The 55,246-nt window shown below is 66.3% G+C and carries 62 protein-coding genes (1 of these 62 cut by a window edge); 32 read left to right on the top strand and 30 right to left on the bottom strand.

Annotated elements, in window-relative coordinates; genetic code table 11:
- Positions 1-254, top strand: partial view of an FAD-binding dehydrogenase gene (locus AB4Z42_RS26480; protein WP_442012216.1) — the final stretch only. Its footprint begins 1,390 nt before the window's first position; 254 of the gene's 1,644 nt are visible here — the last part of the coding sequence; its start codon lies beyond the left edge, outside the window; it ends in the stop codon at positions 252-254.
- On the opposite strand, the gene AB4Z42_RS26475 is transcribed toward AB4Z42_RS26480, so the two are convergent.
- Together AB4Z42_RS26475 and AB4Z42_RS26470 are read right to left on the bottom strand one after the other, a co-directional pair.
- A complete protein-coding gene (locus AB4Z42_RS26475) occupies positions 251-862 on the bottom strand; it encodes a hypothetical protein (protein WP_442012215.1) in 612 nt (203 codons plus the stop codon). The genes AB4Z42_RS26480 and AB4Z42_RS26475 overlap by 4 nt on opposite strands.
- Positions 863-1,516, bottom strand: coding sequence for an MBL fold metallo-hydrolase (locus AB4Z42_RS26470; RefSeq protein WP_442012214.1), 654 nt, complete (start codon positions 1,514-1,516; stop codon positions 863-865).
- A 45-nt stretch (positions 1,517-1,561) separates the two neighbouring features.
- On the opposite strand from AB4Z42_RS26470, the gene AB4Z42_RS26465 reads away from it, so the two are divergent.
- The 3 genes from AB4Z42_RS26465 to purQ are packed head-to-tail and all read left to right on the top strand — an operon-like array spanning position 1,562 to position 3,174.
- The gene (locus AB4Z42_RS26465; RefSeq protein WP_442012213.1) at positions 1,562-2,227 is read left to right on the top strand and encodes an ATPase; all 666 of its coding nucleotides are present in this window, start codon (positions 1,562-1,564) and stop codon (positions 2,225-2,227) included.
- Positions 2,228-2,263: 36 nt separating this feature from the next.
- Positions 2,264-2,503 (top strand): phosphoribosylformylglycinamidine synthase subunit PurS, encoded by a 240-nt coding sequence (gene purS / locus AB4Z42_RS26460; RefSeq protein ID WP_442012212.1) that lies wholly within the window; start codon positions 2,264-2,266, stop codon positions 2,501-2,503.
- On the top strand, positions 2,500-3,174 hold the full coding sequence (gene purQ, locus AB4Z42_RS26455) for a phosphoribosylformylglycinamidine synthase subunit PurQ (protein ID WP_442012211.1): 675 nt from the start codon (positions 2,500-2,502) through the stop codon (positions 3,172-3,174). Before purS ends, purQ begins: the two co-directional genes overlap by 4 nt.
- A 29-nt stretch (positions 3,175-3,203) precedes the next feature.
- Here purQ and AB4Z42_RS26450 read toward each other — a convergent pair whose 3' ends face one another.
- Genes AB4Z42_RS26450 through AB4Z42_RS26435 form a run of 4 tightly spaced genes read right to left on the bottom strand, consistent with a single transcriptional unit; the run spans position 3,204 to position 7,279 of the window.
- The gene (locus AB4Z42_RS26450) at positions 3,204-4,778 is read right to left on the bottom strand and encodes a phospholipase D-like domain-containing protein (protein WP_442012210.1); all 1,575 of its coding nucleotides are present in this window, start codon (positions 4,776-4,778) and stop codon (positions 3,204-3,206) included.
- Entirely contained in the window at positions 4,778-5,401 is a 624-nt protein-coding gene (locus AB4Z42_RS26445) for a TIGR03085 family metal-binding protein (RefSeq protein WP_442012209.1), read from the bottom strand. Before AB4Z42_RS26445 ends, AB4Z42_RS26450 begins: the two co-directional genes overlap by 1 nt.
- A gap of 58 nt (positions 5,402-5,459) precedes the next feature.
- Positions 5,460-6,257, bottom strand: coding sequence for a family 1 encapsulin nanocompartment shell protein (locus AB4Z42_RS26440; RefSeq protein ID WP_442012208.1), 798 nt, complete (start codon positions 6,255-6,257; stop codon positions 5,460-5,462).
- The gene (locus AB4Z42_RS26435; RefSeq protein ID WP_442012207.1) at positions 6,257-7,279 is read right to left on the bottom strand and encodes a Dyp-type peroxidase; all 1,023 of its coding nucleotides are present in this window, start codon (positions 7,277-7,279) and stop codon (positions 6,257-6,259) included. Before AB4Z42_RS26435 ends, AB4Z42_RS26440 begins: the two co-directional genes overlap by 1 nt.
- Positions 7,280-7,331: 52 nt before the next feature.
- Between AB4Z42_RS26435 and AB4Z42_RS26430 the strand changes: the two genes are divergently transcribed.
- The gene (locus AB4Z42_RS26430; RefSeq protein ID WP_442012206.1) at positions 7,332-8,588 is read left to right on the top strand and encodes a M18 family aminopeptidase; all 1,257 of its coding nucleotides are present in this window, start codon (positions 7,332-7,334) and stop codon (positions 8,586-8,588) included.
- Here the strand turns inward: AB4Z42_RS26430 and AB4Z42_RS26425 are convergent.
- On the bottom strand, positions 8,585-8,974 hold the full coding sequence (locus tag AB4Z42_RS26425; RefSeq protein WP_442012205.1) for a nuclear transport factor 2 family protein: 390 nt from the start codon (positions 8,972-8,974) through the stop codon (positions 8,585-8,587). The two genes, AB4Z42_RS26430 and AB4Z42_RS26425, sit on opposite strands and share 4 nt — an antisense overlap.
- Positions 8,975-9,060: 86 nt before the next feature.
- Between AB4Z42_RS26425 and AB4Z42_RS26420 the strand changes: the two genes are divergently transcribed.
- A complete protein-coding gene (locus tag AB4Z42_RS26420) occupies positions 9,061-9,408 on the top strand; it encodes a VOC family protein (protein WP_442012204.1) in 348 nt (115 codons plus the stop codon).
- 16 nt (positions 9,409-9,424) lie between these two features.
- On the opposite strand, the gene AB4Z42_RS26415 is transcribed toward AB4Z42_RS26420, so the two are convergent.
- Positions 9,425-11,209, bottom strand: coding sequence for a thiamine pyrophosphate-requiring protein (locus tag AB4Z42_RS26415; RefSeq protein ID WP_442012203.1), 1,785 nt, complete (start codon positions 11,207-11,209; stop codon positions 9,425-9,427).
- Between the two features lie 71 nt (positions 11,210-11,280).
- Between AB4Z42_RS26415 and purL the strand changes: the two genes are divergently transcribed.
- Genes purL through AB4Z42_RS26395 form a run of 4 tightly spaced genes read left to right on the top strand, consistent with a single transcriptional unit; the run spans position 11,281 to position 16,715 of the window.
- On the top strand, positions 11,281-13,587 hold the full coding sequence (gene purL, locus AB4Z42_RS26410; RefSeq protein ID WP_442012278.1) for a phosphoribosylformylglycinamidine synthase subunit PurL: 2,307 nt from the start codon (positions 11,281-11,283) through the stop codon (positions 13,585-13,587).
- A complete protein-coding gene (locus AB4Z42_RS26405; protein ID WP_442012202.1) occupies positions 13,584-15,308 on the top strand; it encodes an alpha/beta hydrolase in 1,725 nt (574 codons plus the stop codon). The genes purL and AB4Z42_RS26405 overlap by 4 nt, the downstream gene beginning before the upstream one ends.
- The gene (locus tag AB4Z42_RS26400) at positions 15,308-15,931 is read left to right on the top strand and encodes an Rv0804 family intramembrane glutamic endopeptidase (protein WP_442012201.1); all 624 of its coding nucleotides are present in this window, start codon (positions 15,308-15,310) and stop codon (positions 15,929-15,931) included. The genes AB4Z42_RS26405 and AB4Z42_RS26400 overlap by 1 nt, the downstream gene beginning before the upstream one ends.
- The gene (locus AB4Z42_RS26395; RefSeq protein ID WP_442012200.1) at positions 15,924-16,715 is read left to right on the top strand and encodes an SDR family NAD(P)-dependent oxidoreductase; all 792 of its coding nucleotides are present in this window, start codon (positions 15,924-15,926) and stop codon (positions 16,713-16,715) included. The genes AB4Z42_RS26400 and AB4Z42_RS26395 overlap by 8 nt, the downstream gene beginning before the upstream one ends.
- A gap of 6 nt (positions 16,716-16,721) precedes the next feature.
- Here AB4Z42_RS26395 and AB4Z42_RS26390 read toward each other — a convergent pair whose 3' ends face one another.
- Both AB4Z42_RS26390 and AB4Z42_RS26385 read right to left on the bottom strand, forming a co-directional pair.
- Positions 16,722-17,144: a PPOX class F420-dependent oxidoreductase gene (locus AB4Z42_RS26390; RefSeq protein ID WP_442012199.1), complete on the bottom strand. Its 423-nt coding sequence runs from the start codon at positions 17,142-17,144 to the stop codon at positions 16,722-16,724.
- Positions 17,145-17,184: 40 nt separating this feature from the next.
- Positions 17,185-18,390 carry an MCE family protein gene (locus tag AB4Z42_RS26385; RefSeq protein WP_442012198.1) on the bottom strand — a complete coding sequence of 402 codons (1,206 nt, stop codon included), beginning with the start codon at positions 18,388-18,390 and terminating at the stop codon, positions 17,185-17,187.
- Positions 18,391-18,406: 16 nt separating this feature from the next.
- Here AB4Z42_RS26385 and AB4Z42_RS26380 point away from each other — a divergent pair, with 16 nt between their 5' ends.
- Positions 18,407-18,799: a sterol carrier family protein gene (locus AB4Z42_RS26380; RefSeq protein ID WP_442012197.1), complete on the top strand. Its 393-nt coding sequence runs from the start codon at positions 18,407-18,409 to the stop codon at positions 18,797-18,799.
- Positions 18,800-18,992: 193 nt separating this feature from the next.
- Positions 18,993-20,558, top strand: a complete 1,566-nt coding sequence (gene purF / locus AB4Z42_RS26375) for an amidophosphoribosyltransferase (protein ID WP_442012196.1) — start codon at positions 18,993-18,995, stop codon at positions 20,556-20,558.
- Here the strand turns inward: purF and AB4Z42_RS26370 are convergent.
- Positions 20,555-21,547, bottom strand: a complete 993-nt coding sequence (locus AB4Z42_RS26370) for an NADPH:quinone oxidoreductase family protein (protein WP_442012195.1) — start codon at positions 21,545-21,547, stop codon at positions 20,555-20,557. The genes purF and AB4Z42_RS26370 overlap by 4 nt on opposite strands.
- A 94-nt stretch (positions 21,548-21,641) precedes the next feature.
- Here AB4Z42_RS26370 and AB4Z42_RS26365 point away from each other — a divergent pair, with 94 nt between their 5' ends.
- The 6 genes from AB4Z42_RS26365 to AB4Z42_RS26340 are packed head-to-tail and all read left to right on the top strand — an operon-like array spanning position 21,642 to position 27,004.
- On the top strand, positions 21,642-22,940 hold the full coding sequence (locus tag AB4Z42_RS26365; protein ID WP_442012194.1) for an acyl-CoA dehydrogenase family protein: 1,299 nt from the start codon (positions 21,642-21,644) through the stop codon (positions 22,938-22,940).
- Positions 22,937-23,956, top strand: coding sequence for a phosphotransferase family protein (locus AB4Z42_RS26360; protein ID WP_442012193.1), 1,020 nt, complete (start codon positions 22,937-22,939; stop codon positions 23,954-23,956). The genes AB4Z42_RS26365 and AB4Z42_RS26360 overlap by 4 nt, the downstream gene beginning before the upstream one ends.
- Position 23,957: 1 nt before the next feature.
- Positions 23,958-24,812: an SDR family NAD(P)-dependent oxidoreductase gene (locus tag AB4Z42_RS26355; protein WP_442012192.1), complete on the top strand. Its 855-nt coding sequence runs from the start codon at positions 23,958-23,960 to the stop codon at positions 24,810-24,812.
- Positions 24,812-25,411, top strand: coding sequence for a TetR/AcrR family transcriptional regulator (locus AB4Z42_RS26350; RefSeq protein WP_442012191.1), 600 nt, complete (start codon positions 24,812-24,814; stop codon positions 25,409-25,411). Before AB4Z42_RS26355 ends, AB4Z42_RS26350 begins: the two co-directional genes overlap by 1 nt.
- 4 nt (positions 25,412-25,415) lie before the next feature.
- Positions 25,416-26,165 carry an SDR family NAD(P)-dependent oxidoreductase gene (locus AB4Z42_RS26345; RefSeq protein WP_442012190.1) on the top strand — a complete coding sequence of 250 codons (750 nt, stop codon included), beginning with the start codon at positions 25,416-25,418 and terminating at the stop codon, positions 26,163-26,165.
- Positions 26,166-26,167: 2 nt separating this feature from the next.
- A complete protein-coding gene (locus AB4Z42_RS26340) occupies positions 26,168-27,004 on the top strand; it encodes an SDR family NAD(P)-dependent oxidoreductase (protein ID WP_442012189.1) in 837 nt (278 codons plus the stop codon).
- On the opposite strand, the gene AB4Z42_RS26335 is transcribed toward AB4Z42_RS26340, so the two are convergent.
- Positions 27,001-27,966 (bottom strand): NAD(P)H-binding protein, encoded by a 966-nt coding sequence (locus AB4Z42_RS26335; protein ID WP_442012188.1) that lies wholly within the window; start codon positions 27,964-27,966, stop codon positions 27,001-27,003. The two genes, AB4Z42_RS26340 and AB4Z42_RS26335, sit on opposite strands and share 4 nt — an antisense overlap.
- A gap of 35 nt (positions 27,967-28,001) precedes the next feature.
- Positions 28,002-28,448, bottom strand: coding sequence for a cupin domain-containing protein (locus AB4Z42_RS26330; protein WP_442012187.1), 447 nt, complete (start codon positions 28,446-28,448; stop codon positions 28,002-28,004).
- A gap of 108 nt (positions 28,449-28,556) precedes the next feature.
- Here AB4Z42_RS26330 and purM point away from each other — a divergent pair, with 108 nt between their 5' ends.
- Positions 28,557-29,627 carry a phosphoribosylformylglycinamidine cyclo-ligase gene (gene purM, locus AB4Z42_RS26325; RefSeq protein WP_442012186.1) on the top strand — a complete coding sequence of 357 codons (1,071 nt, stop codon included), beginning with the start codon at positions 28,557-28,559 and terminating at the stop codon, positions 29,625-29,627.
- Positions 29,628-29,630: 3 nt separating this feature from the next.
- Here the strand turns inward: purM and AB4Z42_RS26320 are convergent, their stop codons facing one another.
- Complete coding sequence (locus AB4Z42_RS26320; RefSeq protein ID WP_099038410.1) at positions 29,631-29,807, bottom strand: DUF3073 domain-containing protein; 177 nt, start codon at positions 29,805-29,807, stop codon at positions 29,631-29,633.
- 161 nt (positions 29,808-29,968) lie between these two features.
- The gene (ygfZ, locus tag AB4Z42_RS26315) at positions 29,969-31,042 is read right to left on the bottom strand and encodes a CAF17-like 4Fe-4S cluster assembly/insertion protein YgfZ (RefSeq protein WP_442012185.1); all 1,074 of its coding nucleotides are present in this window, start codon (positions 31,040-31,042) and stop codon (positions 29,969-29,971) included.
- Between the two features lie 85 nt (positions 31,043-31,127).
- Here ygfZ and AB4Z42_RS26310 point away from each other — a divergent pair, with 85 nt between their 5' ends.
- Both AB4Z42_RS26310 and AB4Z42_RS26305 read left to right on the top strand, forming a co-directional pair.
- Positions 31,128-32,048 (top strand): aminodeoxychorismate lyase, encoded by a 921-nt coding sequence (locus AB4Z42_RS26310; RefSeq protein WP_442012184.1) that lies wholly within the window; start codon positions 31,128-31,130, stop codon positions 32,046-32,048.
- A gap of 292 nt (positions 32,049-32,340) precedes the next feature.
- A complete protein-coding gene (locus AB4Z42_RS26305; RefSeq protein ID WP_442012183.1) occupies positions 32,341-33,177 on the top strand; it encodes an ABC transporter substrate-binding protein in 837 nt (278 codons plus the stop codon).
- On the opposite strand, the gene AB4Z42_RS26300 is transcribed toward AB4Z42_RS26305, so the two are convergent.
- From AB4Z42_RS26300 to lmeA, 8 genes are all read right to left on the bottom strand, one after another.
- Complete coding sequence (locus tag AB4Z42_RS26300) at positions 33,174-33,443, bottom strand: hypothetical protein (protein WP_442012182.1); 270 nt, start codon at positions 33,441-33,443, stop codon at positions 33,174-33,176. The two genes, AB4Z42_RS26305 and AB4Z42_RS26300, sit on opposite strands and share 4 nt — an antisense overlap.
- Positions 33,443-34,072 (bottom strand): FABP family protein, encoded by a 630-nt coding sequence (locus tag AB4Z42_RS26295; RefSeq protein ID WP_442012181.1) that lies wholly within the window; start codon positions 34,070-34,072, stop codon positions 33,443-33,445. The genes AB4Z42_RS26300 and AB4Z42_RS26295 overlap by 1 nt, the downstream gene beginning before the upstream one ends.
- 140 nt (positions 34,073-34,212) lie before the next feature.
- Positions 34,213-34,515 carry a DUF1416 domain-containing protein gene (locus tag AB4Z42_RS26290; protein WP_442012180.1) on the bottom strand — a complete coding sequence of 101 codons (303 nt, stop codon included), beginning with the start codon at positions 34,513-34,515 and terminating at the stop codon, positions 34,213-34,215.
- Position 34,516: 1 nt separating this feature from the next.
- A complete protein-coding gene (locus AB4Z42_RS26285; RefSeq protein ID WP_442012179.1) occupies positions 34,517-35,350 on the bottom strand; it encodes a sulfurtransferase in 834 nt (277 codons plus the stop codon).
- 36 nt (positions 35,351-35,386) lie between these two features.
- Positions 35,387-35,848, bottom strand: a complete 462-nt coding sequence (locus AB4Z42_RS26280; RefSeq protein ID WP_442012178.1) for a DUF4395 domain-containing protein — start codon at positions 35,846-35,848, stop codon at positions 35,387-35,389.
- Between the two features lie 93 nt (positions 35,849-35,941).
- Positions 35,942-36,058, bottom strand: a complete 117-nt coding sequence (locus AB4Z42_RS26275) for an Ms5788A family Cys-rich leader peptide (protein ID WP_350310128.1) — start codon at positions 36,056-36,058, stop codon at positions 35,942-35,944.
- Between the two features lie 5 nt (positions 36,059-36,063).
- A complete protein-coding gene (locus AB4Z42_RS26270) occupies positions 36,064-36,486 on the bottom strand; it encodes a thioredoxin family protein (RefSeq protein WP_442012177.1) in 423 nt (140 codons plus the stop codon).
- Positions 36,483-37,298, bottom strand: coding sequence for a mannan chain length control protein LmeA (lmeA, locus tag AB4Z42_RS26265; RefSeq protein WP_442012176.1), 816 nt, complete (start codon positions 37,296-37,298; stop codon positions 36,483-36,485). The genes AB4Z42_RS26270 and lmeA overlap by 4 nt, the downstream gene beginning before the upstream one ends.
- Positions 37,299-37,458: 160 nt before the next feature.
- On the opposite strand from lmeA, the gene AB4Z42_RS26260 reads away from it, so the two are divergent.
- The 7 genes from AB4Z42_RS26260 (at position 37,459) to AB4Z42_RS26230 (ending at position 44,158) form a co-directional block, all read left to right on the top strand.
- On the top strand, positions 37,459-38,238 hold the full coding sequence (locus tag AB4Z42_RS26260) for a winged helix-turn-helix transcriptional regulator (protein ID WP_442012175.1): 780 nt from the start codon (positions 37,459-37,461) through the stop codon (positions 38,236-38,238).
- On the top strand, positions 38,235-39,152 hold the full coding sequence (gene mshD / locus AB4Z42_RS26255; RefSeq protein WP_442012174.1) for a mycothiol synthase: 918 nt from the start codon (positions 38,235-38,237) through the stop codon (positions 39,150-39,152). Before AB4Z42_RS26260 ends, mshD begins: the two co-directional genes overlap by 4 nt.
- A 101-nt stretch (positions 39,153-39,253) precedes the next feature.
- Complete coding sequence (gene pstS / locus AB4Z42_RS26250) at positions 39,254-40,399, top strand: phosphate ABC transporter substrate-binding protein PstS (RefSeq protein ID WP_442012173.1); 1,146 nt, start codon at positions 39,254-39,256, stop codon at positions 40,397-40,399.
- A 47-nt stretch (positions 40,400-40,446) separates the two neighbouring features.
- Complete coding sequence (gene pstC / locus AB4Z42_RS26245) at positions 40,447-41,496, top strand: phosphate ABC transporter permease subunit PstC (protein ID WP_442012172.1); 1,050 nt, start codon at positions 40,447-40,449, stop codon at positions 41,494-41,496.
- The gene (pstA, locus tag AB4Z42_RS26240) at positions 41,493-42,410 is read left to right on the top strand and encodes a phosphate ABC transporter permease PstA (protein ID WP_442012171.1); all 918 of its coding nucleotides are present in this window, start codon (positions 41,493-41,495) and stop codon (positions 42,408-42,410) included. The genes pstC and pstA overlap by 4 nt, the downstream gene beginning before the upstream one ends.
- Before the next feature lie 9 nt (positions 42,411-42,419).
- Complete coding sequence (pstB, locus tag AB4Z42_RS26235) at positions 42,420-43,196, top strand: phosphate ABC transporter ATP-binding protein PstB (protein WP_442012170.1); 777 nt, start codon at positions 42,420-42,422, stop codon at positions 43,194-43,196.
- Positions 43,197-43,231: 35 nt separating this feature from the next.
- Entirely contained in the window at positions 43,232-44,158 is a 927-nt protein-coding gene (locus AB4Z42_RS26230) for an NADP-dependent oxidoreductase (protein WP_442012169.1), read from the top strand.
- Between the two features lie 12 nt (positions 44,159-44,170).
- Here AB4Z42_RS26230 and phoU read toward each other — a convergent pair whose 3' ends face one another.
- The 4 genes from phoU to AB4Z42_RS26210 form a co-directional block, all read right to left on the bottom strand.
- A complete protein-coding gene (gene phoU, locus AB4Z42_RS26225; RefSeq protein ID WP_442012168.1) occupies positions 44,171-44,836 on the bottom strand; it encodes a phosphate signaling complex protein PhoU in 666 nt (221 codons plus the stop codon).
- 104 nt (positions 44,837-44,940) lie between these two features.
- Positions 44,941-47,013: an LCP family glycopolymer transferase gene (locus AB4Z42_RS26220; protein ID WP_442012167.1), complete on the bottom strand. Its 2,073-nt coding sequence runs from the start codon at positions 47,011-47,013 to the stop codon at positions 44,941-44,943.
- A gap of 207 nt (positions 47,014-47,220) precedes the next feature.
- Positions 47,221-48,384: a tRNA dihydrouridine synthase DusB gene (dusB, locus tag AB4Z42_RS26215; RefSeq protein WP_442012277.1), complete on the bottom strand. Its 1,164-nt coding sequence runs from the start codon at positions 48,382-48,384 to the stop codon at positions 47,221-47,223.
- A complete protein-coding gene (locus AB4Z42_RS26210) occupies positions 48,372-49,385 on the bottom strand; it encodes an acyl-ACP desaturase (protein ID WP_442012166.1) in 1,014 nt (337 codons plus the stop codon). Before AB4Z42_RS26210 ends, dusB begins: the two co-directional genes overlap by 13 nt.
- A gap of 225 nt (positions 49,386-49,610) precedes the next feature.
- On the opposite strand from AB4Z42_RS26210, the gene AB4Z42_RS26205 reads away from it, so the two are divergent.
- A complete protein-coding gene (locus AB4Z42_RS26205) occupies positions 49,611-50,036 on the top strand; it encodes a PASTA domain-containing protein (protein WP_442012165.1) in 426 nt (141 codons plus the stop codon).
- A gap of 3 nt (positions 50,037-50,039) precedes the next feature.
- On the opposite strand, the gene AB4Z42_RS26200 is transcribed toward AB4Z42_RS26205, so the two are convergent.
- Complete coding sequence (locus AB4Z42_RS26200) at positions 50,040-50,624, bottom strand: TetR/AcrR family transcriptional regulator (protein ID WP_442012164.1); 585 nt, start codon at positions 50,622-50,624, stop codon at positions 50,040-50,042.
- A gap of 74 nt (positions 50,625-50,698) precedes the next feature.
- Here AB4Z42_RS26200 and AB4Z42_RS26195 point away from each other — a divergent pair, with 74 nt between their 5' ends.
- Complete coding sequence (locus tag AB4Z42_RS26195) at positions 50,699-51,706, top strand: oxygenase MpaB family protein (RefSeq protein ID WP_442012163.1); 1,008 nt, start codon at positions 50,699-50,701, stop codon at positions 51,704-51,706.
- 3 nt (positions 51,707-51,709) lie between these two features.
- Here AB4Z42_RS26195 and AB4Z42_RS26190 read toward each other — a convergent pair whose 3' ends face one another.
- A complete protein-coding gene (locus AB4Z42_RS26190) occupies positions 51,710-52,066 on the bottom strand; it encodes a DUF2510 domain-containing protein (protein ID WP_442012162.1) in 357 nt (118 codons plus the stop codon).
- A gap of 85 nt (positions 52,067-52,151) precedes the next feature.
- Between AB4Z42_RS26190 and AB4Z42_RS26185 the strand changes: the two genes are divergently transcribed.
- Positions 52,152-53,219 carry an amidohydrolase family protein gene (locus tag AB4Z42_RS26185; protein ID WP_442012161.1) on the top strand — a complete coding sequence of 356 codons (1,068 nt, stop codon included), beginning with the start codon at positions 52,152-52,154 and terminating at the stop codon, positions 53,217-53,219.
- Between the two features lie 218 nt (positions 53,220-53,437).
- Positions 53,438-53,866 (top strand): MmpS family transport accessory protein, encoded by a 429-nt coding sequence (locus AB4Z42_RS26180; protein ID WP_442012160.1) that lies wholly within the window; start codon positions 53,438-53,440, stop codon positions 53,864-53,866.
- Positions 53,867-53,953: 87 nt separating this feature from the next.
- Here AB4Z42_RS26180 and AB4Z42_RS26175 read toward each other — a convergent pair whose 3' ends face one another.
- Positions 53,954-55,141, bottom strand: coding sequence for an IS481 family transposase (locus tag AB4Z42_RS26175; RefSeq protein ID WP_442012159.1), 1,188 nt, complete (start codon positions 55,139-55,141; stop codon positions 53,954-53,956).
- Between the last annotated feature and the right edge of the window lie 105 nt (positions 55,142-55,246).

Here is a 55,246-nt window from a genome sequence, read left to right as displayed (position 1 = left end):
AGGCAGGCCCGCTGATCGGGGTCAAGTTGCACATCCTCACCCGGAAATCGTTGGGCGGCTTGGAAACCGACCTGGAATCCAGGGCGCTCAAGACCGACGGCTCCGTGTTCAGTGGTCTGTACGCGGCGGGAGAGGCCGCCGGATTCGGAGGCGGCGGCGTACACGGGTATCGCTCGCTGGAGGGCACCTTCCTCGGCGGATGTGTGTTCTCGGGCCGTGCGGCAGGCCGAGCGGCGGCGAGGGACGTCGGCTAGGGCAGCTCGATGGTGGTGGTCACCGACACGAACTGCGGTGTCGGCGGTGCGGAGGAGAACCCGAACCGCACCGGCGGATGCAGCGCCGTGAGCCCGCCGACATCGACACCACCGAATGTGCCGTCGACGGCTGTGATGAGCCGCGTGCGTCGGACCCCGTAGTACTCGCGACGCCCGTTGCCGGCGCTACCCGCGGTGCGAACGCCCGGTACCAACATCGACGCCACGGGATTGATGAGGCGTAGCCAGGCCGGCGCCCTTGTCAGGATCGGCGGGACCAACCGGAGCAACCAGTCGAACGGCGCGGGACCTCCGAGGCTGCCGGACACTGTGAGCCCGGGCGCGGTGACGCTGAAACCCTCGGCAGTGCATCGAACGTCGACGGCCCCGAATTCGATCCGGTCGAAAGTGTAGGTCTGCGAGACGAACTCGGCGATGGCGGATGTCGGCGCGAGTAGCGTGCGTTCACCGTCCGGAGCTTCAACCATGACGTCGGCGAAACCGCCGAACGGCGAACTCGCCCACGACCCGACGACCATCCGGACGCCCGCTTCGGTTCCGAAACCCGCGATGTGGCCGCTGAACACCAGGCGCTCTCGGCGCGCCAATTAGAACTCCGTGCCGTTCTCCGGTTCGAGCACCTGGAAGTCGGCGTCGGTCATCTCCGTGAGCCTGCCGTAGAAGATGCCTCTTGCGCTCGGTTCGATGATCGCCTGGTGGATGGGCACCGCGTGGGTGGGCGCCACCGCGCGCAGATAGTCGACCGCCTCGGAGATCCTCATCCACGGTGCGGCGGCAGGTGTCGCGAGCACGTCGACCGGCTCGTCGGGGACGTACAGCGCGTCACCGGGATGCATCAACCTTGCCGCATGGGTGCCATCGCCGATGAGATACGAAATGTTGTCTATCACAGGGATTTCGGGGTGGATCACCGCGTGCCGCCCGCCCGTGCCGCGCACGGTGAGGTGGCCGATGCCGAATTGGTCGCCGACGTTCACCGCTTGCCAAGAACCGCCGAGTTGTGCGGCGGTCTGGGGGTCGGCGTACAGCGCGGCCTTGGGGTTGGCGTCGAGGAGAGCGGGCAGTCGCTCGGTGTCGGCGTGGTCGGGGTGCTGATGGGTGATCAGGATCGCGGATAGGCCGGTGATGCCCTCGAAACCGTGGGAGAACGTACCCGGATCGAACAGAATCGTGGTCTCGTTCGCCGAATCGTCGCGAAAGTTCGCGAGTAGGCACGAATGGCCGAAATGCGTCAATTGCATCCCTATATTGTGGCGCGCAGGGATTACCCAGGGGGTACTTCAGACGTGCGACTCTTGTTGGCGCTGGTTGTCGCCACATGCGGGTTGGTCATCGCCCCGAACACGCCGGCTGTTGCTGTGCCCGGCGTATGCCCGCCGATCTGCGACTCCATCCCCGATTCGGCGTGGATCGCGCCGACCGCCGTGCCGCTCGATTCGGTCTATCACTGGCCGGGCCTGGCCGGTCTCGCCGTCAGGGCACCCCTGCCACGGTTCACCTTCGAGGAGATGTGTGCCTCGCCGCCGATCATCGGCGACGCCAGGGACTATTCGGTGGCATGGCAGGCGACGGTGCTGAATCCGCCGGGGCAATGGCAGCTGCGGGTGCAGATCGTGCACTGGCGCGGGGACACCGCGCATTTCGGGCCGACGGCGACAAGCACCCTCGAGCAGGCCAGGGCCCGGCTGCGGGAGTGCCAGGTCACCGCGCCCCTGGCGTCGCCGTCCATCACCACCAGCGACCCGTTGCGGCTGGCCGCGGTGATCAGCGTCGCCGGCCAGCGGGTGATCCACCAGTACCTGCTCGCGCACCCGTCCAGCAGCACGGTCGTCGAACTGGCGATGTGGTCGACGCTGCCCCCACTCGTGCCCTGGGCGGCCGTGCCTGACGCGCAGGTTTTCGACTCAATGGCCGCCCCGCTGTGCGATGCGTATCTCGGATCGTGCCGGTGAGGCGGCCCTGCCGAAGCCGCAGGTAGAGTGATCGCCGTGGCTAGGGTGGTAGTGCATGTGATGCCCAAGACCGAGATCCTCGACCCGCAGGGGCAGGCGATCGTCGGTGCGTTGGGTCGTCTTGGATTCGGTGCAGTGTCAGATGTGCGGCAAGGCAAGCGGTTTGAGCTCGAAGTCGACGACAGCATCGACGACGACACGCTCGCCGAGATCGCCGAGTCGCTACTGGCGAACACCGTCATCGAGGACTGGAGCGTTAGCCGGGAGAACTCGTGAGCGCCCGCGTCGGCGTCATCACCTTCCCCGGCACGCTCGATGACGTCGATGCGGCGCGAGCGGTGCGAATCGCGGGTGCGGAAGCCGTCAGCCTCTGGCATGCCGACGCCGACCTCAAGCGGGTGGACGCCGTGGTGGTGCCCGGCGGCTTCTCCTACGGCGACTACCTGCGCACCGGCGCGATCGCGAAGTTCGCACCCGTGATGGGCGAGGTCATCCGGGCAGCCGCACAAGGCCTGCCGGTGTTGGGTATTTGCAACGGGTTTCAGATCCTGTGCGAGGCGGGGTTGCTTCCCGGCGCTTTGACCCGCAATGCCGGTCTGCACTTCGTCTGCCGCGATCTGTGGCTGGAGGTGGCGTCGAATTCCACGGCGTGGACGTCGCGCTACGAGCTGGGCGCCGATCTTCTCGTCCCGCTGAAGTCAGGTGAGGGCCGGTTCGTCGCCAGCGAGAACGTGCTCGACAAGCTCGAGGGTGAAGGCAGGGTCGTCTTCCGGTACCGCGACAACCCGAACGGTTCGATGCGCAACATTGCAGGCATTTCGTCGGCCAACGGGCGCGTCGTCGGCCTGATGCCACATCCCGAGCACGCCACCGAGGCGCTGACCGGACCCTCTGACGACGGTCTCGGTCTGTTCTATTCGGCCCTGGACCTGGTGCTGGCCGCCTAGCTCGTCAACCCCGAGGCTCGGCGCGCTGATCACTGGTCGGGGTCGTCTCGCAGAGACTCCGCGACGCTCTGCAACGCCGCGGCGGCGTCGGCCAGCGAGCGAATGGTCGACACCGCCTGAGGTGCCAGTCTGGTCAGCGGCCACAGCACCGCCCCGGTGATGAGGGTGAAGATGCCGTGCGCCACGGATTCCGGGACACTGCTTGGGTCCATCAGATCGTTTTCAGCGAAGGGACCGGCGTCGGCAGACGTCATGGTCGGGGTGAACTTGCGCAGCGACCTACCGGTGGTGCGCAACGAATCGACGGCGGCGAGGACCGAACCGCGCCGGCCGATCTCGGCACGAAGAGTATCCGCTGAGATGCCGAGATGCTCCGCCAAGAGATCGTCTCTGGCGTAGGCGATCTCGCCTGCAACCGTTGAGTGGTCGCCCGTATCGGGCACCGCTTCCAGCGCCACGTCGCACTCGCTGTCGAATCCCAGCGATCGGTTGTTCAGATTCGACGATCCGATGCGCAGCAGCCGGTCATCGATCACCAACACCTTGGAATGCACGTAGACCGGAGTCCCGCCGGCGGCCACCGGCCAGTACACGCCAAGCCGCCCGTGCGTATCCGCATCCCACAGCAGCCTTAGCAGACGTTGTCTGGCGCTGTCCATCGATTGTTGCTCGAGCCTGCTCTCGGAACTGCGCGGCAAGACGATGATGACCTCCGGCCCGTCCGGTTCCTTCAACCGCTCGGCGAGTGCCTCGGCCAAACTGCGCGCCGCCAGGTACTGATTCTCCAGGTAGATCACGTTCTTGGCGGCAGCGACAGCGGCCAGGTTCAGCGCCTCGACTTCACGGACCTCCGCACGTTGCGGTAATGCGGGCAGCGTTCTCGCAATGCCGACGTCGACGTCGCGCAACGGATTCACGATGGCGGGCGGCCAGATGGCGCGCGGCGTCGTAATCGGCTCGAGTCCCTCTCCGGTGGCGGCACGCCAACGCTCGCGGGCCTGCTCGGCGAGCGCGCGCGCCGCATCACCGTCACAAACGGCCGCCACCTCATGTCGCGGGCCGTACGGTTGCCCTGCACCTTTCCTGCGCGGATCTTCGCCAAGATGCCGTCGCGTATCCCAGCGTCCGAGCGTGAGGTCGATGCCGCCGCAGAACGCGACCGCGTCATCGACGACAACGATCTTCTGGTGGTGGACCGCTCCCGGAGGGTGTGCGCCGTCGACCTCGAAATGCATACGGCGCGAGGTGATTTGATTGAGCAGGCTGACGGGTGCGACACCGAACCAGAAACCGTCGAAAGCAGGCAGCAGCCGCAGATTCGATTTGAGCAGGTACACCTGAAGGTCCGGTCGCCGCCATATCAGCCAATGCAGAAACGGCCCGAGATGGTTGGGGCCCGGCAACGATCCCTTGTCCGCTTCGAAGGCAGTCCGGTAATCGAAATCCCAACCGATCAGCACGATGCGGTGTCTGGCGCGCAGCATCGCAGACTTCACCTGCGCCAGGTAGTCGGCACCGTCGACGATGCGGCTGAAGCGCTCCGCGCGGGCTGTGCGCCAGCAAGTGTCGCCCTGGCGCAGGATGCGATCAGCCGCGTCAGTCATCAGAACCGACGCTCGGCGGATCGTACGCTGCTGATGACATCGGGATCCCCGGCGAAATCGACATGTATTTCGTTGCGGCCGAACGCGAAGAGCAGTAACTCACCGGGCGTGCCGGTCACGGTGACCTCAGGTCCGGCTCCGAACCGTGCGAGCACGTCGCCGTCCGGCATGTGGAATGTGACGTGCGCAGGTACGTCAGGCATGAGGACAGGCGCGAAGTAGCGGGTCAGACGCCGCAGCGCTGCGATGGCGCGGTCGTCGAGCGCTCGGGGTGACCATCCCGGCACAGCCCGGCGGACGTCTTCGTGGTGGACGAACATCTCATGGATGTTGGCGACGCGATTGAGCCATCGCAGGGGCGAGTACACCGGCGGACCGGACGCCAGTTGATCGACCAGCTCGTCCCATTCGTGGCCGGTCAGAATCTGCGCTTCGATGCGATGCCGTCGCTCGGCGAACCGCGGGACACCGATTCCCAGCAGGGCGGCTGGCCGCCGTTCGCGGGCGAGTAGGTGTGCGACGAGCTGTCGGGACGTCCACTCCGGGCACAGTGTGGGCGCGTCGGGGCCGGCCGTGCGCAGAGTACGCACGAGCGCCGCACGCTCGTCGCTGGCGACAGACATTGTCGAACCCTAACTCTGTGCGCTCGCGGTGGGGCGCGTGCTCCGGCCCTTCGGGGGGCTATTTCGTCAGCGCGACCGAGGCCTCAGCGGTGTAGCAGAGGAACGTCAACGTCTCCTGCAGGTACAGCTCGACGGTCTCGGCGTCATGTGACAAGTAGCCGATGCACACATCGGTGCCGAGCTGGAGATCGAAATCACCTCCGCGGGTGGACAACACGAACGCGCCGTCGATGGCGGGCGCCCAGATGATGTCGCCGTCCACCAGTCGGTTGAGGTGCTCGCGGATGGGATAGCCGTGTGCGGTGGTCTCGCTCACCTCGGTGTAGACGTCGGCTGACAGCAGCACTGAGTAGGGCCCGTCGACGCCTGCCAGCCGCAGCTCGGACAGCGCCTGGGAGATGACGTCCGGGAGCTCCCGCACATCCGGAGGCAGCGCGAGCGCGGGATTGTTGCTGCACGCCCGGATGCCCTCGATCGACGCCGCTTCATAACCCTCGAAGATCGCCCTGTCCTCGACGAACGCCAGCTTCTTGGCGGCTTCCTTGACCGGGTCCCAGTCCGAGTCCTGTGAACCGCGCTCGACGTCGTCGATCGCTCTGCGGCTGACGGTGAAGGGCACTCGCAGCCGCACCAACGGCTTGCTCTCCCTCAGATGCGCCACCACACCCTCGGCGGGTGGGGGCACGTCGCCGAGGTGACCCGTGCTGATTGCCGCAGTCACCGGGCCGCTCGCCTCGCTGACATCGACGACGCGCCGTCCGGCGATATGCCGTTTGAAGGTCCGCGTCGCCTCCAGTTCGATTCCTTCCCACGCGGCTTCGGTGATCGGAGCGAGTTCGCGGTACAGGTTGTTCATCAACGGGTTCCTTTCAGGCTGCCGATGCGCAACGAGCCGTCCGGGATGGACGCACCGGTGACGGCTGGCTGGTCTTGTGCCGACTCCGAATTCGGAAGCGGGGGTGGGTCGTTGAGGAAATCGACGATCGGCGTGAAGAACTTTCCGCCGGTGATGGCGGTGGAGAACTCGAGGATGTGGTCGGTGTTTCCCGGCGGATCCCCGATGAACATGTTGGACAACATCTTCTCGGTGACCGCGGCCGTGCGCGAGTAGCCGATGAAATATGTTCCGTATTCGGACTTTCCGATTTCGCCGAACGGCATGTTGTGCCGCACGATCTTCAGTTCGGTGCCGTCGTCGTCCTCGATGACGTTCAGGGCGATGTGGGAGTTGGCGGGCTTGACATCATCTGCCATCTCGATGTCCTCGAGCTTGCTGCGGCCGATCACCATCTCCTGCTCTGTGACCGATAGCGAATCCCACGACGACATGTCGTGCACGTACTTCTGCACGTGGACGTAGCAGCCGCCGGCGAAATCGGGGTCCTCGTCGCCGATTTCGGTGGCGGACACCGCGAGTGGGCCTTCGGGATTCTCGGTGCCGTCGACGAAGCCGAGCAGGTCGCGGTTGTCGAAGAAGCGGAACCCGTGGGTTTCGTCGACGACGGTGACGGCGTCGAGCGCCTTGACGATCCGGCCCGCCAACTCGAAGCACATGTCCAGCGACATCGCCTTGATGTGGAACAGCAGATCCCCCGGTGTGGCAGGCGCGTGGTGCCTCGCGCCGGACAACTCGATGAACGGCGACAGTTCGGCGGGCCGCGGGCCTGAGAACAACCTGTCCCAGGCGTCGGATCCGATCGACGTCACCACCGACAGGTGCTTGTCGGGGTCACGAAACCCGACCGCGCGCACGAGTCCGGAGATGTCGCCAAGTCCGTCGTGCACGGCCGATTCGCCGCCGTCGTCGATCGTCGCCACCAGGAAAATGGCCGCAGGTGTCAGCGGCGCTGTCACCGGCTGCGGCAGTGGTGCGGGCACCGTTCGACCCTAAGTCAAGATCACCGGCGATGATCGGAGAAGATGAAGAACCATGTCGGCAAGTCCGCAGGGCCTCTGTGAGTTCATCGACGCCTCGCCGTCGCCGTTTCACGTCTGCGCGACGGTGGCCGAGCGGCTCGCGGCCGCCGGCTTCACGGAGGTGTCGGAGGGCGACCCCTGGCCGTCGGCCGAGGGCCGGTTCTTCACCGTGCGCGCAGGCTCGCTGCTCGCCTGGAAGGCCGCCGACCCCGATCTCGGCTTCCGCATCGTCGGCGGTCACACCGACAGCCCGAATCTGCGGGTCAAACAGCATCCCGACCGGTTCGTGTCCGGCTGGCAGGTCGTCGCGCTGCAGCCGTACGGCGGGGCATGGCTGAACTCCTGGCTGGATCGCGACCTCGGGATCAGCGGACGGCTGTCATTGCGACGGGATCAGACCATCGAACAGCGTCTGATCCGTGTCGACGAGCCGATTCTGCGCGTACCGCAACTGGCCATCCACCTGGCCGAGGACCGCAAATCGGTGTCACTGGACCCGCAGCGCCACGTCAACGCCGTGTGGGGCGTCGGCAGCGGGCCACGGTCCTTCCTCGGCTGGCTGGCCGAGCGTGCCGACGTCGACGTCGCCGACGTACTGGGCGCGGACCTGATGACCCACGATCTCACCCCGTCGACACTCGCAGGTGCAGGCCGGGAGCTGCTCAGCGCACCGCGGCTGGACAACCAGGCGACGTGCTACGCCGGACTGGAGGCATTCCTGGCGGCCGAGCCGCGCGGGCATACGCCGGTGCTGGCGCTGTTCGACCACGAGGAGGTCGGATCGCAGTCCGACCACGGTGCGCAGTCCGAACTTCTGCTGACGGTGCTGGAGCGCATCACGCTGGCCGCCGGTGGTGGTCGTGAGGACTTCCTGCGGCGGCTGCCGGGATCGATGGTGGCCTCCGGCGATATGGCCCACGCGACGCATCCGAACTATCCCGACCGGCACGAACCCGGCCACCTCATCGAGGTCAACGCCGGACCGGTGCTGAAGGTGCAGCCGAATCTGCGCTACGCCACCGACGGCAGGACCGCGGCGGCGTTCGCGCTGGCGTGCGCCCAGGCCGGTGTCCCGCTGCAGCGCTACGAGCACCGGGCAGATCTGCCGTGCGGATCCACGATCGGACCGATGACGGCGGCGCGCACCGGTATCCCGACCGTCGACGTGGGCGCGGCGCAGTTGGCCATGCACTCGTCGCGCGAGGTCATGGGCGCCGACGACGTCGCGGCCTACTCCGCAGCGCTCGGCGCGTTCCTGTCGCCGAGCTAGGACTCGTCGACCTGGTCGTAGCGGATGACGTTCTCCACCACGACGCCGTCGCGCGAGCGGACCCGGTCGAGCCCACGGATCACCATGGGACCGTCGGGGCTGGTGCCGCGACCGACGTAATGCAGGTACACCAGCTGTTCGCCGGGGACGGCGCCGTCGACGGTCGCGCTGTCGACGAGCTCCAGGCGCAGGTCGGGGACGGTGGTGATCAGGTCGACGATCTTCGCGGTGTACGCCGCGCGTCCGCGAACCGGCGTCGGCTCGCCCTGCCAGTAGCCGACGATGTCGTCGGCCAGGATGTCGCCGATACGGGACTCGTCGGGGGCGGCCCAGAACGCCGCCCACATGTCTGCGCTGAACTTCGATTCGGTTTGGGTTTCGGTCATGCCCCCAGCGTGCGGGTGTCCGCGCGGCCGTTCAATTACGCGGGACGTAAGCGCACGTGTCACCGTGCTGCTCTAGGGTCAGCGCCATGGCGCTCAAGACCGAGAACATCACCTTCGACAGCACTGACCCGGAGCGGCTCGCCGACTGGTGGGCCCGCGCTCTCGACGGGCAGGTAAATCCCATCGCACCACCGTTTTTCGTCACCGTGTCCAGGCCTGAGGGTCCCGGGCTGGCCTTCCAGAAGGTCGACGACCCGACGCCGGGCAAGAACCGCGTGCACATCGACTTCGGCACCTCCGATGTCGAGGCCGAGGTCAAGCGGCTCGTCGACCTAGGCGCCAGCGAGACAGGGCGGGGCAGCTTCGGCGACTTCGAATGGGTGGTGCTCGCCGATCCGGACGGCAACGCGTTCTGCGTGGCGCCGGCCGGCTGACGCTCAGGTTGGTCGATCAGCGTGTGAACAGTTCTGCCGCTTTGTTCTTCGCGAGCTCGGCCATGGCGTGCCAACCGTTCGGGTCGCCCTTGAGGATGGCCTCGGCCATCGACTTCATCTGGTCGTAGGTGGCGTGCGGAGGGATCGGCGGAACCTCGGGATCAGTCCGTACGTCGAGCAGGACGGGTTCCTCGGCGCTCAGCGCCTCGTCCCACGCCGGTCCGACCGCTTCGGGGTCATCGACGGTGATCGCCCGCAGCCCCATCACCCGCGCGACGTCGGCGTACGAGACCTCGGGAAGGCTCTGTGATTCTTCGAATTTCGGTGCGCCGCCCATCGCACGCAACTCCCAGGTGACATGCGACAGGTCGTTGTTGTGGAAGACGCAGACCACCAGCCGCGGATCCGACCACTGGCGCCAGTAGCGGCGGATGGTCAGCAGTTCGGCCAGCCCGTTCATCTGCATCGCCCCGTCACCGGCCAGTGCGATCACGGGACGATCGGGATGCGCGAACTTCGCGCCGATCGCGTATGGCACCGCGGGCCCCATGGTCGCCAGCGTCCCCGACAGCGAGCCGCGGACCGTCGGGCCGAATCGCAGACAGCGCGCGTACCAGTTGGTCGACGAGCCGGAGTCGCCTGCGACGATTGAATATGCGGGCAGTCTGCTCGACAGCTCCCACACCACCCGCATCGGGTTGACGGGGTCGGCCGACAACATGGACTGCCGTTCGACGACGTCCCACCACCGCACGACGTTCTGTTCGACGGTTTCCCGCCACGACCGGTCGCTCTTCGGTGTCAGCAACGGAAGCAGTTCGGCCAGAGCGGCTTTCGCGTCGGCGACGATGTTGATCTCGGTGGGGTAGCGCATGCCGATGTTGGCGCCGTCGAGGTCGATCTGTACCGCTCGGGCCTTGCCGAACTTCGGGAGGAACTGGCTGTACGGGAAGTTGGAACCGACGATGAGCAAGGTGTCGCAATCGCGCATCAACTCGTAACTGGGCCTGGTGCCCAATAGGCCTATCGCGCCGGTGACGTAGGACAGGTCGTCGGGCAGTACGTCCTTGCCCAACAGCGCCTTGGCGACACCGGCTCCGGTGCGGTCGGCGACCTCCTGCACCTCGGTGGCCGCCGCACGCGCACCCTGGCCCACCAGAATCGCCACTTTGGAGCCGGCGTTGAGAATCTCGGCGGCCCGTCGGATCGCCGCCCGGTCCGGCATGAGCACAGGCGCGCTGTCGTTCGGAGCGCTGGACGGTACCTGCTTGAATGCTTGAGCCGGCGGTTGATAGGGCTCCTCCTGCAGATCGGACGGGATCACCACCGCGGCGGGAGCGCGGCGGGCTCGCGCTGTGCGGAAGGCGCGGTCCAGTGCGTTGGGTAGCTGGGCCGCCACATTGACCTCGACGATGAAGTCGGACGCGACGTCCTTGAACAGTGATTGCAGGTCGACCTCCTGCTGATAGCTGCCACCCATCGCACTGCGCGCGGTCTGCCCGATGATCGCCACGACGGGTACGTGGTCGAGCTTGGCGTCGTAAAGCCCGTTGAGCAGGTGGATGGCGCCCGGCCCGGACGTTGCCATGCATACCCCGATGCGGCCGGAGAACTTCGCGTAGCCGACCGCCTGAAACGCCGACATCTCCTCGTGCCGTGACTGGATGAAGGCCGGCTTGTCGTCGGCCTTCCCGAACGCGGCGACCAAGCCGTTGATCCCGTCACCCGGGTAGCCGAAGACCTGTTCGACATGCCATTCGCGCAGACGATGCAGGATGAAGTCGGCGACTGTCTGTCCCATGTGCGTCGCGGTACCCCCCACGAAGCGGCCCAAACTAGACTGGCCACGTGACGTCGGAGCTAACCCACAGCCTGAATGTTGTTGACACCGTCGAGAACGCCGCCGCCACCCCTGATACGCCCCAACCGCACCGCGAACTGGGCCTCAAGGACGACGAGTACCAGCGGATCCGCGAGATCCTCGGCCGTCGTCCCACCGACGCCGAACTGGCGATGTATTCGGTGATGTGGAGTGAGCACTGCTCCTACAAGTCGTCGAAGGTGCACCTGCGCTATTTCGGCGAGACCACCACCGAGGCGATGCGCGCCGGGATGCTCGCGGGCATCGGCGAGAACGCCGGCGTGGTCGACATCGGCGACGGCTGGGCGGCCACCTTCAAGGTGGAGTCCCACAACCACCCCTCCTACATCGAGCCCTACCAGGGTGCGGCCACCGGAGTCGGTGGCATCGTGCGCGACATCATGGCGATGGGCGCGCGCCCGGTGGCGGTGATGGACCAGTTGCGCTTCGGTGCGGCCGACGCGGCCGACACCCGCCGCGTCGTCGACGGTGTCGTGCGTGGCGTCGGTGGGTACGGCAACTCGCTCGGCCTGCCGAACATCGGCGGTGAGACCGTGTTCGACGCGTCCTATGCGGGCAACCCGTTGGTCAACGCGCTCTGCGTGGGGGTGCTCCGCAAGGAGGATCTGCACCTGGCGTTCGCGTCGGGCACGGGCAACAAGATCATCCTGTTCGGCGCGCGCACCGGACTCGACGGCATCGGCGGCGTTTCGGTGCTGGCGTCGGACACCTTCGGTGGCGATGAGAGTGGAGCGCCGGGGCGTAAGAAGCTGCCCTCGGTGCAGGTGGGCGACCCGTTCATGGAAAAGGTCCTCATCGAGTGCTGCCTCGAGCTGTATGCGGAAAAGCTCGTCGTCGGCATCCAGGACCTCGGTGGGGCCGGGTTGTCCTGCGCCACATCCGAACTCGCCTCGGCAGGCGACGGCGGAATGCGGATCGAGCTCGACACCGTCCCGCTTCGTGCGAAGAACATGTCACCGGCGGAGATCCTGTCCAGCGAGTCACAGGAGCGCATGTGCGCAGTCGTCACGCCGGAGAACGTCGACGCGTTCATGGCGGTGTGCCGCAAGTGGGAGGTGCTGGCGTCCGTCATCGGTGAGGTCACCGACGGCGACCGGCTCGTGATCACCTGGCACGGCGAGACCGTCGTCGACGTGCCGCCGCGCACCGTCGCCCATGAGGGCCCGGTCTACGAACGGCCGGTCGAGCGGCCGGACACCCAGGATGCGCTCAACGCCGACACGTCGGAGAAGCTGCCGCGGCCGACGTCAGGGGATGAACTTCGCGCGACTTTGTTTGCGCTGCTTGGCAGTCCGCATCTGTGCAGCCGTGCCTACATCACCGAGCAGTACGACCGTTACGTCCGCGGCAACACCGTTTTGGCGGAGAACGCCGACGGCGGAGTGCTGCGCATCGACGAAGCGACCGGCCGGGGCATCGCGATTTCGACCGATGCTTCGGGCCGCTACACCGCGCTCGATCCGTACACCGGTGCGCAGCTGGCGCTGGCCGAGGCATACCGCAACGTCGCCGTCACCGGCGCCACGCCCGTCGCGGTGACCAACTGTCTGAACTTCGGCTCACCCGAGGACCCCGGCGTGATGTGGCAGTTCAGCGAGGCCGTCCGCGGGCTCGCCGATGGCTGTGCCGCACTTGGCATTCCGGTTACCGGTGGCAACGTCAGCTTCTACAACCAGACCGGCACGACGCCGATTCTGCCTACCCCGGTCGTCGGCATACTCGGTGTCATCGACGATGTGAAGCGCCGCATTCCGACCGGACTGGGCACCGAACCCGGCGAAACGCTGATTCTCCTGGGAGAGACCCGCGACGAGTTCGACGGTTCGATCTGGGCGCAGGTCACCGGCGATCATCTGGGTGGTCTGCCGCCGAAGGTCGACCTGGACCGCGAGAAGCTACTCGCCGACGTGTTGTCGGCCGCATCGCGCGACGGGCTGGTGTCGGCCGCACACGATCTGTCCGAAGGCGGGCTCATACAAACCGTCGTCGAAGCCGCGCTCACCGGCGAAACAGGTTGCCGCATCGTCATTCCCGAGGGCTTTCAAGAAGGCACAGGTCCTTTCACATTTCTCTTCTCGGAGTCGACGGGCCGGGTGCTTGTCGCGGTGCCGCGGACCGAGGAGAGCCGTTTTGTGGCTATGTGTGAGGCCCGCGGACTGCCCGCGACGCGCATCGGCGTCGTCGACCCGGGAGCAACCGGGGCCGACGCCGCCGTCGAGGTGCAGGGTCTGTTCACGGCCAGTCTGGAGGACCTGCGAAGCACGTCGGAGGGCGTGCTTCCCGGGTTGTTCGGGTGAGTGCGCAGACCCGCGAACGACACCCGCTGTATGTCTGGGCATGGAGCCTGATCCGGCTTGACTTCGTCGGAATCGCCTTCGGCGCAGTGTTCTTCTGCCTGTCGCTGACACCGTCGCTCCTGCCGAGGGACTGGTTGTTTCAGGGGCTCATCGGCGGTCTCAACGCGGCCATCGGCTACGGCATCGGCGTGTTCGCGTGGCGGCTGTTCCACCGCTTCGTGATACGCAGGCGCCCGTGGTGGCCGCCGCCGAGGCGGGTGCAGTACGTGGTCAAGACTGCCACGGTGGTGCTCGCGGTGTCGGCAAGCGTCCTGATGTTGATCCCGGCCGCGGCGTGGCAACGCCAGGTGTCGGCGGTCGTGGGTATCGAAGGCCCCACCACGCTCGGATACCTGCGGACGCTGATCATCGCGGTGCTCGCAGGCGGCGCGTGCGTGGGCGCCGCCCGGATCCTGATCGACGCGATCAAGGTGATGGCGCGCTACTTCATCCGGCGCTGGCATCTGCACGACGAGGTGGCCCTGTTCATCGGCACCGCGATCGTCGTGGTGCTGGTGATCACGCTCGTCAACGGCGTTTTGGTCCGAGGCTTTCTCGCCGGGGCGAACGGAGTGTTCCAGCCCCAGAACTTCACCACGCGGCCCGGGATCGTCCAGCCGCTGGAGCCTGAAAGATCCGGCAGTCCAACATCTTTCGCGGCATGGGACACGCTGGGTTATCAGGGGCGCAATTTCGTCGCGTCCGGTCCGCACGCCGAGGAATTGACCCGCCTCAACGGCAGGCCCGCCAAGGAGCCCATCCGCGCCTACGTCGGCCTGCAGACCGCCGATACCGACGAAGAGCGCATGGCCGTGCTGCTCAGTGAGCTCGAACGCACCGGAGCGTTCGAGCGCAAGCTGCTGGTGATCATCCCGACCACGGGCACCGGGTGGATCAACCCGGTGGCGGCGCGCTCGCTGGAAATGATGTACAACGGCGACACCGCGCTGGTCGGCTCGCAGTATTCGTATCTGCCGAGCTGGATTTCGTTTCTGGGCGACCAGCAGAAGTCGATGGAATCCGGCCGGATGATGATCGACGCCATCCACGAGCGGTGGCAGAAGCTGCCGCCGGATCGGCGACCGGAGTTGGTGCTCTACGGCGAGAGCCTCGGTTCGATGGCCGGCCAGGGTGCATTCGCGTGGCTGCCCGATATAGCCGATATGGGTTTCTCGTCCGTGCTGTGGGTGGGCCCGCCGAACGCGAGCCCGCTGTGGCGTGCGATCACCGAGCGCCGGGACCCCGGCACGCCCGAGGTCAAACCCCGCTATGACAACGGCCGCACCGTCAGGTTCTCGGAGGCCACCGACGGCCGCGACATCGCTGCCGAAGAGACTGCGCCGTGGGAGGGCACGCGCGTGCTGTTCATGCAACACCCGTCCGACCCGGTGGTGTGGTGGTCGGAGGACTTGATATTCAGCAGGCCCGACTGGCTGAGGGAACCGCCGGGCCGCGACCGCACAGCGTCGATGCGGTGGTATCCGATCGTCACGTTCTGGCAGGTCGCCGCCGACATGACCAACGCCGGTTCCGTGCCGGGCGGGCACGGCCACAATTACGGCGACTATGTGCTCGACGGCTGGGCCGCCGTCGTCCCGCCCGACGGCTGGACGCCCGAGGACACCGAGCGGATCCGCACGGCCCTGCAAAAGACGGAATCCGAAGGCGGTTCCGAATACTAGTGCGCGCCAAGAAGGTTCGGACTTTTGTTCTGGCCGCCGGCCTTATCGCGTGGAGCCTGGTGGCACCCCGGTTACCGTCGCGGTGGCATCCTGTCGCACACGCTGTCGTCGGCGCCGCGCTGCTCGCGCTCACGCGTGCTCCGGTAGGACTTCGGCGCGCGGGCCCGGGAGTGCGACTCGGCCTCGCGGCCGCCGTTCCGGTCGTGCTTGTCGTCGCGGCGGGCACCGCGTTGCCGCGGGTGCGCGAGGAGATGGCCGAGCGTGACCTGCCCGACGCGGCGTTGCAATGGCTGCTGCTCGGTATCCCGTTGGGAACCGTCGCCTCGGAGGAGGCGGCGTATCGCGGAGCGCTGGGCACCATCGCCGCCGACGCGTTCGGACCTGCGGGTGGGCGGCTCGTCCAGGCAACGGCGTTCGGGTTGTCCCATATCGCCGACGCGCGCAGCACAGGCGAGCCCGTCGTGCCCACGGTGCTCGTCACCGGGCTGGCCGGATGGGTGTTCGGCTGGCTTTACGAGCGTTCGGGCAGTCTGATCGCCCCGATGCTGGCGCATCTGGCGATCAACGAGGCGGGCGCCGTCGCGGCACTTACCGTGCAGCGCATAAGGTCTGCGCATGGTTAGTGCTGACAGATCCGCATCCCGCTCATTCGTCGTCACCGGCGCGGCCTCAGGCATCGGGCTGGCGACTGCGCGGCGGCTGCTGGCCGAGGGCGGGACCGTCGTCGGCACGGATCTTGCCGCCCCTGCCGAGGACCTCGGCGCCCGGTTCGAGTTCGTCGCGGCCGATATCACCGACGAAGCTGCCGTCGCCGCGGTGTTCGCCGCGGTTCCCGATCGGATCGACGGCGTGGTCCACTCGGCGGGCGTCGCGGGCGGCGGGCCGGTGCACCTGCTCCCCAGGGACGAATGGGAGCGGGTGATCTCCGTCAACCTCACCGGGACCTTCGTGGTGGCCAAGGCGGCGCTCGCCAAAATGATCGAGCAGCCCCGGGTGGACGGCGAACGCGGCTCGATCGTGACCCTCGCCAGCGTCGAGGGTCTGGAGGGCACGGCGGGCGGCAGCGCCTACAACGCGTCGAAGGGCGGCGTCGTGCTGCTCACCAAGAACATCGCGCTCGATTACGGCCCGAGCGGTATCCGCGCCAACGCCATCTGCCCCGGCTTCATCGACACACCGATGCTCACCAGCGTCATGGGGCTCGAGGGCATGGAAGGCCCGCTGCAGTCCATCACCGAAGAACACGCACTGCAGCGCAGAGGTCGCCCCGACGAGATCGCCGCGATGGCAGCGTTTCTGGTGTCGATCGATGCATCATTCGTCACCGGGCAGGCGATCGCGGTCGATGGCGGCTACACCGCGGGCCGCGACCACGGAGTCGTCAAGATGTTCGGTTTTCCCGACTGAGGCGGGCTACACGTCCCGAATATCCGCCACCAGTTGGTGTGGTTCGGTGTCCTGATCGTCGATGCCGAAACTGATGATGCGCCGCGGCGTGATCCGGATGATCGCGGTGTCGAGGTGATCTCCGGCCGCACCCTGTGCCGGAGCGGCCTCGGATTGTTCAGCGGTGCCGCGGATCTCGAGGCAGCGCACCCGCCACGGATCGCGCGAAGCGATGTCGTCGACAACGAATGCGACGTGGGCGTTGCGGGCGATGTTGCGGAACTTCTGGCTCTTCGACATCTGGTACCCGGCGATATCGATGGTGCCGAGTTGTTCGTTGTAGGTGAACCCGACGGGACTGTTCTGCGGCATCCCGTTGTCCTGAACGGTGGCCAGCCGGCCGAGGTCGGCTTGGCGAAGAAAGTCGATTTCGTGCTGTTTGAACGTCATACCGCCAACGTAGAACCTCAACAAATGTTGATGTCAACGCTCACGGGTTGATCGTGAGCTCGCCGACCTGGCGGCCCCACACGTAGTCGATGAGGATCGGCTGGCCGAGTTCGGCATGGTTGTAGGGCGCGATGCTGGCGCCCGTATCCATCACCAGATACGGCGCGGGCCACAAGTCGCGGGAGATCTTCTGCCAGCAGCCGGGGCGACCCTCGGGACCTCCCCGGGCGTTCACCCGCGGCAGATTGTCGGGATAGATGTACGGGTTGCCCGCCCCCGCGAACGTGCCCGACGACGTCGCAAGTGAGTAGCCGTTGCCGCCGAGCGTCTCGGCGACCTTCTCCTGGATCTCGTTGAAGTTCCGCAGCGTGCAGAAGAGTTGGGGGCTGTAGTAGTCGAACAGTTTGGACGTCGGCAGCAGATCGGCCGCACCGCGCACGAAGTACGGCCCACCGCGGTTGAGACTGTCTGTTGCGGTGTCGGCAAAGCCCAGCGCCCCCATCAACGCCGAGTCGACGTCGGCCCACTGCGCGTTGAACGTGCGCGCCGTGGTCACCGCGTTCTGCAGACCGTCGAACAGGTCCGGCGACGCGTCGGCGTAGACGTCCACCAGATCAGCCACCAGTCGGGTGTCCTCGCGGATCTGCGGCATCCGGGCATTGAGGTCGTCGAGGATGCTGTTGCCGTTTTTCAGCGATTCACCGAACCGGTCGCCAAGACCCGTCAGGGCGTCGGCCGTGGCGGTCAGTGTCTGGTTCAGTTTGACCGGGTCGACCTGTTCAGCCAGAGAAAGCACGGTCTCGAAGAGTGTGTTGAACTCGGTGCTCACCGAGGACACATCGATGATGTCGTTGCTCGAAATACGTTTCGCTGTCGGGTCTTTAGGTGAGCTGAAGGATATGTACTTGTTGCCGAACACGGTGGTGGCCTGGATATCGGCGACCACGTTGGACGGGATGAGGTTGATGTAGTCGGGGTCGACGTCAAGGGATAGCCGCGCCTTCGACGTTCCGTCGACATCGACGGCGCCAATGCGGGCGACCCGGCCGATCTCCACACCGTTGTAGGTCACCTTCGCGCCCGGTTCGACGACCAGGCCGGCGCGCGACGACTGCAGGGTGAGTTCGGTGGCGGGGATGAAGTCGCCACGGAACTGCATGTAGATCAGCCCCGCCACCACCGCGGTGATCACCACCAGCACCGCACCCGCGATGCGGTAGGGCGGATTGTGGCGGTCGACAAACACTTTGAGAATCTAAGGTATGGCCACCCCTCGTAGGGCCGATCCGGCAAGGACGCGTGCTGCGGTTTCAGCACTCGCCGGATGGTTGCGCGACGAGAGCGGGCCCGAACCCGCCCGCGCCGAGATCGCCGAGGCGGTGCGATTGACCGCCCGCACGCTCGCCGCCGTCGCGCCAGGTTCCTCCGTCGAGGTCCGCGTCCCACCGTTTGTTGCGGTGCAATGTATTTCGGGGCCCGCGCACCGGCGCGGCAATCCGCCCAACGTGGTCGAGGCGGACCCGCGGACCTGGCTGCTGCTCGCGACAGGTCTGCTCGATGTGGCGGGCGCCACCGCCACCGGTGCGCTGCGGCTGTCGGGAGCGCGCGCCGACGAGATCGGTGCGTGGCTGCCGGTGGTCCGTCTCGACGGTTAAGTTCGCCACAGGTCCGAGCAGGCGCTCGTCCGCCGCTACACCCCGTGACCAGTAAAGACGCCGTCGCCGGAATTACCGCGGCCCTCGCGACGGTTGTTTTTCGTCGAGAACACCGCCGTGCTTTTCGGTGTTTGACCAGTGATGACCGTAGACTGAACACGTCTACCCACCTCGCCCTGGGAGCAGCCCTATCGTGACCGGCCCGCAGACCGACTCGATCGATTCTTTTGGCATATCCGGCTCGTCAGACGAACCCCGCGAAGAATGCGGCGTGTTCGGTGTCTGGGCGCCTGGTGAAGAGGTGGCCAAGCTCACGTATTACGGCCTCTACGCACTGCAGCACCGTGGCCAGGAGGCGGCGGGAATCGCGGTCGCCGACGGATCCCAGGTGCTGGTCTTCAAGGACCTGGGCCTGGTCAGCCAGGTCTTCGACGAGCAGACGCTGGCCGCCATGGAAGGCCACGTCGCCATCGGACACTGCCGCTACTCGACCAGCGGATCCACCACTTGGGAGAACGCCCAGCCGGTGTTCCGCAACACCGCTGCGGGCACCGGTGTCGCACTCGGTCACAACGGCAATCTGGTCAACGCCGCCGACCTCGCTACCCGTGCCCGCGAGGCGGGACTGCTCGGCACCCGCGGCGCGCCCGCGGCCACCACCGATTCCGACATCCTGGGCGCGCTGCTGGCCCACGGTGCCGTCGATGCCACGCTGGAGCAGGCCGCGCTCGAACTACTGCCGACCGTGCGTGGCGCGTTCTGTCTGACCTTTATGGACGAGAACACCCTCTATGCGGCCCGCGACCCCTACGGCGTGCGGCCGTTGTCATTGGGGCGGCTGGACCGCGGCTGGGTCGTCGCTTCGGAGACCGCGGCGCTGGACATCGTCGGCGCCTCGTTCGTCCGCGACATCGAGCCCGGCGAGCTGTTGGCCATCGACGCAGACGGGGTGCGCTCCACGCGCTTCGCCAATCCCGAACCCAAGGCCTGCGTCTTCGAGTACGTCTACCTGGCTCGCCCGGACAGCACGATCGCAGGCCGTTCGGTACACGGCACCCGCGTCGACATCGGCCGTCGGCTGGCCCGCGAGAAGCCTGTCGAGGCGGATCTGGTCATCGGCGTCCCGGAATCAGGCATCCCCGCGGCCGTCGGCTACGCCCAGGAGTCCGGCATTCCCTACGGGCAGGGCCTGATGAAGAACGCCTACGTCGGGCGCACGTTCATCCAGCCGTCGCAGACCATCCGCCAGCTCGGCATCCGGCTCAAGCTCAACCCGCTCAAGGAAGTCATTCGCGGTAAGCGGCTGATCGTCGTCGACGACTCGATCGTGCGCGGCAACACCCAGCGGGCGCTGATCCGGATGTTGCGCGAGGCCGGTGCCGTCGAGGTGCACGTGCGCATCGCGTCGCCGCCGGTGAAATGGCCGTGTTTCTACGGCATCGACTTCGCGACCCCGGCCGAGCTGATCGCCAACGCCGCCAGCACCGGTGACGATGTGAGCGAGATGCTCGAGGGTGTGCGGCATGCCATCGGCGCCGACACGCTGGGCTACATCAGCCAGCGGGGCATGATCGCGGCCACCGAGCAGCCCCCGACGCGGCTGTGTTCGGCATGCTTCGACGGCAACTATCCGATCGAGTTGCCTGGCGAAACGGCGTTGGGCAAGAACGTGATCGAGCACATGCTGACCACCGCGGCACGCACGGGCATTCCGCTGCAGGCCGACAACGACAACGCGTCGGCGCTGCGCAGGCCCTAGGAGCCTTCGGTCGGCGCGTCGAGTACGAGCTTGCCGATCACCTCACGGTTCGCCAGCCGTTGCAGCGCCTGCGGCAATTCGTCGAAGGCCACATTCTCGGTGACTGCGCACCGCAGCCGTCCGGCGGTCACCAGTTCGGACAACTGGGCGTGCACCGCGTCGAGTTCAGTCCGCGAGTAACTGCCGGCGAACACCCCGACCATCGACGTGTTCGTCATGACGAGGAGTTGGGTGTCGATGTCGGGCCAGCGGCCGCTGGCGAATCCGACGGCGAGCAGCCGCCCGCCGCTGGCCAGCGCACCGTGCGCCTCCTCCGCGGGCGCACCGCCGACCGGGTCGTAGACGAGGTCGACGCCACGCCCGCCCGTCGCGGCGCGGAGATCTGCCGCCAGGTCGCCGCCGCGGTGCACGACGACCGCCTCGGCGCCGAGGCCGCGGCAGAAGTCCGCCTTCCGCTCGTCGCCGACGACGGCGATCACCCTGGCCGCCAGCGCGTTGCCGAGTTGAACGGCCGCGATGCCGCTGCCACCGGCCGCGCCGAGCACCGCCAGCCAGTCGCCTGCCGCGATCCTGCCGCGATCCACGAGGGCCGCCCAGCCGGTCATGTGCGGGATCCAGAAGCCCGCGGCGGCTGAGTCATCGAGTGCGCTGGGTACCGGAAACGCCTGCTCGGCGGCGACGACGGTGTATTCGGCGAAGGAGCCCTTGCCCTCGATGAAGCCGCTGGTGGACATCACGCGCGTGCCGATCGGGGTGTCGACCCCGTCGCCGACCGCCGTCACGACGCCCGCGAGCTCCTGTCCGGGGGTGAACGGCAGCGGCGGCGTCAACGGGTAAGTGCCGCGCGCCATCAGGACGTCGGGCAACCCGATGCCCGCGACGCTGACCCGCACCTGGAGCTGCCCGGGTCCCGGCGCCGGGATCGGGATGTCCGACTGCTCGAGGACGTCGATCGGTTCGCCCTTGTCGTGCACCTGCCAAGCGCGCATCTGTTGCCTCCAGACTCCGCGCCGGGCCATTGCTCGACAGCGGACAGACGGTGTGATTACAGTGTCATTTCAACGTACCCGGGATGGTGATGTCGTGGCGTGGGATTTCGAAACGGACCCTGAATTCGAGCAGCAGCTGGTGTGGATGCGTGAGTTCATCGATCGCGAAATCGTCCCGCTGGAGCCGATACTCGACGAGAAGATGGCGACCGAGGAGTGGACGGCGGTCAAACGGCACCTGCAGGATCAGGTCAAGGCCGCTGGCATGTGGGCGGCGTTCCTCGGTCCCGAACTCGGCGGCTCCGGCCTCGGGCAGCTCAAGCTCGCCCTGATGTCGGAGATCATCGGCCGCAGCATGCTCTCGATGGTCATCTTCGGCGTGCAGGCCCCCGACAGCGGCAACATGGAGTTGATGGCCCACGGCGCCACCGACGAGCAGAAGCAGCGCTGGCTGTGGCCCAACCTGCGGGGGGACATCACCAGTGCGTTCGCACTCACCGAGCCGTTCCTCGCCGGCGCCGATCCGACGGTGATCGGCACGACGGCCACTCTCGATGACGACCACTGGATCATCAACGGCCACAAGTGGTTCACCACGAATGCATCAACCGCCGACATCATTCTCGTCGTCGCCGAGACAAATCCGGAAGGCCGGCCGCACCGGCACGCGTCGATCATCGTGGTGCCGGCCGGCACACCGGGCATGACGATCGTGCGCGATATCCCGACCATGGGCCATCCCGACACCGAATACGGGCGGATCGGCAACCACGCCGAGATCGTGTTCACCGACTGCCGTGTTCCGGCGGACCACCTGATCGGCGATCCCGGTGGCGGATTCCAACTGGCCCAGCAGCGCCTCGGCGGCGGGCGCATCCATCATTCGATGCGCTGGCTCGGACAGGCCCAGCGTTCGCTCGACATCATGTGCGAGCGAGCGGTGTCGCGGTCCTCGCATGGCAGACGCCTGGCCGACCACCAAATGATCCAGGACTATATCGCGTTGTCGCACATGGAGATTCAGGCAGCGCGCCTGCTGACCTTCCAGACGGCGTGGAAGATGGACAAGTTCGGCGCATCGGCCATCCGCGCCGACCTCGGCATGATCAAGGCGCACGTCTCCAAGGTCGTGCTCGCCGTGCTCGACCGCACGATCCAGGTGTGCGGGGCGCTCGGCTACTCCAGCGACCTTCCGGTCGAGAGCTGGTACCGCACCACCCGGTTCGGCCCGATCGGTGACGGTCCCGACGAACTGCACAAGTCGGTGCTGGCCCGCACACTGCTGCGGAATTATCAGCCGGTCGAGGGTTGGCCCTCCGAACACATCCCGAGTCGCCGGCCCGCGGCGGAGCGGAAGTGGGAGTCGCTGAGGGCGGAGGCAGGGCTCACATGAGCCAGCTTGCGGCCCTTGAGGATTACCTCGACCGGCAGCTCGGCGGCCGCGAGCATGTGACCGTCACGCCGATGCCCGGCGGGGGCTCCTGCGAAATCTTCGCCCTCGACCGCGGCGACGATCGATGGGTGCTTCGCCGGGCGCCGCGCCACGCCAGTTCCTCGACCGCACACGACGTGCTTCGCGAGTTCCGGATCCTCGACGCCGTCAAGGACGAGTCCGTGCGGATCGCCAGGCCGGTGCTGTCCTGCGGCGACCCCGACGTGTTCGGCTCGCCGTTCTATGTGATGGCTCGTGTCGACGGCATCCCGGTGCGCAAAGCCGTCCCTGTGGCGTGGGCGACGGCGCCGGAGGCGCACGGCCGGGCTCTCGAGGAGCTGATCGACGCACTGGTCGAGATCCACGCGGTGGATTGGAAGCGTTGCGGCCTAACCGATTTCGCGCATCCGGAGAAATACCTGTCGCGGCAGGTGTCACGGTGGCTCGCACAGTTGGACTCCTACGGCGGCCGGGACCTGCCTGCGGCGCGCCGCATCGGCCAATGGCTGGACGTCCGGCGTCCCGCCGACCAACCCGCCACGCTTGCACACGGGGACTACAAGCTGGACAACGTGTTGTTCGCCCCCGACACACCGCCGCGGCTGCTGGCCGTCGTGGATTGGGAGATGTCGTCGATAGGCGATCCGCTGGTCGACCTGGCGTGGGCGTTGATCTTTCACCCGGGCCCCGACGGGACCATGCCTCTCGGTATGGCGGGCGAGCCACGGTTCGCGCGCGACCACCTGCCTCCCACGCGGGCGTTGATCGACCGCTACGCCGAACGCTCCGGCCGCGATGTCGCCGATATCGGTTGGTACGAGGTGTTTTCGCGATGGAAGTTGGCGATCGTCCTGGAGGGCAGCTACGCCAAGTTCATGCGGGGCCAGTCGGACAAGCCGGTGCACGAGTTCTTCGGTTCCCAAGCCGACCTCTTGCTGGCAGGCGCCGGCGACCTGATCGAACGAGGAGATGCCTGACGTGACGGGAAACATCGCACCGCCGGTGCTGTCGCTGAACGGTCGCAGCGCGCTGGTCACCGGAGGCGGCACGGGCATCGGACAGGCCTGCGCGACCGCACTGGCCGAAGCGGGTGCCGCGGTCACGATCTGCGGCCCCGACCTCGCGGTCCTCGAAGCCGCCGCGGCCGAGATGCCCGGCGCGGTAAGCAGCGTCGTCGCCGATGTCACCGACGATGCGCAGGTGCAGGCGGCGGTCGAAGCCGCCTCGGTCGACGGCGTATTGGACATCGCGGTCGCCAACGCGGGCGTCCCGATGCCGGGTTCGGTGCTGCACCTCACCGACGACCACTGGATGGGCCCCGTCGGCGTGAATCTGCTCGGTACGGCGCACACCATCAAGCACGCCGCGAGGCGGATGACCGGCAGAGGCGGATCGATTGTCGCGATCTCGTCCATCGCCAGTTCGCGACCCGCCGCGTTCATGGCGACCTACAACGTCACCAAGGCCGCCGTCGACGAGCTGGTACGTACGAGTGCCGCCGAACTCGGCCGGTTCGGGATCCGGGTCAACGGCGTGCGACCGGGCTGGGTCGCTACCGAAACCGTCACCACCACAACCACTCCCGAGAACATGGAAATCATCCGCGACGGCACCCCGTTGGCAGGACAGAGCCTGCACGGCGGCCTCGGGCGTCCCGAGGACGTCGCCCGCGCGGTCGTGTATTTCGCCTCCGACTACTCCGGATGGATCACCGGTCAGCTGCTCGGCGTATGTGGAGGATCCTCGCTGCCGCCGCCGTCGGGCGACTTCTCCTACGTCGCGAGAATGCTGTTCCCCGACGACATGGCCCGCGATTTCGGCGAGGTGAGCTGATGCCGAGAGCCAACGACCTCGAGCTGGCGGCCGACGAGATCGTCGCGGCCGCAGTGGACATCTTCCTCGCACAGGGCCTCGACGCTGTGAGCATGCGCAGCGTGGCGGCACGCCTCGGAGTCTCACCGGCGCCGCTCTACAGCCGAGTGGGCAACAAAGACAGCCTTATCGATGCGATCGCCGACCACCTATTGGCCGACCTGGCGCCACCGCACACCGAAGGCGAGCCGTGGGGCGACTACGCCGCCCGGTGGGCAGCCGAACTGCGTCATCGGCTCCGCACCGCCCACGACAGCCGACTGATCCTGGCCGCCGACCGTGACGCATACGTGGAGGCGTCACGTCCGCTGGTGGCTGTCATGCGCGCAAGCTCATTCGCCGCGGACGCCGCCGTGCAGGCGTGCCGTCTGGTGATGTGGGCGACGGTGGGGTTCGTGGCAATCGAAAACGCCGCGCAGGCACCGTCCGTCCGTTCGACACGGCGCATTCGCTCCGGTGGCAACCGGGACGGCGTCACTCCCTCCGAAGCCGACGAGTTGTTCGCCCTGCAGATCCGGTACGTGATCGACGGCATCACCCGCGACGCCGAAAGAGGTTGAGAAGATGACGATCCCCGACCTACGTGCGGACGGCAAAGTCGTCGTCGTCACCGGGGCAAGTAAGGGGCTTGGGCGGGCGATGGCCCTCGGCTTCGCCGAGGCAGGTGCGGACATCGTGGTCGCCAGCCGCAAGCTCGACGGTTGCCAACGGGTGGCCGACGAGGTGCACGCGCTGGGGCGCCAGGCGTTGCCGATCGCCTGTCACGTCGGCGACTGGGCGCAATGCCAACAGCTCATCGACGAGACCGTGAAGGCGTTCGGGCGGATCGACGTGCTGGTCAACAACGCCGGCATCGCCCCGGTGCCGCCCAGCCTGCGCGACGTGACGTCCGAATTGTTCGACAAGACAGTCGATGTCAACCTCAAGGGCCCCTTGCGCCTGATGGCGCTGGCCGCCGATCACATGCCTGCCGGGTCCGCGGTGATCAACATCAGCTCGAAGGCGTCGCTGCACCCGAGCCCGTCGACGGTCGTGTATGCCGCGGCCAAGGCCGGACTGAACGTGCTGACGAAGGCGGCCGGGCAGGAGTTCGGACCGCGCGGCATCCGTGTCAACGGCATCGTATGCGGCACCTTCCACACCGACAGCCTGCACAACTCGATGCCGACGGAGCAGATCCGGACGGCAATGGCGGCGAGCGTCAGCCTCGGCCGCATCGCCGATTCCGATGAAATCGTCGGAACCGCGCTGTATCTCGCAAGCGACGCCAGTTCGTATCTCAACGGTGCACTGATAGTTCTCGACGGAGGGTGAGCATGGACACGCTGAACGACAAGGTCGTCGTCGTCACCGGTGGAGCCAGTGGTATCGGGTTAGCCCTGGCGAAAGCGGTCACCGGACACGGTGCGCGCGTCGTCATCGCCGATGTGGAACAGGCGGCGCTCGACGCGGCACGGGACAGCGGCGAACTGCCCGCGGACACACTGATGGTGACCACCGACGTGTCCGATCCCGCGTCGGTGTCCGATCTCCGCGACGCGGTGCTCGATCGACACGGGCGTGTCGACGTGCTGTGCAACAACGCCGGTGTCTCCACCTTCAACATGCTCGCCGACCAGACGCTCGACGACTGGAATTGGGTTCTGGGAGTGAATCTTTGGGGCGTGATCCACGGCATCGCCGCGTTCCTTCCGCTCTTCCGGTCGCAGGGCACTCCCGCTCACATCGTCAACACCTCCTCGGTCGCCGGACTCGTCAGCGGCATCGCCTTTCTGGGGCCGTACGCGGTCAGCAAGGTGGGCGTCGTGGCGATTTCGGAGACACTGCGGCAGGAGATGGCGATCACCGGCGAACCGATCGGGGTTTCGGTGGTGTGCCCCAGCGCGACCGACACCAAGGTGATGGAGGCCGAGCGCAACCGTCCGTCCGCCATGGAATCTGAGCACCGAACGCAGGACGCCGAGAACTGGCGGTTGGGCATCAAGGCCGGATTCACAGGGCCGGATGGGCTGACGCCGGCGGCGGTCGCCGATCGGATCGTCGACGCGGTGCTCACCGATCGTTTCTGGGTGATCACCCATTCGGATCTGATCCCGGCGTACGAAGCCCGCTTCACCGAGATACTGGCCAACTCTCCTGGGAAAGAGTCCTAGGCGTCGCGGCCGGCGTGCGCCCAGTGCGGATCGGTTGGCAGCGGGCCGTGTTTCATCGCGTGGGCGACGGCGTCGCGATATGCCGTCAGGCCGCCGGGCGGTGGTCCGATCACGGACTCGATGTCGTGCTCGTCGCACACCGCGTCGACTTCCAGCGATTCGATCAACGGCCGCGCGAGACCCGTCGGCATGGGTGTCACCAGACCGATCCACAGGCTGGCGATCGTCGGCGTCAGGAACGGAATCGCGATGATCAGCCGCCGTCGCAACCCCGCGACCGCGGCATACCCCTGCATCATGTCGCCGTACTCGAGAACATCCGGTCCGCCGACGTCCCAGGTGCGCGACTCGGGCAGATCAGCTGCGGCGGCCTCAGCGAGGTAGTGCAGCACATCGTCGATCGCGATCGGCTGGATCTTGTTGTGCACCCACTTCGGGGTCGTCATAGCCGGCAGCCGGTGGATGAGATGGCGCATCATCTCGAATGACGCCGAGCCCGAGCCGACCACGATCCCGGCCTGCAGCACGGCCGTCTCGATGCCGGAGTCCAGCAGGATCTCACCGACCGCGACCCGCGACCGCAGGTGCGGCGAAAGATGCGCTCTCGACGGGTGCAGACCGCCCAGGTACACGAACCGCTTCACACCGGCCTGCTTCGCCGCGGCGACGACGTTACGGGCCGACTCGGCCTCCGCCGCGACGAAGTCTTTCGACGTACCCATCGAGTGCACCAGGTAGTAGACGACGTCGCAGCCGTCAAACGCCTCCCTAAGCGAGTCGGGGTCGCCAAGGTCGCCGCGTGCGACCTCGACTCGATCGCGCCACGGCCGGTCGGCGAGCTTGTCGGGGTTGCGCGCCAGCGCGCGCACGCTGTACCCGCGGTCGAGAAGTTCGGGCACCAGGCGGCCACCGATGTAGCCGGTCGCGCCTGTCACCAAGCAGCGGGTGGCATCAGCAGGCATTCAGGCGGGATGGCCATTCTCGGCGTCGGGCAAACCTAGATCGGGCAGCCGGGCGGCGGGGGCACCTCCACCGCGGTAGGAGTTCCGGCAGGCAGGATGTAGTCCACCCACAGCACGACTGGCACGGGCCCCAGGTTGCGGCCGTTGTGCGGGTGGTCAGGTCCACTGTCTTCGGTCACCGCAGCGCCCGTGGGGTCGACGACGTCCTTGCAGTCCGCCATGGTGCGGGTCAGCGTGCCCTCCCTGACGACGCCGAACACCCGGCCGTCGTGATAATGCCAGCCCGTGCTGCCGCCAGGCTGGATCGTGATCCTCTTCGTGATGTAGTCGATGCCGTCGACGGTCGACTGGTTGATGACGATCGAATCGACGTTGACGGGCGGCGTCGCGACCGCGGTCGATGGGGCCACCAGGGCCGCTGTGGCCGCTGCGGCTGTCAGGGCGACGGACAGGACAGGTGCGCACCAGCGAACAAGTTTCATGGTCGGTCACGTTCTCACACCCGACGGAGTGCTCGCGACTGATCGGACCGAATGCGATCTTCGAGGACGAATAACCTAGCGCCGCGCTGACCGGTAGCCTTGTGCGCGATGACCGAACGCGCCGAACCTGCCGGCATCTCCTACGCGTCGGCCGGGGTCGACATCGAAGCCGGTGACCGCGCCGTCGAACTCCTGAAGCCGCTGGCCAAAAAGGCCACGAGACCTGAGGTGCGGGGCGGTCTCGGCGGCTTCGCCGGGTTGTTCGCGCTACGCAGCTATCGGGAGCCGGTGCTTGCGTCCTCGACCGACGGCGTAGGAACCAAGCTCGCCGTCGCCCAGGCGATGGACAAGCACGACACCGTCGGCATCGACCTCGTCGCGATGGTGGTCGACGATCTCGTGGTGTGCGGCGCGGAACCGCTGTTCCTGCAGGACTACATCGCGGTGGGACGTACGGTTCCCGAGCGGATCTCCGAGCTGGTGGCGGGTATCGCCAACGGCTGCGTGATGGCCGGTTGCGCGCTGCTCGGCGGGGAGACCGCAGAGCACCCCGGTCTGATGGCGCCCGATCATTACGACATCTCGGGCACCGGCGTCGGCGTCGTCGAGGCCGACGATGTGTTGGGTCCTGACAGGGTCAAGCCCGGCGACGTGCTCATCGGCATGTCGTCGACCGGCCTGCACTCCAACGGATACTCGCTGGCCCGCAAGGTGCTGCTGGAGATCGACCGGATGAACCTCGCCGGGCACGTCGAGGAGTTCGGCCGCACCCTCGGCGAAGAGCTGCTGGAGCCGACGCGCATCTACGCCAAGGACTGCCTCGCGTTGATCGCGGAAACTCAGGTCCGCACGTTCTGCCACGTCACGGGCGGCGGGCTGGCCGGCAACATCGAACGGGTCGTCCCGCCCGGTCTCACCGCCGAAATCGACCGTGGCACATGGACTCCCGCGCCGGTGTTCACGATGATCGCGCAGCGTGGCCGGGTCGAGCGGGTCGAGATGGAAAAGACCTTCAACCTCGGTGTCGGCATGGTCGCCGTCGTCGCGCCGGAGGACACCGATCGCGCGTTGGCTGTACTGACTGCGCGTCATCTGAACTGCTGGACCCTCGGCACCATCACCAAGGGCGGTAAGGACAGCCCACGAGCCAAGCTCGTGGGCCAGCACCCGCGCTTCTAGGGTTTATCGACGCCAGTCGTCGTCGTCGGCCGCGTCGTCGTCGGCCAACCTGTCGGTGCCGTTGAGATCGTCAGCGCCCGCCAGTTCACGCTGTAGCTGCGTGAAATCGGTCTGAGGTGAGCTGTATTTGAGCTCACGAGCAACCTTGGTCTGCTTCGCCTTTGCCCGGCCGCGGCCCATTGGGGGTACCCCCTCGCGCAATAACGGAGCGGCCCAAATTTCAGGCGGCTCCGATCTGAGTGTCATTTATCGTCCTGCCGACACTTTACCGTGCCTCCGTGCGGTGTGCTGGCAGGCCCGTCCGGAGGGCTCCGATCATGCACCCCGGCACTTGTCGCGGGTTAGCGCGCGCCGCCTCGCAGCCGCTCCAGCGCCAGCCGTCCGGCGCCGGAAGCGTCAGGTGGCGGCATCGAGTCGACGTCGATCACCGCGGCCACCGCCGATTCCCCGCCGGTGGTCAGTTGTGTATCCGCAGGCAGGCCCCGCTTGATCAGCGCCAGGGCGATCGGCCCCTCGTCGACGTGGTCGATGACGGTGCCGAGTCGGCCCACCGACCGTCCGTTCGCCAGCACGGGGTCGCCGGTCGCCGGCCGATCCGCGGACCCGTCGAGGTGCAGCAGGACCAGCATCCGCGGTGGTTTGCCCAGGTTGTGGACGCGCGCGACGGTCTCCTGGCCGCGATAGCAGCCCTTGTCCAGATGGACGGCGCTGCCGATCCAGCCGACCTCGTGCGGAATCGTGCGTTCGTCGGTGTCGACTCCGAGCCTCGGCCGCAGCGAGGTGACCCGGTGCGCCTCATAGGCCCAGACGCCGGCCGGGCGCACCCCTGCGGCGATGAGACGATCCCGCCATGAGGTGACCTGATCGCGGGGGACCAACAGGTCGACCTCGATACCGGGGGCGGCCATCCGGCGCAGGAAACCACCGTCGGGCAGCTGGACCGCGGTCAATTCGGCCGGTAGCGAAGCGACACCAAGCGCGTCGAGCACGGGCGGGTCCACCAGCCGCGGGCCGAGCAGTGACAGAACCGCCAGATCGGCGGGTTCGACGACCACATCGGCCCAGAAGACCATCCTGCGCAGATACGCCGCGAGCGGTTCGCCGCGCGAGGGTTCGGTGTCGAGATACGTGACGTCGCCCAGCTGCGTCTGAACCCAGTGATCCTCTACACGACCCTGGCCGTCGAGGCTCAGATTCTCCGTCACGACGCCATCGCGAAGGTCGCTCACATGTTGGGTGGAGATGCTGTGCAGCCAGGTGTTGCGGTCGCCGCCGGTGAGGGCGATCACGGCACGGTGCGAACGGTCCACCACCACGGCCCCGTCGGCGGCGGCGCGCTGTTCTCCCAGCGGATCGCCGTGATGCCAGACGGCACCGGCGTCGGGCCCCGTGTCGGGTGCGGGCACTGCTGACATGCCTCAACTCTACGGACACCGCTCTTCGTCCATCCCCCGCAAGCGGGCGGTGCCCCCACATCGCCGAGCGCTACGCTTCTTGGCCATGGTGAGAAGGGCCGGGAGCGAGAACGCCGTCGTGGTCACGCTCGACGGTGAACTGCACGATCCGAGCGCGCCACTGCTCTACGCCGACGACCTTGCCGCCGTTCGCGGCGACGGCATCTTCGAGACCCTACTGATCCGCGACGGTCGGCCCTGTCTGCTGGAGGCCCACCTCGGCCGGCTCACGCAATCGGCGACCATGATGGATCTCCCCACACCGGATCTGCCGCGCTGGCGCACGGCGGTAGGGGTGGCCGTCGAGCGTTGGCTCTCCGACCGCGGGGGCGAGGGCGTGCTGCGACTGGTGTACAGCCGCGGGCGAGAGAGTGGGTCACCGCCAGCCGGAGCCGGAGGGCCGGCGACATCGTGCACGGCATTCGCCACCGTCGGCGCAGTGCCCGCGCGGGTGGCCGACGCGCGCAGCGCCGGGGTGGCTGCGGTGACGCTGGCCCGTGGTCTGTCGGCCGAGGGCACCACCGATATGCCGTGGCTGCTGGCCGGCGCCAAGACGCTGTCCTATGCGGTGAACATGGCGGCGCTGCGGCACGCCGAGCGCCGCGGCGCAGGCGACGTGATCTTCGTCGGCTCCGACGGCCTGATTCTGGAGGGGCCGCGTTCGACGGTTGTGATCGCCACCGAACGGGACGGCGCCCCCGCACTGCTCACGCCGCCGCCGTGGTACCCGATCCTTCGGGGAACCACCCAGCAGGCGCTGTTCGAAGTGGCGCGCAACAATGGCTACAAGTGCGATTACCAGGCGCTACGCCCTGCTGATCTATTTGCGGCGCAAGGGGTTTGGCTTGTCTCGAGCATCACGCTTGGCGCTCGGGTGCACACCCTGGACGGACAGGTGCTGGCACCCGCTCCGTTAACGGGTGAAATCGCCGAGCTCGTCGACGCCGCGATAGTGAGTGATCGCTGAGGGCTGAAACCGACGAAAATCGGTTGTCGCCTTCGTTATACGCGGGTACCGTCGCTCGTACACAGGAGAGGAGGTGGTCCGACACTTTGATTGACTTATGGACTTGTGAGGTGGCTGCGAGCTAGCAGCGCCAGGGGATCACCCGCGCGCGCTGGCGAATTCCCCGCAGTCACCCGGCCCCCGAGCCTCTCGGTTTTGTCCAACCGGATACACATGGCTCGGGGGCCGCTCTATATCCAGGGCAGCGTCGCCACCTGTGGCCGTACTTGCAGAAATGCGCGATGATCCGGCTATGGGCAACGCATGGAGGCGGGCGGCGGCCACGACCGCAGTCGCCGTCGCCACCGCGTGCGCGCCGATCGCCGACAATGCATCGCCCGAACCGCAGAACTGCGAGAAGGACAAGCTGACGACGCTGTATCCCGGCATCTTCACGGTCGGCACCGACGAACCCGCCTATCCGCCCTGGTACCTGGGCGACGATCCGGCCAACGGTGAGGGCTTCGAAAGCGCGCTCGCCTACGCCGTCGCGGACCATCTGGGCTACGGCCGCGGCGACGTGCGCTGGGTCCGGGTCCCGTTCAACGGAGCGCTCGAGCCCGGCCCGAAGGGCTACGATGCCAATCTTTCTCAGTTCTCGATCACCGATCAGCGCAAGGCGGCAGTCGACTTCTCATCCCCGTATTTCGACGTGACTCAGGTCGTGGTCACCACGAAGACGTCACGCGCGGCGGGGGTGCGCAGCCTCGCCGATCTGAGGAAGGTGCAACTGGGCGTGCAGGTCGGCACGACCAGTCACACGGCCGCGATCGCCATCGGGAGCGATCGCCCGGTCGAGGCCTACAACACCAACGCGGACGCCAAGGTGGCCCTGACCAACGGGGAGGTCGACGCACTGGTGGCCGACCTCCCGACGGCGTTCGCCGTCGCCGGTGAATTGCGCGGCGGAACGATCATCGGACAGGTGCCGGTCAACAACGTCGAACAGTTCGGGATCGTGCTCGACAAGAACAGTTCTCTGACCCGCTGTGTGTCCTCGGTCGTCGACTCGTTGCGCACGGACGGAACGTTGTCGCGCCTGGAACACGAATGGCTGGCCGAAGCCGGTAAGGCGCCGGTGCTGAACTAGCCGGCAGGCCCGGGTGCCAGCGACGAGCAGACCTGCATCGCTCGATCCCATGCGCCGGGGTCCACTCCCGGCGGCGGTCCGACCGCCGGTCCCGGCGCTGAGGGCACCCCGTGCTCACTGAGGCACTGTGCCAGCGCGCCGTGGCCGGTGGGCACGGCCTCCGACTCTGTGGTGCTGGTCGGCTCGGCCGGGGGATCCGACGAACAGCCGGCAAGGATGCCTGCCGCCGCTAGGATTTGCGCCGCGGCCAACCATGACTGACGCACTAGCCGACGTACCTCGTCAGCCGCGCGGACAGATTCGGCACCAGACCTCCGTCGGCGTCGACGCGCTCCTCGACATACGCCAGATCGCCGCCTTCGACGATGCCGTAGAGCCGTTTGGCGCCACCGACGAGCGTCCCGGACTTGGTGCGCGCGAGCGCGTCGGTGGCCAACTCCCACGACGACTGGTTCAGGGGGCGGCCGTAGAACAGTTCGACGTAGCCGGCCGAATGGGCCAGCAGCAGCTCGATGGCATCACTTTCGGTGGGATCGGCGGGGTCATTGAAAAACCGCCAGAATCCCGATTCACGCAACGACGTGCTCTCGTAGTCGCCTTCCTCGGTGATCCGCCAGGACCTGGCCTCCCAGATCAGATAGTCGCCGCCGTCGTGGCTGACGACGATCTGCTGGCCGAAGCGGTAATCCCCGTCGGATCCGCGGCCCTCGCCTTCGCCGCGCCACACCCCGACGAGCGGCAGCAGCGCAAGCAGCGCGTCGTTGAGGTTCGCGCCCTCCCGCAGATTCGCGGTATCGGGCGGCGCAGGCAGATCGTCGAAGACCGGGATGTTGCGGGCTGCGGTCGCTTTCGCGCGTTCGGCCGCTGCCGCGACCGCGTCGTCGCCTGAAGTCACGACTCGTCGGTGATGAGGCGATAGAGCGTGTACAGCGCGAACCAGGAGATGACCACCACCGCGGCGATCAGCAGGATTTCGAAGAGCAGCACCACGGCAGAAAGTCTAACCGCAATACCCCGACCGGTCCGCGCAGGAGGTCAGGCGACCTTGACGTCGACCTCGTGGATGCCCGCGCCCGACGGTGCGACGCTGGCGTCGCCGTTGCCCGCCGGTGACAGCGCACGCAGGGTCCACGTGCCCGGGGCGGCGAAGAACCGGAAATCACCGGTGGCCGACGCGACGACCTCCGCGGTGAACTCGTCAGAGCTGTCCAGCAGTCGGACGAACGCACCGCCTACCGCCTGGCCCGAGCCGTCGACGACGCGGCCGGTGATCACCGTCTCGCGCTCGAGGTCGACACTGGAGGGCAACGTCAAGCCTTGTTTCGGTGCAGAGCACATATCAACTTCCCAACTCGATCGGGGCCCCAACGAGAGAGCCGTATTCCGTCCAACTTCCGTCGTAATTTTTGACGTTCTGGTGTCCCAACAACTCCTGCAGCACGAACCACGTGTGCGAGGAACGCTCACCGATCCGGCAGTACGCGATGGTCTCCTTCTGGCCGTCGAGCCCGGCCTCGGCGTACAGCTTCGCCAGGTCGTCGTCGGACTTGAAGGTGCCGTCCTCGTTGGCCGCCTTGCTCCAGGGAACATTGATGGCGCCGGGGATATGCCCGGGCCGCTGGCTCTGCTCCTGGGGCAGGTGTGCGGGTGCGAGGATCTTGCCCGAGAACTCGTCGGGGGAGCGCACATCCACGAGGTTCTTGCTGTTGATGGCCTCGATGACCTCGTCGCGGAAGGCCCGGATGCTGTTGTCGGGTGCCTTCGCCGTGTACGAGGTCGATGGGCGCTCGGGCACATCCTTGACCAACGGACGTCCGTCCAGCTCCCACTTCTTGCGGCCACCGTCGAGCAGCTTCACGTTCTCGTGGCCGTACAGCTTGAAGTACCAGTACGCGTAGGCGGCGAACCAATTGTTGTTGCCGCCGTAGAGGATCACCGTATCGTCGTTTCCGATGCCCTTGTCCGACAACAGTTTCGAGAACTGCTGGGCATCGACGAAGTCGCGCTTGACCTGGTCCTGCAGTTCGGTCTTCCAGTCGAGTCTGACGGCGCCGGCGATGTGACCGCCTTCGTAGGCCGAGGTGTCCTCGTCGACCTCGACGAAGACGGTGTTCGGCGCGTCGAGATTGCTCTCGGCCCAGTCAGTGGTGACCAGGACGTCGGAGCGTGCCATGTAGGAAATCCTTTCGGTTGCTTGCTATTTGAAGTGCTATGCGGGATGTGGGCGGAAGCGTGCGACGAGCGGATAGATCTGGCAGCCGAGGCAGATGCCGAAGGCCGCGTTGAGGAAGGCCGCCACAAGCGCAAAGCCGGTGGCGATGAGGCCGAGCAGCGGAACGCCGGCGGCGAAGCCGACGACGCCGACGACCGCGAATACGAAGCCGACGAGTTGTGCGAACTTCAGCGGAGCCACCGGCTCCTTCTCGGTGACCGGTCCGAGGCGCGGCGCCACCAGCGCCCGGAAGATCAGGCCGTAAGGATGCTGCCGCGGTCCGCGCCGCGCGCCGATCGCGAACACCACGGCCTGCACACCGAGGATCACCGCCGCGCCGAGCGCGCTGACGCCCGAGACCAGCAGTACCGCGATGATCACGGCGGTGGTCACCCACGCCGCGAAGCGCGGGCCCCGAACGTCCACCTGGTCGGGTGGGGCGCTGGTGCTCGTCGGCATAAATATGCTCCTCGTTGCATGGATGGGCTGGCTGGCAGGAAGGCAGACCACAGGGGCCGCTTCCGAGTGCGGCGCAAGAAAAGGCGCGGCTACTCAGCAGCTACAACAACAACAGCAACAACCCGCGACGCGGCACAGATCGACTGCGCGGCGCTTGGTGAGCATGGGCTCAAGGCGGGCGGACACGAGCGACAGCTTACCCAATGACATGGTGATCAAGCCAACAGCGGTTGCAGCGCCGACCGCAGGTCAGCGGGCGTCGGGACGCCGTGGGTGCGAAAGCGGGGCCGCCGATCGGCGTCGAAGATGATGGTGGTGGGCAGCGACAGCACCGAAAGCCGCCTGGCCGCTTCCGGATTGGCGTCCATGTCGATCTCAACGTGCGCGACTCCCGGCAGCTCCGCGCACACCTGGTCGACAACCTTTCGCACCCCGGCGCACGGTCCGCACCACTCCGCGCTGAAATGCAGCACCGTCGGCCCTGTCTCGGATAGTCCCAGGTCACTGGTGTCGACCTCGGCGGCCTTCTCACTCGCCTTGCGCATCCCGGCACGCAGGGTGATCAGTCTGCCGATCACGTACGCCACCCCCAGCGCGCCGACGAGCACGCAGATAACCAAAACCCACGAAGAGCTCATGACAGGTTGAACTCGTCGAGGGCCACGGTTACTCCCTCGGCGATCCCTTCGATGATGAGGTCCGAACCGCGTGCCCCCTCCGCGGTCGGCGCGAGCCCGAACGGCAACTTCTGGCCGGGCAGGCTGGTGGTGAATGCGGCCAGCACATCGGCCTTTTTGTCATCGGGAACGGCCTGGTCAGCGGTTCCCGCGCCGGTCAGCACATCGGTCGCGGTGAGGACCAGGGTGGTCTGATCGGGTCCGACGATCGACAGGTCCACCCCGATGCTGACCCTTTTGTCGAAGCCGGCTGATTTCGGGGTTCCGGTGAACACCACTCCGCGATTGCTGGATATCCCCGATTCGGTGGTGCCGCCGGTGGCGTCGTTGCTTTCCCGAGTCGGCGCCTCGACCAGCAGATCCGGGATGCCTATGAACCTCCCGACGTGCGTGGAGTCGATGATGATGCGGCTTTCCGCCTTGCCGACGGCCAGCTTGGCATCCGGGCCGACCAGCCACGACGAGTCCACGAGGTCGATCGAATGCAGCGTGGCCTCCAGCGAGGCCTTCCCGACCACGGGATGCGCGACACCCGCGGCCCTGATCTCCACTTCGTCGTAATGGCGGTTGGCCGCCTGCGGGATGAACGGAAAACCGAGGATCGCCACAGACGGGTCCCAGGCCAGGTCCGCGGCGGTGCGCACGCTTCTGGCCAGGCGATACTCGGCATATATCGCCGCGCCGAAATCGGCTCCGACCGCGCCGAGGACCACGGCGGTCGTGGTCGCCAGCACACCGATCAGCAGCTTTCGCACCCGCACATTCTTGCCCACCGGGACCCGTTCGACCGCGTTGGCTCAGCTGACCAGCAGGTGTCGCGCTATCGTTAGAGCCCTAACGGCCGAGTAACGGTCATATGACAGGCATGAATCTGGGAAGTCACCGACCGACATCGATGTCCGGGCGAGGTCCCCATGGCTGCTGGAGGGCCAGTTGGATCTACTGCTACTGACCGTCGATCCCCACCCGGAATCCGTCCTGCCATCGTTGTCGCTGCTCGCACATAACGTGCGGACCGCGCCGACCGAGGTTTCCTCACTTCTGGAAGCCGGCAACGCGGATGTGGCGATCGTCGATGCGCGCACGGATCTGGCCGCCGCGCGCGGCCTGTGCCGTCTGCTGGGCACGACCGGAACGTCGGTGCCCGTGGTCGCTGTCGTCAACGAGGGCGGGCTGGTGGCCGTCAACGTCGAATGGGGTCTCGACGACATCCTGCTCCCGAGCACCGGGCCGGCCGAGATCGACGCCAGGCTGCGGCTGCTCGTCGGCCGCCGCGGCGGCGCGGCGAACCAGGAGAACGTCGGCAAGATCAGCCTGGGCGAGCTCGTGATCGACGAGGGCACCTACACCGCGCGGCTGCGCGGTCGGCCGCTGGATCTCACCTACAAGGAATTCGAGCTCCTGAAGTACCTCGCGCAGCATGCGGGCCGGGTGTTCACCCGCGCGCAATTGCTGCAGGAGGTCTGGGGATATGACTTCTTCGGCGGCACCCGCACCGTCGATGTGCACGTGCGGCGCCTGCGCGCCAAGCTCGGCACGGAGTACGAGTCGCTGATCGGCACCGTGCGCAACGTCGGCTACAAGGCTGTCCGGCCCGCGCGCGGGCGCACCCCGGCGCCGGAGACCGATCCCTCCGAGGATCGGGGAATGGACGATCCCGACGGTTACGACGCGGTGCCCGAGCCGCTTGCCGACCCGCTGCGCAGTCAGTGACCCGTTCAGACATCGCCTGGCGGACCGGTCTGTCCGATGACGATCAGGGCCGTATCAGGGAGCTCGTGGCCGCGGCGAAGGCCTTCGATGGTGTCGCACCCGTCGGCGATCAGGTGCTGCGAGAACTGAGCCACGACCGCACCCGGCACCTGCTCGCAGTCGCCGGCGACGGCGGCGATCGCGACATCCTTGGCTATCTCAACCTCGCGCCCGCCGACGACGAGGCACCGCCGATGGCCGAACTCGTCGTGCATCCTTCGGCCCGCCGCCACGGCGTCGGTTCGGCGATGGCGCGGGCGGGGCTGGCCGAGGGCGGCGACGGTGCGCGCATCTGGGCGCACGGCAACATCGAGGCCGCCCGCGCCACCGCGGAGGCGCTCGGATTGGCCGTCGTACGGGAACTGCTGCAGATGCGACGGCCGCTCGGTGATCTGCCCGAGGCGACGATTCCCGACGGCGTGCGCATCGAGACCTATTCGGGGCCTGCCGACGATGCCGAGCTATTGCGCGTCAACAATGCGGCGTTCGCCTGGCATCCAGAACAGGGCGGCTGGACCGACGCCGACATCGCCGAGCGCCGCGGCGAGTCGTGGTTCGACCCCGACGGCGTATTCCTGGCCGTCGACGAAGCGACCGGAAGGCTGTTGGGCTTCCACTGGACCAAGGTGCACAACAGCGATCTCGGCGAGGTCTACGTCGTCGGTGTCGACCCCGCCGCACAGGGCCGGGGGCTCGGCGCCGCGCTCACTCTCGTCGGCCTGCACCACCTCGCCGGGGCTCTAACAGCAAGTTCACTGGCTTCGGTGATGCTCTACGTCGAGGCGGACAACTCCGCAGCCGTAAAGACCTACAGCCGTCTGGGTTTCGACGTCGCCTCCGTCGATGCCGCTTATGCCCTCAAAACTGGGAACTAGCTGGACCTGTTCACCGGCCGTTCACTTTCCATCCCTGCTCCGTCCACCGCCACAGCATACGTTGCCGGGGAGTTCAACGCCGTCAAACGAAAGTGGGATAAGTGAAGCTCAACAGCATTGGCAAGGGCATCGGCACGCCCTTCGGGATGGTCCTGTCCGCAGCGGCGATCGCTGCGTTGACGCTGTCCGCCTGCGGTAGTGACAACAACAGCGGCAGCGGCTCCTCGGGTGCGAGCGGGTCGTCGTCGGCGTCCGCCGATTGCGGCGGCAAGAACTCCCTCACCGCCGAGGGTTCGACGGCTCAGCAGAACGCCATCGCCGAATTCAACAAGGTGTGGGGCCAGAGCTGCTCGGGCAAGAACCTGTCCTACAACCCGACCGGGTCCGGCGCGGGCCGCGAGCAGTTCATCGCAGGGAACGTCGATTTCGCCGGTTCCGACTCCGCGCTGAAGGGCGACCAGGTCGCGGCGGCCGCCAAACGCTGCGGCGACAATCCGGCGTGGAATCTGCCGCTGGTGTTCGGTCCGATCGCGATGGCCTACAACCTCCCGGGCGTCGACAAGCTGGTGCTCAACGGCGACACGCTCGCCAAAATCTTCCAGGGTCAGATCAAGAAGTGGAACGACCCGGCCATCGCCGCGCTGAACGAGGGCGTCACGCTGCCCGACACCGATGTCACCCCGATCTTCCGGTCGGACTCGTCGGGCACCACCGACAACTTCCAGAAGTACCTCGAGGCCGCCTCGGCGGGCGCGTGGACCAAGGGCGACGGCAGCGAGTTCCAGGGCGGCGCCGGTGAGGGCGCACAGAAGTCCGCCGGTGTGGCACAGGCCGTGCAGGCGACCCCGGGTGCCATCGGGTACGTCGAGAAGGGCTTCGCGTCCCAGGCCGGTATCCCCTTCGCGCAGATCGACAACGGCAGCGGCGCAGTCGAATTGACCGACGAATCGGCCGGAAAGGCCATCAACGCGGCCAAGTTCGTCGCCGAGGGCAATGACCTCACGCTCGACCTGGCTTCGTTGTACGGCACGCAGGAGGCAGGTGCCTATCCGCTGGTACTGGCGACCTACGAGATCGTCTGCTCCAAGGGCTATGACGCCGAGACGGCAGAGGCGGTCAAGTCGTTCCTGTCGGTGGCAGCCAACGACGGCCAGGCGAACCTTTCGGCCGCCGGGTACGTCCCGTTGCCGGACGCCTTCAAGAAGCGCTTGGTGACGTCCATCGACGCCATCGGGTCAACTGCCTAGCCTGTGGCGAGACAGCACCAAACCGGCGAAGATGGGTGCGGCGACAAATGACCGATAGGGTCGAAGTGACAACACCGAATCCGTTGGACGCAGGATCAGGCGAGGCTTTGGCAGTGCCTATCGGCGAGCCCGAGCCCATCTCCACCGATCCGTCGAGGAACTCCAAAGTGAGGATGGGAGACCGGATCTTCCGCTGGCTGGCGGAAGGATCCGGTGTCCTGATCGTCGTCATCATCGCGGCGATCGGATTCTTCCTGCTCTGGCGTGCCATTCCGGCGCTCGGCCGCAACCAGGCGAACTTCCTGCTCTACAGCGGCAACTGGGTCACCACGAACACGTCCGCGATGAAGTTCGGCATTCTCGATCTGCTGCAGGTGACGGTGTTCGTGTCGGTGTTCGCGTTGCTCCTCGCCATGCCGGTGGCGTTGGGGATCGCGATCTACCTGACCCAGTACGCGCCGCGGCGGGTATCCGGCCCGCTGGCGTACATGGTCGACCTGCTCGCCGCCGTGCCGTCGATCATCTACGGCGTATGGGGCCTGTATGTCCTTGCGCCGGCGATCAAACCGTTCGCGATGTGGTTGAACGACAACCTGTCCTGGCTCTTCTTGTTCCAGACCGGCAATGCCTCGGTCGCCGGCGGCGGAACGATATTCACCGCCGGCATCGTGCTGGCGGTGATGATCCTGCCGATCATCACCGCGGTCGCTCGCGAGGTGTTCATCCAGACGCCGCGCGGACACATCGAGGCGGCGCTGGCATTGGGTGCCACCCGCTGGGAAGTGGTCCGCACGACGGTGCTGCCGTTCGGGCTCTCCGGCTACATCAGCGGCGCGATGCTCGGCCTCGGCCGTGCTCTCGGTGAGACCATCGCGCTGCTGATCATCCTGCGCGGCACGCAGCAGGCATTCGGATGGTCGCTGTTCGACGCGGGCTACACCTTCGCGAGCAAGATCGCTTCGGCCGCATCGGAATTCAACGACCAGTACAAAGCGGGGGCCTACATCGCCGCCGGCCTCGTGCTGTTCATCCTGACATTCGTGGTGAATACACTGGCCCGCGCCGCGGTGTCCGGAAAGGACCGGTCCGCATCATGACAACGGCATCACTGGACCAACCGGTCAAGGCGCCCACCTTCCAAGGTGTCAGCCTCCGGCGCAAGGTCACCAACAACGTTGCCACCGTGCTCATCACGGGGTCGGTGCTCGTCGCTGTGGTCCCCCTGATCTGGGTGCTGCTCACGGTGGTGGTCAAGGGCTTCGGCGCGGTGACGTCGAGCACCTGGTGGTTCAACTCGCAGGCAGGTATGACGGCGTTCCAGGCGGGCGGCGGCGCGTACCACGCGATTATCGGCACCCTGTTGCAAGGCCTGATCTGTGCGGTCATCTCCATTCCGATCGGCGTGTTCGTCGGTATCTATCTGGTCGAGTACGGCGGCGGTACCCGGATGGGCAAGCTGACCACCTTCATGGTCGACATCCTCACCGGCGTTCCGTCGATCGTCGCCGCGCTGTTCGTCTACGCCCTGTGGGTCGCGACGCTGGGCTTCCAGCGGTCGGGTTTCGCGGTGTCGCTGGCGCTCGTGTTGTTGATGATCCCGGTGATCGTCCGCTCCACAGAAGAGATGCTGCGGATCGTGCCGATGGACTTGCGCGAGGCGAGCTACGCGCTCGGTGTGCCCAAGTGGAAAACCATCTCCGCCATCGTGATTCCGACGGCACTGTCGGGCATCGTCACAGGCGTCCTGCTCGCGCTGGCGCGCGTCATGGGGGAGACGGCTCCGCTGCTCATCCTCGTCGGCTACGCGCAGGCCATGAACTTCGACATGTTCAGCGGCTTCATGGGCTCGCTGCCCGGCATGATGTACGACCAGACGTCAGCCGGTGCCGGTGCCAATCCGGTTCCGACAGACCGACTCTGGGGCGCGGCGTTCACACTCATCGTGCTGATCGCAGCGCTCAACATCGGTGCCCGGTTCATCGCCAAGTTCTTTGCACCCAAGAAGGTTTAGGAGTCTGCAATGGCCAAGAGGCTAGATCTCAAAGACGTCAACATCTATTACGGCTCGTTCAAGGCTGTCGCCGAGGTCGCGCTGTCGGTTCAGCCCCGCAGCGTGACGGCCTTCATCGGCCCGTCCGGCTGCGGTAAGTCGACGGTGCTTCGCACGCTGAACCGCATGCACGAGGTCATCCCCGGCGCGCGCGTCGAGGGATCGGTGCTGCTGGACGGCGAGGACATCTACGGAGCCGGTGTCGACCCGGTCGGTGTTCGCAAGACCATCGGCATGGTGTTCCAGCGGCCGAACCCTTTCCCCACCATGTCAATTCGCGACAACGTGGTGGCCGGACTGAAGCTGCAGGGTGTGCGCAACAAGAAGACTCTCGACGAGGTCGCGGAGCGCTCGCTGAAGGGCGCCAACCTGTGGAACGAGGTCAAGGACCGCCTCGACAAACCCGGCGGCAGTCTGTCCGGCGGCCAGCAGCAGCGACTGTGCATCGCCCGCGCGATCGCGGTGCAGCCTGACGTGCTCCTGATGGATGAGCCCTGCTCGGCGCTGGACCCGATCTCGACGCTGGCCATCGAGGATCTGATCGCGGAGCTCAAGCAGGACTTCACGATCGTCATCGTCACGCACAACATGCAGCAGGCCGCGCGGGTCAGCGACCAGACGGCTTTCTTCAATCTCGAGGCAACCGGCAAACCCGGCAAGCTCGTCGAGATCGATGACACCGAGAAGATCTTCTCCAACCCGAACGAGAAGGCCACCGAGGATTACATCTCGGGCCGCTTCGGCTAGGGAATAGCTCACGCCCGATCACGGTCGTAACTGTCATGAGCAAGGCAGTGCAGTTCGACGAATACGGGGAAGTCGACGTGCTCGAGGTGCGTGACGTCGCCAAACCCGTGGCCCACGACGGCGAGGTGCTGGTCGCCGTGAAGGCGGCGGGCATCAACCCCGGTGAGGCGATGATCCGCCGGGGCGCAATGCACGAACGGTTTCCCGCGACGTTCCCGTCGGGGCAGGGCAGCGACCTCGCAGGCGTGGTGGCCGAGGTCGGTCCTGGCGTCGACCGCTTCGCGGTGGGCGACGAAGTGCTGGGCTTCTCCGAAACTCGGAAGAGCCAGGCGGAGTTCGTCGTCGTCCCCGACAGTCAGTTGACGCCCAAACCCGCTGCCCTGTCCTGGGACGTCGCCGGCGGCCTGTACGTGGTGGGCACCACCGCGTATGCGGCCGTCCGTGCGGTGGGACTGACCGACAAGGACGTGGTGGCCGTCGCCGGCGCCGCGGGCGGTGTCGGTTCGGTCGCCGTTCAGCTCGCAAAGCGCGCAGGCGCGGAGGTGATCGGCATCGCCGGGCCGGGTAATGACGAATGGCTCACCGCACACGGCGTCACGCCGGTCAATTACGGTGACGATCTTGCGAATCGGCTACGGGCCGCCTCCTCGACGGGCCGGGTCGACGCGCTTCTGGACTTCTTCGGCGGTGGCTACGTGGAACTCGCTGTCAACGAGCTGGGAATCGCGCCGGGCCGAATCGACACGATCATCGATTTTGCGGCCGTCGAACGCTTCGGGGTTCGGTCTGCAGGCAACGCCGACGCGTCGAATGCCGACGTACTGGCCGAATTGGCGGCCCTGATCGCAAGCGGAGATCTCGAATTGCCTGTGGCGCAAGTGTTTCCACTCGACGACGTGCAGGAGGCCTATCGCACGCTCGAAAAGCGGCATACGAGAGGTAAATTGGTCCTGCGTCCCTGACCGAAGCGCCGGTCAGCGCGAAGCGAGTTTGTCCTCTTCGGGGAGATTGCCGGTGGCCTGGAAGATGACTCGCCGCGCGATCTCTACTGCGTGGTCGGCGAAGCGCTCGTAGAACCGGCTGAGCAGCGTCACATCGACCGCCGCGGTGACACCGTGCTTCCACTCGCGGTCCATCAGCACGGTGAAGAGGTGCTTGTGCAGATCGTCCATCGCATCGTCTTCTTCGCTGATGCGTGCCGCCTTCTCCGGATCGCGGGTGACCAGTACCTCTTGGGCGCTGTTGCCCAATTCGACTGCCACCCGGCCCATTTCGGCGAAATAGCCGTTGACCTCTTCGGGCAACGCATGCTGGGGATGGCGGCGCCGGGCGATCTTGGCGACGTGCAGGGCCAGGGCCCCCATCCGGTCGACGTCGGCGACGATCTGAATCGCAGTGACGATCGAGCGGAGGTCACCTGCGACCGGCGCCTGCAGGGCGAGCAGCACGAACGCGGACTCCTCGGCGCGCGCGCTCATCGCGACGATCTGCTCATGGTCGTCGATTACCTGTTCGGCCAGAACGAGATCGGCCTGCAACAGGGCCTGGGTTGCACGCTCCATCGCCGCGCCTGCCAGCCCGCACATGTCCCCGAGCTGTTCAGTTAGCTGATCCAACTGGTCGTGGTACGCGGTTCGCATGCATCCCACCCTACGGTCTGGACAGTGACAACGTCACGACGTGCGGGGTGAACGCCAGGTGAATGGCACATGCCCAGAGTCCGACATCGCCACCGGACCCGCGACTATTCGCAGGTGGTGTCCGCGGCGTTGGTGACCGTCAGATCCTCGGGCAGGTTGGTCGGGGTGCTTTCGGTGCTTTTACCCACGTGGACCTGCACCGGAGAGCCACTCGAGGGTGGCGAGGTCACCGAGTAGAAGTCGCTGCCGAGCACCACCTGGACGACGTCGCCGAGGTTGGTGGCCCGCTCGATGGTCGAGTTCGGGAAGGACGAGGCGACGGTAGCTGCGGCCTGTTCATTGCCCGGCGAGAAGAACACCGTCGTGGTGTCCACCGGACCGGGGTAGTCGTCGGGCGAGATGACGTTGAAACCGTGCGTCTGGAGTTCGCCGGCGGCGGTCTGTCCCAACCCGTCCTCGCCGGTCGAATTAGATACCTGCACGGTGATGTCGTGCGGGTTGGTCGTGATCGTGTCGACGAGTTCGGTTGCGGGAGCTGCGTCCTGACTCGTTGTCTGGGTGTGACTCTCGGGAGTGCCGGGCACCGGGGTGTTGTCGGCGTTCTTCTCCTCGGGCAACGGATCGTCGTTGATGATCGCGTCGAAGATGGCCCGGTTGTCTTCCTCGCGAAGATGCTCGTTGCCGTACTCGTCCATGTATCCCGTGGTCGGCACGGTCAGGAAGGTGATACGGCCGGCGGCGATGCCTTGAACCGATTGACCCAGGGTGACAAGGTCCTTGGTGTCCATGTTGTCGACATAGCTGTCGTTGATGAACATGTTGACGACGTTGTTGAGCTTGGACAGTGAGAAGAACACTTCCTTGGAGATCATCGAGCGCAGCAGCGAGGACAGGAACAGCTGCTGGCGCTTGATTCGGCCGTAGTCGCCGTTGGTCTCCGTCGTCACCTGACGGGCCCGGACGTACTGGAGCGCGGTGTGACCGTCGATCCGCTGGCGGCCGGCGTTGGACAGCACGGTGCCCAGCTCGTAATCCTCCAGCGGGGTGGTGCTGCACACCTCGACGCCGCCGAGCGCATCGACCATCTTCGAGAATCCGGCGAAATCCACTGCCATGAATCGGTTTATGTACAGCCCCGACATCTTCTGGATGACCTTCACCAGACACTTCGGCCCACCGACGGCGTACGCGGAATTCAGCTTGTATTCGGTGGACACCTCGTCTTGCCCGTACATCGGCGACTCGGGATCGGTGATCGGGCCGTACTGGCGGGTCTTCGGATCCCAGGGTTCGCACTTCATTGGCTGGATGGACAGATCTCGCGGAAATGACACCGCCACAACGCGTTCCCGGTTCGCGGGGATGTTCACCAGCATCACCGTGTCCGAGCGCGCGCCTGCCGCCTCGTCGGTGGTGCCCGCCCCCATGTCGACGTTCTCACCCATGCGGCTGTCCACGCCGACGATCAAGAAGTTCTCATCGCCGAACTGTGCGTTCGGGTCGACGATGTCACGGGAATCGGGGTCCAGCGCCGAGATCCGGTTAAGCATGTTGTTCTTCGCCGACTGCCACTGCCACGCGCCTCCGGTCAGCGCAAGTGCAAGCACCGCGATCACGGCGGTGATCGCGCGGCCGATGATCATCGACTTGCGGCGGCCGCGATGAGGGGAGCGCTGATCGAGCGGTCGATGGCCCCTGCCGATGTGTGACGGCGGCACGCGGTCCTGCCGGTGGGCCAACGCAAGATCGGGCAGATCGGACGCAGGCACTTCGATCGCGGGGATGATCTCGGTGTCCGGGCTGTCGAGGTCCGCTCCGTAGGCCGGCTCGGCGGGCCGCTCGTGGCGCGCCAACGCCGAGACGGCGTCGATGATCTCGGTAGGCGGAGGCGGAGGCGAGCTGAGTTCGGAACGGCGTTGCTTGAGTTCCGCGGGGACGGCGCTGTCGCCGTTCAGCTTGGCGATCAGGTCGGCGACGGAGACGCCGTCGGTGTGGTGGCCGGACGCGGAGGCGGGGGGTGCGTCGTCGTCGGAGACGTGTGCGCGTTCCCACGGCGCGGCGCCTGGCGATGGCCGAGCGCTTCGGGTAAGCCAGGGGTAGGCGTCCGAGGGGCCCTCAGGTGTCGACGAGTCACCCTGACCATGACGGCCAGGAGTGGCGCTATCGCCGTCACTCATGCTTCTACGGGCCTCCGACTCTTCGAATACCGTGCGCAACGCTGCGCCCCGGCGTACGCAGCGCTTCCTTCCAGGTCACAGCACCCTGCGCGGCTCCGACGTTGGAGCCCATTACAAACGAGACTCATATCGTACTGAGACATCCTGAGAGTTGTGATGTCGAGTTCGTCTCAGGTTAGAGACGACCCGACACGTCCCTGCGACGAATTAGCCTCCGGAGTTCATGACCTCGGCGCCCGCGGGCACCGTGCAATCATCGGGATCTGTTAGCCAGCCGTGGGGCAGAGCCACTGCGGCAGGCGATCCCTGCCGCCCGCGCGGCCCCATTGCCGCCGCAGGAAACGGGATCTCCGGGTCGAGGGTCCCCAGGAGCGTCTGCAGTTCTGTCAGCGTCTTGACCAGCGCCAACGATCGTCGCAAGTCGGCGCCGGCGGGGAAGCCGTGCAGATACCAGGCGACGTGCTTGCGGATGTCGCGCATGCCCTTGTCCTCGCCGAAGTGGGCCGCGAGCAGTTCGCCATGACGGGCGATGATGGCCGCGACCTCGCCGAGTGTCGGCGGCGTCGCCGTGGGCACGCCGGTGAAAGCCGCCGACAGTTCGGCGAACAGCCATGGCCTGCCAAGGCAGCCGCGGCCGATGACCACTCCGTCGCAGCCGGTCGCATCCATCATCGCCAGTGCGTCACGTGCTTCGAAGATGTCGCCATTGCCTAGTACGGGAACGGCGCTGACGTGCTGTTTCAGGGCCGCGATCTGTTCCCAGTCGGCTTCGCCGGAGTAACGCTGCGCGGCAGTGCGGGCGTGCAGCGCGACGGCGGCCGCGCCCTCCTCGGCGGCGATCCGGCCCGCATCGAGATGAGTGTGATGAGAATCATCGATTCCGATCCGGAACTTCACGGTCACGGGGATGTCCGTGCCCTCGGTTGCCCGGACCGCGGCCGCAACGATCTGACCGAACAGTCTGCGTTTGAACGGCAGCGCCGCACCGCCACCGCGACGGGTGACCTTGGGGACCGGGCAGCCGAAGTTCATGTCGATGTGATCGGCCAGGCCCTCGGTGGCGATCATTCGCGCCGCGGCGAAGGTGTTCTCCGGGTCGACCGAGTAGAGCTGAAGCGATCGCGGGGTCTCGTCGTCGGCGAAGGTGACCATGTGCATGGTCGCCGGATGGCGTTCGACGAGAGCTCGTGCCGTCACCATCTCGCAGACGTAGAGCCCGCTGACCGTGCCGGCTCTGGCCAGCTCCAGTTCACGGCACAGCGTGCGGAAGGCAACGTTGGTGACGCCCGCCATCGGCGCGAGCACGACCGGACTACGTAAAGCGATGGGACCGATCTGCAGTGCCGAGCGAGCGTCGGTTAGGACGCTGATGACCCCACCAGAAGGTTCTTGGCGGCCTTCTTCTCGGCCACCTTCGCGATGCGCTCGAGCCTGCGCTCCTTGGCGATCTCGAACTTCACGCAGGTTTCCTCGAGCTCCTGGACGTGTGCGCCCAGGTCCTCCTGCATACGGGCGGCGTCACCGGTGAAGTCGTCGCGCTCGAAGATGCGCCATTTCTTCAGCACCGGCATGACCACGTCGTCGAGGTGGATGCGCGGGTCATAGACGCCGCCGGAGGCGATGGTGACCGCCTTACGCCGGAAGTCCGGAATCGTGTAGCCGGGCATCCGGAAGTGGGTCAGCACCTTGTGCAGCGCGCGCATCGCCTGGTTGGGCGCGAGGTCGAATCCAGCGGCCGACACATCCCGGTAGAAGATCATGTGCAGGTTCTCGTCGGCCGAAATGCGTTGCAGCAGTTGGTCGGCGATGGGCTCGTTGCACGCCCTGCCGGTGTTGCGGTGCGAGACGCGGGTGGCCAGCTCCTGGAACGTCACGTAGGTGACGGAGTCGAACAGGCTATCGGCGAACAGGTCCGCCTCGACAGCCAGCTGCTGGTTCTGGCCGGGGGAGAAGCCACGGGTCACCTGCTCGATGCGCAGCTGCTCGAGTTCGACAGGATCGATCGCGCGGGTGACGACGAGGTAGTCGCGCAGCGCGATACCGTGCCGGTTTTCCTCGGTCGTCCACCGGTTCACCCAGAAGCCCCATGGGCCGTCCATGCTGAAGTTCATCGCGATCTCGCGGTGATAGGACGGCAGGTTGTCCTCGGTCAGAAGGTTGGTGAGCATCGCAACTTGGGCGACCTCGGACAGCTTGGATTGCTCAGGGTGCCAGTCCTGGCCGCCGAGGGCGTAATAGTTCTTGCCTTCGCGCCAGGGGATGTAGTCGTGCGGGTTCCAGTCCTTGCGCATCGAAAGGTGCCGATTGATGTTCTTCTCGACCACCGGTTCGAGCTCGCGGAGCAGCTGCAGGTCCGACAATTCCTTCGACATCGCTCTCCCAAATTATCTGTACCTGTTGGTAGCACTCAATATATCTGTGTACCCCGGTGACATTCAAGTCGCTACGATCACATCCGCGTTACAACAGAAGTAGCTGGACTCCGGAAATCGGTTACCCAGTATGAGTAGTTCGCAAGCGGTGGCGGGGTACGCGGAGAGGCAATAGGCTACGGCCAACAACCGTATGGATACACGGACAGTGGAGGTCGGGCGCACGTGAAGAAGCTCATCGTTCTAGGGGCTGGTCCGGTGGTCGCCACCGCCGCGGCCGCGGCGGTGCTGTTCGGGGCCGGTACCGCATCGGCTGCTCCGGATGTCGTGGGCCAGACGTACTCAGACGCCAAGACGGCGATCGAGGACGACGGCGGCAGCGCGGTCATCGCATCGCGGTTCGGCGACAAGCTCGACGAGGGCGACTGCATCGTCACCAACGCATACGACGCATCGTTCCTGCGCGATGGCGCGGACGACGGCGGCCAGGTGAACGTCGTGCTGAACTGCGACGGCGCATATGCCACGGCCAAGAATCCCGGTGCTTCCGTGGCGAGTCCGCTCGGCGGCGCTGCCAAGTCAGAGGCCGAGAAGCAGGCTGCGGAAGAGGAACAGCAATCGCTCGAAGAGGTCTCCACGCCCGACGAGTAGGGGTCAGTAGGTCGACACCCGGTTCATCAGCATCTCGACGCAGTAGTCGATGAACTGCTCTCGGGTCGCTGCGAGTCTGCCGTTCAAGTACGCGGTGAACAACGCCGTCAACGCACCGATCAGCCCGGTGGCGACCATGGCCGCCTGGGCGGGGTCGCCGATTCGGGTGAGCTTGTGTTGCACCAGGTCGATGAAGCTCGGCATCCATTCGGCGCCCGAACGGGTCAGCACAGGTTCCTTCTCCGGGGCCAGCAGCAGCACCCTGCCGCGTGCGGGATCGTCGACCATCAGGGCCACGAACTGCTCGACCGCGTCGCGGGGGGTCTTGGCCGTCGTCAACGCCGCCATCGCTCGCGCGCACACATCGTCATATACCGCGCGGACGAACTCGTCTCGGTCGGCGAAGCTCTCGTAGAAGTAGCGCTCGGTGAGGCCGGCCGACCGGCACACCGCCCGTACCGTCAGGTCAGGACCCTGCGCGCTGCCCAGGCATGCGACGCCGGCTGCGATCAGTTCGTCGCGGCGCAACGCCTGACGATCCTGCAGCGGCACACCGGACCAGCGGCCCCGTCGTTGACCCGAAGACACATCCCTCCTAGACTCCATTGTGACAACGCCTGTAGTCAGAATAGGTCATCCTGACTGGATGGGAAGCTTCATCAGTGACTCAAGATACGTCTGCGGCATGCCCGGCGAGTCAAGAGGGCGCCGCTGTGGCAGCGGGTTGCCCGGTGACGTCGGGCGGATATGACGCCCCGCCACAGCCGCTCGGACCCGACTCGCTGACCTGGAAGTACTTCGGCAAGTGGACCGGGATGCTCCAAGGCCCGTGGGCGGGGTCGATGCAGAACATGCACCCGCAGCTGGGCGCCGCTGTGCAGCAGCACTCGATCTTCTTCATGGAGCGGATGCCGCGCCTGTACCGCTCGGTTTACCCGATCGGGGGTGTGGTGTTCGACGGTGACCGCGCACCCAAGACCGGGGCGCAGGTCCGCGACTACCACATCGGGATCAAGGGAGTCGACGATCAGGGCCGCCGGTACAGCGCGCTGAACCCCGACGTTTTCTACTGGGCGCACGCGACGTTCTTCAAGTCGACACTGCTGGCCGCGGAATGGCTCGGTGGTGGACTCACCGAGGCTCAGAAGCGTCAGCTCTTCGACGAGCACATCACGTGGTACCGGATGTACGGCATGAGCATGCGGCCGGTGCCGGCATCGTGGGAAGAGTTCCAGGAGTACTGGGATCACATGTGCCACAACGTGTTGGAGAACAACTGGGCCGCACGCGAGGTGCTCGACCTTTCGTCGATGACCAAGCATCCCTCGCTGGAGTGGATGCCGGACTGGCTGTGGCGGCTCAACGTCGCGGGGATGCAGAAGTTCTTCAATTTCACGACCGTCGGCCTCTTCGACCCGCCGGTGCGCGAACTGATGGGCTACACCTGGTCGCCCAGACAGGAGCGGCTACATCGGCTGTTCGGCAATGTGGTGTACCGGATCGTCAAGCTGTTGCCCAAGCGCATGATGATGCATCCGCGGAAGCGCTCGGCATGGGACCGCGCGACCGGCCGGTTACCCGCCGACTCGCCGCTGGTCGAAACCCCGGCCCGCAATCTGCCGCCCGTCGAGTATCGCGACGACCCGCACTACTACTCCCCGAAGGTCTGAGTACTATCGGCGAATGATGTGGTGAGTCCACATCGCGCCGTCGAAATAGCGCACCTGACAACGGTTTTGGGGATCGCGGAACCAGCCCGGCTGAATCGGTGGATACCGGCCGAACACGCCCCGTTGATCACCGGCCAGGCTGAGCCGGTGTTCGTAGTCGGCGCGGGCCCGCAGACCGGCATCGCGGATGTTGTGTGCCCGCCTGCGGCGATCGACGCCGATGAGCAACCCGATGACCACGGTGATGGCGATGGCCCCGTCCCACCCGTTGGCGAGCCACCAGAGGGCCACGAGCGCAGCGGTGCCGGTGACAACGGGATGGCGTTGCCACATCGGGCGCCGGACCTGCCGGTGAAGCACACCGTGAGATTACTTCGTCGCTCCTGAACCGGCGCGTGCCACCGGCGCCTGTGGCACCATTTCTGCGACCTGCCCGGGAGGTGGAATGAGGAAGTGGCTGGTTCTGTCGGCGACGACGGCCACGATCGTCACCGCCGCGGCGTGGGCCGGTCCTGCGCTTGCCGACGCCGGTTGCTTCGATCGCAAGACTCAGCCCTACACCTCGGTGGTCGACAGCCATCTCCACCCTCGCCCCTTCGGCGGACCCGGCATACCGCTGACGGAACTGGGCGGCTACTGGAGGGAAACCGGAGTTCGTTTCGTGAACCTCTACGGCATCGGTCAGATCCTGCCGGAGGGCTCGTCGTGCACCTACTACCTCGCCTGCCTGGGTACACCCGTTCTGCCGAGTCCGAAGAACGACATCGAAAACGCACAGGATGTCGCGCGGACTCCGATCGACGGAGTCCATCTCACGCTGTCGATGACCTTTCCCGATCTGGCCAATCCCGCAGGCATTCTCGACCAGATGCGCCAGCTCGACGCGGCATTCCCGGGCGAATTCACATGGATGGGCGAAGTCAACCTGATCAAACAGGCGCTGTGGGGCAACGCCGCGCGGCCGGCGGGGATCGAGGACATCGTCGCCTGGCGGCCGTTCATGGATGAACTCCGTCGGCGTGGCATGCCGATCACCATCCATTCCGATCTGGGCAACGAAGTGGAACCGCTGAAGTACCTCTATCTGATGGAGGCCGCGCTGAACCTTTACCCCGCCAACAAGATCGTCTGGCCGCATATGGGCCTGTCGAACGAGCTCACGACGATGGACCCGAGGCTGCACATCGACACCCTCCGGCGCCTCATGGACCAGCACCCGAACCTCTACCTGGATATCAGTTGGCGGATCCTCGAGGATTCATACTTCTCGAACGAGTCGATCAGGGACCAATACGTTCCCTTCTTCGACCAGTACTCGTCGCGAATCATCCCGGGAACGGACTTTGTCGCCTCGCGGAACAAGGATTTCTCGGTGTACGAGCAGGAGCTCGACGTGACCAGCCAGATCAACAAGTACCTCAGCGACAACGCTTTCCGGGACATCGCACTCGGGCAGAGCTACTTCACCCTGCTGGGACTGCCGGACCAGGCGCCGCCGATATGCGCAGCGTGATGTTGCGATGAGTTCGGTGGACGGCTGATTTCGAACCCGACCGCTCACTCGAGCCGAGGAGGTGGTCGCGGAACGGAATCTTCCACGCCACAACCGCATTGGTCGTTTCACCGCCCTGGGTCATCGTGACTGACATACTCGGGACGCTCGAGGATCGCCGAATGACGGATCTGCCCGACTATGGCATCTGCAACTGAGGAAAGCTCGCCTTGACATCAATGCACGCGAAGCTCGTGGCTCTTTCCGCCGCCGCGCTCACAGTATTCTTTGCGGTTCCCGCGTGCTCACCGGAGGAGAAGGCGCAGAAAGCCCCGCCCTCGTCCGCAGCCAGCGCGACATCCGCTCAGGCGACTGACGAGTCGCCCACCCCTGCCACAACGGGAGGCAAGCCCGAAACCGTCGTGTTCGAGGTGACCGGAACTGGCAGCGCGTTGACAATCGACCTTGTCCCTTCGGGTCCCGATCGCCTCTATGACGTGCCGCTTCCGTGGAGCAGCACCGTTACGATTACGCCAGACGTGACCCAGCTGCAGGTCGTGGTCGTCGGCAAGGGGGAGACGAGCCCCGGCTGCAGGATCACGCTCCAAGGCAAGGTGGTTGCGGAGAAGCCCGACGGCGGCGACGCGCACTGCGTGTTCGACCGCTGACGCCGCAGGGGTAACGCGCGGCTCTGTTCAGAGTCGGGTGATGGTTGACCGATCTAGTTCGGTTGATCCTTGACACTCTGTGTGGTGTTAGGCCTGCTCGCGGGTGCGGGCGGCCCGTTTCTTTCTTACCTCGCCGCGGCTGGTTCGGGCGGCGGTCTTGACCAGTTCATCGCCGATCCAGAACCGCAGCAGGTCGCCATCGACATGGATGTCGCACCGCGCCYCTGCGCGATGCACCCCGACCGACACCTGTTGCCAGGACACGCAGACGATGCCATTGGCGCAGACCTTGCGGCTGACCCAGTGTTCATCGGTGTGATCACCGGTGCTCACCGTTGCGGTCGCCGGTGGATGGGTCGGGGCGGCGGCGCTGAACCGCTGGGCGGGGGTGTCCATCTTCAACGACTGATGAGGCCGCGCGGTGTTGTAGTAGTGCACCCATTCATCGAGGGCCCGCTGCGCAATCTTGACTGTGCCGAAAACGGCATGCTCACCGAGGAACTCGGTACGCAGACTGCGATGGAACCGCTCGATCTTGCCCGTCGTGGTCGGGCTGCGCGGCTGAGTCAACAGATGCTCGATCCCATGCTCACGACAGATCGCGTCGAAGAGCACCTCCACCGGCGGATGGTGAAACCGCCCGGTGAACACCTTGCCGTTATCGGTCAAGATCTGCTCGGGCGCCCCGAAGGTCCCCAGCGCAGCCCGCAGCCCGTCACACACCGCCCGGGTGCGCTCAGCGGCCATCACCCTCGCACAGACACACATCCGGGAGTGATCGTCGATCCCGGTCAACACCTTGGCGCTGGTGCCATCAGCAATCGGAAACCCGCCCACGACATCCATCTGCCACAGCTCCATCGACCGACTGCGTTCCCAGCGTTTCCACTTGCGCGAGCGCCGATCCCGCGTACCGGGGTCGATCATCGCCGCCCGTATCAACGCCCGATACACCGCCGACTCCGAGGGCACCGGAGACACCTTGCGTTTCGCCAGCTCGAACACCAACCGCCGCGGCCCCCAATACGGACGCGACCGCCGCAACTCCAACATCGCGGCTTCCACCGCCGCCGGCATCTGATGCGGACACGACACCGGCCGATGCGACCGATCCACTAACCCCTCAAGACCCTCGGCCTCATAGCGGGCCAACCAGGTGTGCAGCGTCTGCCGCGACACCCCCACCTTCTGGGCGGCCTGCGACACCGACAAGCCATCACTGATCACTGCCAACACGGCCTGATACCTCTGCTCGGCCACGCTCAACTCCCTCATCAAGAGAGTGTCAAGGATCAGCCGAAACCACTGTCAAGCATCAGCCGAAACACCGTCAGGCATCACCCGACATAGAAACGTCAAGCATCAACCGACGTCATACAC

The sequence above is a fragment of the Mycobacterium sp. 2YAF39 genome, from assembly GCF_052114565.1.
GTDB lineage: Bacteria > Actinomycetota > Actinomycetes > Mycobacteriales > Mycobacteriaceae > Mycobacterium.
This window is presented reverse-complemented; position numbering and strand designations above follow the sequence as displayed.

Excerpts from the sequence above, each read along its gene's own strand:
- AB4Z42_RS26470 (WP_442012214.1), bottom strand. The coding sequence starts at position 1,516 with ATGCAATTGACGCATTTCGGCCATTCGTGCCTACTCGCGAACTTTCGC.
- AB4Z42_RS26450 (WP_442012210.1), bottom strand. The coding sequence starts at position 4,778 with ATGACTGACGCGGCTGATCGCATCCTGCGCCAGGGCGACACTTGCTGG.
- AB4Z42_RS26445 (WP_442012209.1), bottom strand. The coding sequence starts at position 5,401 with ATGTCTGTCGCCAGCGACGAGCGTGCGGCGCTCGTGCGTACTCTGCGC.
- AB4Z42_RS26440 (WP_442012208.1), bottom strand. The coding sequence starts at position 6,257 with ATGAACAACCTGTACCGCGAACTCGCTCCGATCACCGAAGCCGCGTGG.
- AB4Z42_RS26430 (WP_442012206.1), top strand. The coding sequence starts at position 7,332 with ATGTCGGCAAGTCCGCAGGGCCTCTGTGAGTTCATCGACGCCTCGCCG.
- AB4Z42_RS26425 (WP_442012205.1), bottom strand. The coding sequence starts at position 8,974 with ATGACCGAAACCCAAACCGAATCGAAGTTCAGCGCAGACATGTGGGCG.
- AB4Z42_RS26420 (WP_442012204.1), top strand. The coding sequence starts at position 9,061 with ATGGCGCTCAAGACCGAGAACATCACCTTCGACAGCACTGACCCGGAG.
- AB4Z42_RS26415 (WP_442012203.1), bottom strand. The coding sequence starts at position 11,209 with ATGGGACAGACAGTCGCCGACTTCATCCTGCATCGTCTGCGCGAATGG.
- AB4Z42_RS26395 (WP_442012200.1), top strand. The coding sequence starts at position 15,924 with ATGGTTAGTGCTGACAGATCCGCATCCCGCTCATTCGTCGTCACCGGC.
- AB4Z42_RS26390 (WP_442012199.1), bottom strand. The coding sequence starts at position 17,144 with ATGACGTTCAAACAGCACGAAATCGACTTTCTTCGCCAAGCCGACCTC.
- AB4Z42_RS26380 (WP_442012197.1), top strand. The coding sequence starts at position 18,407 with ATGGCCACCCCTCGTAGGGCCGATCCGGCAAGGACGCGTGCTGCGGTT.
- AB4Z42_RS26370 (WP_442012195.1), bottom strand. The coding sequence starts at position 21,547 with ATGCGCGCTTGGCAGGTGCACGACAAGGGCGAACCGATCGACGTCCTC.
- AB4Z42_RS26360 (WP_442012193.1), top strand. The coding sequence starts at position 22,937 with ATGAGCCAGCTTGCGGCCCTTGAGGATTACCTCGACCGGCAGCTCGGC.
- AB4Z42_RS26350 (WP_442012191.1), top strand. The coding sequence starts at position 24,812 with ATGCCGAGAGCCAACGACCTCGAGCTGGCGGCCGACGAGATCGTCGCG.
- AB4Z42_RS26345 (WP_442012190.1), top strand. The coding sequence starts at position 25,416 with ATGACGATCCCCGACCTACGTGCGGACGGCAAAGTCGTCGTCGTCACC.
- AB4Z42_RS26340 (WP_442012189.1), top strand. The coding sequence starts at position 26,168 with ATGGACACGCTGAACGACAAGGTCGTCGTCGTCACCGGTGGAGCCAGT.
- AB4Z42_RS26335 (WP_442012188.1), bottom strand. The coding sequence starts at position 27,966 with ATGCCTGCTGATGCCACCCGCTGCTTGGTGACAGGCGCGACCGGCTAC.
- AB4Z42_RS26330 (WP_442012187.1), bottom strand. The coding sequence starts at position 28,448 with ATGAAACTTGTTCGCTGGTGCGCACCTGTCCTGTCCGTCGCCCTGACA.
- purM (WP_442012186.1), top strand. The coding sequence starts at position 28,557 with ATGACCGAACGCGCCGAACCTGCCGGCATCTCCTACGCGTCGGCCGGG.
- AB4Z42_RS26320 (WP_099038410.1), bottom strand. The coding sequence starts at position 29,807 with ATGGGCCGCGGCCGGGCAAAGGCGAAGCAGACCAAGGTTGCTCGTGAG.
- ygfZ (WP_442012185.1), bottom strand. The coding sequence starts at position 31,042 with ATGTCAGCAGTGCCCGCACCCGACACGGGGCCCGACGCCGGTGCCGTC.
- AB4Z42_RS26310 (WP_442012184.1), top strand. The coding sequence starts at position 31,128 with ATGGTGAGAAGGGCCGGGAGCGAGAACGCCGTCGTGGTCACGCTCGAC.
- AB4Z42_RS26305 (WP_442012183.1), top strand. The coding sequence starts at position 32,341 with ATGGGCAACGCATGGAGGCGGGCGGCGGCCACGACCGCAGTCGCCGTC.
- AB4Z42_RS26290 (WP_442012180.1), bottom strand. The coding sequence starts at position 34,515 with ATGTGCTCTGCACCGAAACAAGGCTTGACGTTGCCCTCCAGTGTCGAC.
- AB4Z42_RS26285 (WP_442012179.1), bottom strand. The coding sequence starts at position 35,350 with ATGGCACGCTCCGACGTCCTGGTCACCACTGACTGGGCCGAGAGCAAT.
- AB4Z42_RS26280 (WP_442012178.1), bottom strand. The coding sequence starts at position 35,848 with ATGCCGACGAGCACCAGCGCCCCACCCGACCAGGTGGACGTTCGGGGC.
- AB4Z42_RS26275 (WP_350310128.1), bottom strand. The coding sequence starts at position 36,058 with ATGTCATTGGGTAAGCTGTCGCTCGTGTCCGCCCGCCTTGAGCCCATG.
- AB4Z42_RS26270 (WP_442012177.1), bottom strand. The coding sequence starts at position 36,486 with ATGAGCTCTTCGTGGGTTTTGGTTATCTGCGTGCTCGTCGGCGCGCTG.
- pstC (WP_442012172.1), top strand. The coding sequence starts at position 40,447 with ATGACCGATAGGGTCGAAGTGACAACACCGAATCCGTTGGACGCAGGA.
- pstA (WP_442012171.1), top strand. The coding sequence starts at position 41,493 with ATGACAACGGCATCACTGGACCAACCGGTCAAGGCGCCCACCTTCCAA.
- pstB (WP_442012170.1), top strand. The coding sequence starts at position 42,420 with ATGGCCAAGAGGCTAGATCTCAAAGACGTCAACATCTATTACGGCTCG.
- AB4Z42_RS26230 (WP_442012169.1), top strand. The coding sequence starts at position 43,232 with ATGAGCAAGGCAGTGCAGTTCGACGAATACGGGGAAGTCGACGTGCTC.
- phoU (WP_442012168.1), bottom strand. The coding sequence starts at position 44,836 with ATGCGAACCGCGTACCACGACCAGTTGGATCAGCTAACTGAACAGCTC.
- AB4Z42_RS26220 (WP_442012167.1), bottom strand. The coding sequence starts at position 47,013 with ATGAGTGACGGCGATAGCGCCACTCCTGGCCGTCATGGTCAGGGTGAC.
- AB4Z42_RS26210 (WP_442012166.1), bottom strand. The coding sequence starts at position 49,385 with ATGTCGAAGGAATTGTCGGACCTGCAGCTGCTCCGCGAGCTCGAACCG.
- AB4Z42_RS26185 (WP_442012161.1), top strand. The coding sequence starts at position 52,152 with ATGAGGAAGTGGCTGGTTCTGTCGGCGACGACGGCCACGATCGTCACC.
- AB4Z42_RS26180 (WP_442012160.1), top strand. The coding sequence starts at position 53,438 with ATGCACGCGAAGCTCGTGGCTCTTTCCGCCGCCGCGCTCACAGTATTC.